This is a genomic window from Nocardia otitidiscaviarum (genome assembly GCF_007362295.1).
Taxonomy (GTDB): Bacteria; Actinomycetota; Actinomycetes; order Mycobacteriales; family Mycobacteriaceae; genus Nocardia; species Nocardia otitidiscaviarum.
Genome location: NZ_CP041695.1, coordinates 2,814,130 through 2,870,744, shown reverse-complemented (window position 1 = coordinate 2,870,744; position 56,615 = coordinate 2,814,130). Strand labels below are relative to the sequence as shown.

At 70.0% G+C, this 56,615-nt stretch carries 54 protein-coding genes (2 of these 54 only partly in view); 24 read left to right on the top strand and 30 right to left on the bottom strand.

Annotation, left to right across the window (positions count from 1 at the left end):
* The 3 genes from FOH10_RS12595 to FOH10_RS12585 all read left to right on the top strand — a co-directional run.
* Positions 1-800: the 3' portion of a TldD/PmbA family protein gene (locus tag FOH10_RS12595; RefSeq protein ID WP_143980839.1), read on the top strand. 727 nt of this gene lie to the left of the window's left edge; the window shows 800 of its 1,527 coding nt (coding positions 728-1,527); the start codon falls outside the window, past its left edge; its stop codon occupies positions 798-800.
* A 5-nt stretch (positions 801-805) separates the two neighbouring features.
* Entirely contained in the window at positions 806-2,203 is a 1,398-nt protein-coding gene (locus FOH10_RS12590) for a metallopeptidase TldD-related protein (RefSeq protein ID WP_143984049.1), read from the top strand.
* 223 nt (positions 2,204-2,426) lie between these two features.
* On the top strand, positions 2,427-3,305 hold the full coding sequence (locus FOH10_RS12585) for a S1C family serine protease (protein ID WP_244962071.1): 879 nt from the start codon (positions 2,427-2,429) through the stop codon (positions 3,303-3,305).
* Between the two features lie 7 nt (positions 3,306-3,312).
* On the opposite strand, the gene FOH10_RS12580 is transcribed toward FOH10_RS12585, so the two are convergent.
* On the bottom strand, positions 3,313-3,582 hold the full coding sequence (locus tag FOH10_RS12580) for a helix-turn-helix transcriptional regulator (protein ID WP_143980838.1): 270 nt from the start codon (positions 3,580-3,582) through the stop codon (positions 3,313-3,315).
* Positions 3,583-3,659: 77 nt separating this feature from the next.
* Here FOH10_RS12580 and map point away from each other — a divergent pair, with 77 nt between their 5' ends.
* Entirely contained in the window at positions 3,660-4,427 is a 768-nt protein-coding gene (gene map, locus FOH10_RS12575) for a type I methionyl aminopeptidase (protein ID WP_143980837.1), read from the top strand.
* Between the two features lie 22 nt (positions 4,428-4,449).
* Here map and FOH10_RS12570 read toward each other — a convergent pair whose 3' ends face one another.
* Positions 4,450-5,169: a VOC family protein gene (locus FOH10_RS12570; protein WP_143980836.1), complete on the bottom strand. Its 720-nt coding sequence runs from the start codon at positions 5,167-5,169 to the stop codon at positions 4,450-4,452.
* Positions 5,170-5,296: 127 nt separating this feature from the next.
* Here FOH10_RS12570 and FOH10_RS12565 point away from each other — a divergent pair, with 127 nt between their 5' ends.
* On the top strand, positions 5,297-5,872 hold the full coding sequence (locus tag FOH10_RS12565) for a PadR family transcriptional regulator (protein WP_244962070.1): 576 nt from the start codon (positions 5,297-5,299) through the stop codon (positions 5,870-5,872).
* 9 nt (positions 5,873-5,881) lie between these two features.
* Complete coding sequence (locus FOH10_RS12560; RefSeq protein ID WP_143980834.1) at positions 5,882-6,265, top strand: PPOX class F420-dependent oxidoreductase; 384 nt, start codon at positions 5,882-5,884, stop codon at positions 6,263-6,265.
* A 170-nt stretch (positions 6,266-6,435) separates the two neighbouring features.
* Here the strand turns inward: FOH10_RS12560 and FOH10_RS12555 are convergent, their stop codons facing one another.
* The 3 genes from FOH10_RS12555 to cobN form a co-directional block, all read right to left on the bottom strand.
* Positions 6,436-6,819, bottom strand: coding sequence for a PPOX class F420-dependent oxidoreductase (locus tag FOH10_RS12555; protein WP_029927927.1), 384 nt, complete (start codon positions 6,817-6,819; stop codon positions 6,436-6,438).
* Positions 6,820-6,961: 142 nt separating this feature from the next.
* Complete coding sequence (locus FOH10_RS12550; RefSeq protein WP_244961926.1) at positions 6,962-7,498, bottom strand: DUF8020 domain-containing protein; 537 nt, start codon at positions 7,496-7,498, stop codon at positions 6,962-6,964.
* 242 nt (positions 7,499-7,740) lie between these two features.
* Positions 7,741-11,565 carry a cobaltochelatase subunit CobN gene (gene cobN, locus FOH10_RS12545; RefSeq protein ID WP_186000899.1) on the bottom strand — a complete coding sequence of 1,275 codons (3,825 nt, stop codon included), beginning with the start codon at positions 11,563-11,565 and terminating at the stop codon, positions 7,741-7,743.
* Between the two features lie 272 nt (positions 11,566-11,837).
* Between cobN and FOH10_RS12540 the strand changes: the two genes are divergently transcribed.
* The 5 genes from FOH10_RS12540 to FOH10_RS12520 all read left to right on the top strand — a co-directional run bounded on the left by FOH10_RS12540 (position 11,838) and on the right by FOH10_RS12520 (position 16,482).
* Positions 11,838-12,092: a hypothetical protein gene (locus FOH10_RS12540; RefSeq protein ID WP_186000812.1), complete on the top strand. Its 255-nt coding sequence runs from the start codon at positions 11,838-11,840 to the stop codon at positions 12,090-12,092.
* A gap of 238 nt (positions 12,093-12,330) precedes the next feature.
* Entirely contained in the window at positions 12,331-13,539 is a 1,209-nt protein-coding gene (gene cobG / locus FOH10_RS12535; RefSeq protein WP_143980831.1) for a precorrin-3B synthase, read from the top strand.
* 186 nt (positions 13,540-13,725) lie between these two features.
* Complete coding sequence (locus tag FOH10_RS12530) at positions 13,726-14,361, top strand: precorrin-8X methylmutase (protein ID WP_143980830.1); 636 nt, start codon at positions 13,726-13,728, stop codon at positions 14,359-14,361.
* Positions 14,358-15,899 (top strand): precorrin-2 C(20)-methyltransferase, encoded by a 1,542-nt coding sequence (locus FOH10_RS12525; protein WP_143980829.1) that lies wholly within the window; start codon positions 14,358-14,360, stop codon positions 15,897-15,899. The genes FOH10_RS12530 and FOH10_RS12525 overlap by 4 nt, the downstream gene beginning before the upstream one ends.
* Before the next feature lie 40 nt (positions 15,900-15,939).
* On the top strand, positions 15,940-16,482 hold the full coding sequence (locus FOH10_RS12520; RefSeq protein ID WP_029927939.1) for a PadR family transcriptional regulator: 543 nt from the start codon (positions 15,940-15,942) through the stop codon (positions 16,480-16,482).
* Here the strand turns inward: FOH10_RS12520 and FOH10_RS35590 are convergent.
* The 3 genes from FOH10_RS35590 to FOH10_RS12510 form a co-directional block, all read right to left on the bottom strand.
* The gene (locus FOH10_RS35590; protein ID WP_244961924.1) at positions 16,475-17,182 is read right to left on the bottom strand and encodes a cobalt-precorrin-6A reductase; all 708 of its coding nucleotides are present in this window, start codon (positions 17,180-17,182) and stop codon (positions 16,475-16,477) included. The genes FOH10_RS12520 and FOH10_RS35590 overlap by 8 nt on opposite strands.
* A gap of 35 nt (positions 17,183-17,217) precedes the next feature.
* Entirely contained in the window at positions 17,218-17,820 is a 603-nt protein-coding gene (locus FOH10_RS35585; RefSeq protein WP_244961923.1) for a DUF8020 domain-containing protein, read from the bottom strand.
* Positions 17,821-17,901: 81 nt separating this feature from the next.
* Positions 17,902-18,234, bottom strand: coding sequence for an ArsR/SmtB family transcription factor (locus tag FOH10_RS12510; RefSeq protein WP_143980828.1), 333 nt, complete (start codon positions 18,232-18,234; stop codon positions 17,902-17,904).
* A gap of 62 nt (positions 18,235-18,296) precedes the next feature.
* Between FOH10_RS12510 and FOH10_RS12505 the strand changes: the two genes are divergently transcribed.
* The gene (locus FOH10_RS12505; protein ID WP_143980827.1) at positions 18,297-18,638 is read left to right on the top strand and encodes a putative quinol monooxygenase; all 342 of its coding nucleotides are present in this window, start codon (positions 18,297-18,299) and stop codon (positions 18,636-18,638) included.
* A gap of 43 nt (positions 18,639-18,681) precedes the next feature.
* Here FOH10_RS12505 and FOH10_RS12500 read toward each other — a convergent pair whose 3' ends face one another.
* The 3 genes from FOH10_RS12500 to dprE2 form a co-directional block, all read right to left on the bottom strand.
* The gene (locus FOH10_RS12500; protein WP_228809709.1) at positions 18,682-19,011 is read right to left on the bottom strand and encodes a hypothetical protein; all 330 of its coding nucleotides are present in this window, start codon (positions 19,009-19,011) and stop codon (positions 18,682-18,684) included.
* Positions 19,012-19,086: 75 nt separating this feature from the next.
* Positions 19,087-20,328, bottom strand: coding sequence for a precorrin-6y C5,15-methyltransferase (decarboxylating) subunit CbiE (cbiE, locus tag FOH10_RS12495; protein ID WP_143980826.1), 1,242 nt, complete (start codon positions 20,326-20,328; stop codon positions 19,087-19,089).
* Positions 20,325-21,074, bottom strand: coding sequence for a decaprenylphospho-beta-D-erythro-pentofuranosid-2-ulose 2-reductase (gene dprE2 / locus FOH10_RS12490; RefSeq protein ID WP_143980825.1), 750 nt, complete (start codon positions 21,072-21,074; stop codon positions 20,325-20,327). The genes cbiE and dprE2 overlap by 4 nt, the downstream gene beginning before the upstream one ends.
* 65 nt (positions 21,075-21,139) lie before the next feature.
* Between dprE2 and FOH10_RS12485 the strand changes: the two genes are divergently transcribed.
* Positions 21,140-21,559: a PPOX class F420-dependent oxidoreductase gene (locus FOH10_RS12485; protein ID WP_029927955.1), complete on the top strand. Its 420-nt coding sequence runs from the start codon at positions 21,140-21,142 to the stop codon at positions 21,557-21,559.
* Between the two features lie 94 nt (positions 21,560-21,653).
* Complete coding sequence (locus FOH10_RS12480; RefSeq protein ID WP_143980824.1) at positions 21,654-22,313, top strand: phosphate signaling complex PhoU family protein; 660 nt, start codon at positions 21,654-21,656, stop codon at positions 22,311-22,313.
* Positions 22,314-22,335: 22 nt separating this feature from the next.
* Here FOH10_RS12480 and FOH10_RS12475 read toward each other — a convergent pair whose 3' ends face one another.
* Positions 22,336-23,463 carry a M24 family metallopeptidase gene (locus tag FOH10_RS12475; RefSeq protein ID WP_143980823.1) on the bottom strand — a complete coding sequence of 376 codons (1,128 nt, stop codon included), beginning with the start codon at positions 23,461-23,463 and terminating at the stop codon, positions 22,336-22,338.
* 75 nt (positions 23,464-23,538) lie between these two features.
* On the opposite strand from FOH10_RS12475, the gene FOH10_RS12470 reads away from it, so the two are divergent.
* Positions 23,539-24,492, top strand: a complete 954-nt coding sequence (locus tag FOH10_RS12470) for a 5'-3' exonuclease (RefSeq protein ID WP_143980822.1) — start codon at positions 23,539-23,541, stop codon at positions 24,490-24,492.
* Between the two features lie 224 nt (positions 24,493-24,716).
* Here the strand turns inward: FOH10_RS12470 and FOH10_RS12465 are convergent, their stop codons facing one another.
* The 12 genes from FOH10_RS12465 to dop form a co-directional block, all read right to left on the bottom strand.
* On the bottom strand, positions 24,717-25,424 hold the full coding sequence (locus tag FOH10_RS12465) for a DUF4333 domain-containing protein (protein WP_039814468.1): 708 nt from the start codon (positions 25,422-25,424) through the stop codon (positions 24,717-24,719).
* 57 nt (positions 25,425-25,481) lie between these two features.
* Positions 25,482-28,175 (bottom strand): DEAD/DEAH box helicase, encoded by a 2,694-nt coding sequence (locus FOH10_RS12460; protein ID WP_143980821.1) that lies wholly within the window; start codon positions 28,173-28,175, stop codon positions 25,482-25,484.
* A 3-nt stretch (positions 28,176-28,178) separates the two neighbouring features.
* Entirely contained in the window at positions 28,179-29,147 is a 969-nt protein-coding gene (gene tatC / locus FOH10_RS12455) for a twin-arginine translocase subunit TatC (RefSeq protein WP_039814471.1), read from the bottom strand.
* 91 nt (positions 29,148-29,238) lie between these two features.
* Entirely contained in the window at positions 29,239-29,496 is a 258-nt protein-coding gene (tatA, locus tag FOH10_RS12450; protein WP_029927968.1) for a Sec-independent protein translocase subunit TatA, read from the bottom strand.
* Positions 29,497-29,558: 62 nt separating this feature from the next.
* Positions 29,559-30,632, bottom strand: coding sequence for a 2-dehydropantoate 2-reductase (locus FOH10_RS12445; RefSeq protein WP_143980820.1), 1,074 nt, complete (start codon positions 30,630-30,632; stop codon positions 29,559-29,561).
* A gap of 35 nt (positions 30,633-30,667) precedes the next feature.
* A complete protein-coding gene (locus tag FOH10_RS12440; RefSeq protein ID WP_143984045.1) occupies positions 30,668-31,585 on the bottom strand; it encodes a helix-turn-helix transcriptional regulator in 918 nt (305 codons plus the stop codon).
* 181 nt (positions 31,586-31,766) lie between these two features.
* Complete coding sequence (locus tag FOH10_RS12435; RefSeq protein ID WP_143980819.1) at positions 31,767-32,759, bottom strand: helix-turn-helix transcriptional regulator; 993 nt, start codon at positions 32,757-32,759, stop codon at positions 31,767-31,769.
* A gap of 381 nt (positions 32,760-33,140) precedes the next feature.
* On the bottom strand, positions 33,141-34,499 hold the full coding sequence (gene pafA, locus FOH10_RS12430; protein WP_186000811.1) for a Pup--protein ligase: 1,359 nt from the start codon (positions 34,497-34,499) through the stop codon (positions 33,141-33,143).
* Positions 34,500-34,689: 190 nt separating this feature from the next.
* Positions 34,690-35,463: a proteasome subunit alpha gene (gene prcA, locus FOH10_RS12425; protein WP_039814475.1), complete on the bottom strand. Its 774-nt coding sequence runs from the start codon at positions 35,461-35,463 to the stop codon at positions 34,690-34,692.
* Positions 35,460-36,320, bottom strand: coding sequence for a proteasome subunit beta (gene prcB, locus FOH10_RS12420; RefSeq protein ID WP_143980818.1), 861 nt, complete (start codon positions 36,318-36,320; stop codon positions 35,460-35,462). Before prcB ends, prcA begins: the two co-directional genes overlap by 4 nt.
* On the bottom strand, positions 36,317-36,508 hold the full coding sequence (locus FOH10_RS12415; RefSeq protein WP_029927979.1) for a ubiquitin-like protein Pup: 192 nt from the start codon (positions 36,506-36,508) through the stop codon (positions 36,317-36,319). The genes prcB and FOH10_RS12415 overlap by 4 nt, the downstream gene beginning before the upstream one ends.
* Before the next feature lie 161 nt (positions 36,509-36,669).
* Positions 36,670-38,169 (bottom strand): depupylase/deamidase Dop, encoded by a 1,500-nt coding sequence (gene dop, locus FOH10_RS12410; RefSeq protein ID WP_143980817.1) that lies wholly within the window; start codon positions 38,167-38,169, stop codon positions 36,670-36,672.
* Positions 38,170-38,361: 192 nt separating this feature from the next.
* Between dop and FOH10_RS12405 the strand changes: the two genes are divergently transcribed.
* Together FOH10_RS12405 and FOH10_RS12400 are read left to right on the top strand one after the other, a co-directional pair.
* Positions 38,362-39,597 (top strand): DUF418 domain-containing protein, encoded by a 1,236-nt coding sequence (locus FOH10_RS12405; protein ID WP_143980816.1) that lies wholly within the window; start codon positions 38,362-38,364, stop codon positions 39,595-39,597.
* Between the two features lie 56 nt (positions 39,598-39,653).
* Complete coding sequence (locus tag FOH10_RS12400) at positions 39,654-40,865, top strand: cation:proton antiporter (RefSeq protein ID WP_143980815.1); 1,212 nt, start codon at positions 39,654-39,656, stop codon at positions 40,863-40,865.
* A 31-nt stretch (positions 40,866-40,896) separates the two neighbouring features.
* Here the strand turns inward: FOH10_RS12400 and FOH10_RS12395 are convergent, their stop codons facing one another.
* Both FOH10_RS12395 and FOH10_RS12390 read right to left on the bottom strand, forming a co-directional pair.
* A complete protein-coding gene (locus FOH10_RS12395; protein ID WP_143980814.1) occupies positions 40,897-41,613 on the bottom strand; it encodes a TetR/AcrR family transcriptional regulator in 717 nt (238 codons plus the stop codon).
* Positions 41,614-41,657: 44 nt separating this feature from the next.
* On the bottom strand, positions 41,658-42,350 hold the full coding sequence (locus FOH10_RS12390) for a TetR/AcrR family transcriptional regulator (RefSeq protein WP_039814485.1): 693 nt from the start codon (positions 42,348-42,350) through the stop codon (positions 41,658-41,660).
* Positions 42,351-42,494: 144 nt separating this feature from the next.
* Here FOH10_RS12390 and FOH10_RS12385 point away from each other — a divergent pair, with 144 nt between their 5' ends.
* The 4 genes from FOH10_RS12385 (at position 42,495) to FOH10_RS12370 (ending at position 46,548) form a co-directional block, all read left to right on the top strand.
* Complete coding sequence (locus FOH10_RS12385; RefSeq protein WP_143980813.1) at positions 42,495-42,950, top strand: nitroreductase/quinone reductase family protein; 456 nt, start codon at positions 42,495-42,497, stop codon at positions 42,948-42,950.
* A gap of 110 nt (positions 42,951-43,060) precedes the next feature.
* Positions 43,061-43,795, top strand: coding sequence for a helix-turn-helix domain-containing protein (locus FOH10_RS12380; RefSeq protein WP_186000810.1), 735 nt, complete (start codon positions 43,061-43,063; stop codon positions 43,793-43,795).
* A gap of 87 nt (positions 43,796-43,882) precedes the next feature.
* Complete coding sequence (locus FOH10_RS12375; RefSeq protein WP_143980811.1) at positions 43,883-44,782, top strand: AurF N-oxygenase family protein; 900 nt, start codon at positions 43,883-43,885, stop codon at positions 44,780-44,782.
* Positions 44,779-46,548 (top strand): DUF4873 domain-containing protein, encoded by a 1,770-nt coding sequence (locus tag FOH10_RS12370; RefSeq protein ID WP_143980810.1) that lies wholly within the window; start codon positions 44,779-44,781, stop codon positions 46,546-46,548. The genes FOH10_RS12375 and FOH10_RS12370 overlap by 4 nt, the downstream gene beginning before the upstream one ends.
* A gap of 63 nt (positions 46,549-46,611) precedes the next feature.
* On the opposite strand, the gene FOH10_RS12365 is transcribed toward FOH10_RS12370, so the two are convergent.
* Complete coding sequence (locus tag FOH10_RS12365; RefSeq protein ID WP_143980809.1) at positions 46,612-46,980, bottom strand: arsenate reductase family protein; 369 nt, start codon at positions 46,978-46,980, stop codon at positions 46,612-46,614.
* A 22-nt stretch (positions 46,981-47,002) separates the two neighbouring features.
* On the bottom strand, positions 47,003-49,393 hold the full coding sequence (locus FOH10_RS12360) for a hypothetical protein (protein WP_221937958.1): 2,391 nt from the start codon (positions 49,391-49,393) through the stop codon (positions 47,003-47,005).
* A 549-nt stretch (positions 49,394-49,942) separates the two neighbouring features.
* Here FOH10_RS12360 and FOH10_RS12355 point away from each other — a divergent pair.
* Positions 49,943-50,161 carry a hypothetical protein gene (locus FOH10_RS12355; RefSeq protein ID WP_143980807.1) on the top strand — a complete coding sequence of 73 codons (219 nt, stop codon included), beginning with the start codon at positions 49,943-49,945 and terminating at the stop codon, positions 50,159-50,161.
* 308 nt (positions 50,162-50,469) lie between these two features.
* Here FOH10_RS12355 and FOH10_RS12350 read toward each other — a convergent pair whose 3' ends face one another.
* Both FOH10_RS12350 and glnA read right to left on the bottom strand, forming a co-directional pair.
* Positions 50,470-52,095, bottom strand: a complete 1,626-nt coding sequence (locus FOH10_RS12350; RefSeq protein WP_143980806.1) for an HNH endonuclease signature motif containing protein — start codon at positions 52,093-52,095, stop codon at positions 50,470-50,472.
* 112 nt (positions 52,096-52,207) lie between these two features.
* Positions 52,208-53,644, bottom strand: coding sequence for a type I glutamate--ammonia ligase (glnA, locus tag FOH10_RS12345; RefSeq protein WP_143980805.1), 1,437 nt, complete (start codon positions 53,642-53,644; stop codon positions 52,208-52,210).
* A 292-nt stretch (positions 53,645-53,936) separates the two neighbouring features.
* Here glnA and FOH10_RS12340 point away from each other — a divergent pair, with 292 nt between their 5' ends.
* Together FOH10_RS12340 and FOH10_RS12335 are read left to right on the top strand one after the other, a co-directional pair.
* Entirely contained in the window at positions 53,937-55,742 is a 1,806-nt protein-coding gene (locus FOH10_RS12340) for an AMP-dependent synthetase/ligase (protein WP_244961921.1), read from the top strand.
* Between the two features lie 31 nt (positions 55,743-55,773).
* On the top strand, positions 55,774-56,615 hold the 5' portion of the coding sequence (locus FOH10_RS12335) for a PucR family transcriptional regulator (protein WP_143980804.1). The gene runs 334 nt beyond the window's last position; 842 of the gene's 1,176 nt are visible here — the first part of the coding sequence; the start codon lies at positions 55,774-55,776; its stop codon lies off the right edge, out of view.

Here is a 56,615-nt window from a genome sequence, read left to right as displayed (position 1 = left end):
AGAAGGTGGCCGCCCCGACCGTCGTCCCCGGCCCCACCGATCTGGTGATCGATCCCAGCAACCTGTGGCTGACCATTCACGAGTCCCTCGGCCACGCCACCGAGTACGACCGCGCCATCGGTTACGAATCCGCCTACGCGGGCACCTCCTTCGCCACCCCGGACACCCTCGGCACCCTGCGCTACGGCACCCCGATCATGCATGTCACCGGTGATCGCACCGAGCCGCACGGGCTGGCCTCGGTCGGTTACGACGACGAGGGGGTGGCCGGGCAGCGCTGGGATCTGGTGCGCGACGGCATTCTGGTGGGCTATCAGCTCGACCGCGTCTTCGCCCCGCGCCTGGGCCTGGAGCGGTCCAACGGCTGCTCCTATGCCGACTCCCCGCACCACGTGCCGATCCAGCGCATGGCGAATGTGTCGCTGCGACCGGATCCCGAGCGCGACACCAGCACCGCCGAGCTGATCTCCCGGGTGGCCGACGGCCTCTATATCGTCGGCGACAAGAGCTGGTCGATCGATATGCAGCGCTACAACTTCCAGTTCACCGGCCAGCGCTTCTTCCGCATCCGTGACGGCGAGTTGGCCGGGCAGGTGCGCGATGTCGCCTATCAGGCCACCACCACCGACTTCTGGGGCGCCATGGAGGCCGTCGGCGGCCCGTCCACCTGGGTGCTGGGCGGTGCGTTCAACTGCGGGAAGGCGCAGCCCGGTCAGGTGGCGGCGGTCAGCCACGGCTGCCCGTCGGTGCTGGTCCGCGGGATCAATGTCCTCAATACGCGCACGGAGGCCGGGCAGTGAACAGCATGATCGCAGCACCCGAGGTGGTGGAGACCGCGCTGCGGCACTCGCGCGCGGACGAGGCCGTCGTCATCGTCACCGACGCCCACGACGCCTCGCTGCGCTGGGCCGGAAACTCCATGACCACCAATGGTTCCTCGATATCGCGTGACTGGGCGGTCGTCTCGATCTTCCGGGACGGTCCGCGGGTCGCACGGGTCGGCAGCGTCGGTTCCACCAGTGTCGATCCGGCCGAGATCGAATCCGTGGTGCGCGCCAGCGAGGCCGCGGCCCGCGACGCCGAACCGGCCCGTGACGCCATGCCGTTGCTGACCCCGGAGACGGTCGGCCCCGTCGGCCCGGACGGCGAGCTGTCCTGGAACGGTTCCCCCGCCGGTACCGACATCACCGTCTTCGAGGGCCTGGCCCGCGATCTCGCGGCCGGCTTCGACGGCGCGGACCGCCTCTACGGATTCGCCCACCACCAGATGCATTCCAGCTGGCTGGGCACCTCCACCGGGATCCGCCGCCGCTGGGTGCAGCCCACCGGATCGGTGGAGATCAACGGTAAGCGCGGTGCGGGCGCGGAACTGGCCAGCGCCTGGGTGGGCGCGGGCACCCTCGATTTCACCGATGTCGACACCCCCGCCCTGCTGGGCGAACTCACCCGCCGCCTGGACTGGTCGGCGCGACGGGTGGAGCTGCCCGCCGGACGCTACGAAACCCTGCTGCCGCCGTCCGCGGTGGCCGACCTGATGATCTACATGGCGTGGAGTATGGAGGGTCGCGGCGCGCAGGAGGGTCACACCGCTTTCTCCCGTCCGGGTGGCACCCGGATCGGCGAGCGGCTCACCGATATCCCGCTCACCCTGTATTCCGATCCGAGTGCCGCCGGTCTGGAGTATCGGCCGTTCGTGGTCACCCCGTCATCCTCGGAGTCGCTGTCGGTCTTCGACAACGGACTCACCGCGCGCCGGGTGGACTGGCTGCGCGACGGCGCGATCGCCAACCTGGTGTATCCGCGCGCCACCGCCGCCGAATTCGACGCCGCCGTCACGCCGCCCGGTGAGAACCTGCTCATGACCGGCGGCACCGACGCCTCGCTCGCGGAGATGGTGGCGCGCACCGAACGCGGACTGCTGCTCACCTGCCTGTGGTACATCCGCGAGGTGGATCCGGCCACCCTGCTGCTCACCGGCCTCACCCGGGACGGCGTCTACCTGGTGGAGGACGGTGCGGTGACCGCCGCGGTCAACAATTTCCGCTTCAACGAGAGCCCGCTGGATCTGCTGCGCCGGGTCGGCGAGGCGGGCCGCACCGAGATCACCCTCCCCCGCGAATGGAAGGACTGGTTCACCCGCACCGCCATGCCCGCGCTGCGCATTCCGGACTTCCACATGTCGTCGGTGAGTCAGGCGACCTGAGCCGCGTGATTGCGCCGGGGGCGAACAGCGTGCCGGGACCGCCGGGCGCGGGGCATGCTGGAAGCAACACTGTAATCACGTAATTCGGGTGGTGGTCGTCATGGACGACGAGTCGACCCTGTCCATGCCGGACGATGCCGCGGACGCGCCGTCCCCGGGTGGGCGCGACCTGCTCGGCGGCACACCGGACGCCGCCGCGTTGGACGCGTACTCGCGGACGGTGATGGCGGTCGCCGAGTCGGTGACGCCGCATGTGGCGAGTGTGCAGACCCGGCGGGGCGGCGGCTCCGCCGTGGTGTTCACCGATGACGGGTTCCTGCTGACCAATGCCCATGTGGTCGGCTCGTCCGGAAGCGGCGGCGTGGTGTACGCCGACGGTGCGGAGTCGAGATTCGATGTGGTGGGCGTGGATCCGCTGTCGGATCTCGCGGTGCTGCGCGCCCGCGGCGGCGCGCCCGCGGCCGTGACCCTCGGCGACGCCGACCGGCTCGCGGTGGGGCAACTGGTGGTGGCGGTCGGCAGTCCGCTGGGCCTGGCCGGATCGGTGACGGCGGGCGTGGTCAGCGCGCTGGGCCGGGCCGTTCCGGTCGGCAACCGGCGCACCGTACGCGTGATCGAGGACGTCATCCAGACCGATGCCGCCCTCAATCCCGGCAATTCCGGTGGCGCGCTGGCCGATTCGGCGGGTCGGGTGATCGGGATCAATACCGCGGTGGCGGGGATCGGATTGGGGTTGGCCATTCCCATCAATGCCACCACCCGCCGCATCGTCGCCACGCTGCGCAGCGACGGCCGGGTGCGTCGCGCGTACCTCGGCGTGGTCGGAGTGCCCGCGCCGCTGCCGAGCGCGGTCGCCGACCGCACCGGTCAGGGTGCGGGGCTGCGCCTGGTGGAGGTGGTGCGCGGCGGCCCCGCCGACCGGGCGGGGTTGCGCAAGGGTGATCTGGTGCTGAGCGTGGCGCGGGCGGAAGTGCGTGACGCCCAGGGCATTCAGCGCCAGCTGTTCGACGAGGCGATCGGCCGCCCGCTGCCGGTCACGGTGCTGCGCAACGGCGCGATGGTGGACGTCATCGCGGTTCCCGTCGAACTGACGGTGTACTGACCGGCGGTCAGGACGCCGAACGCTGCGGCGACGCGGTGGGCTGACAGCTTTCGGCGAGATCGTCCAGCGGGATGTCCAGGGTGCGGCTGAGCGCCACGATGGTGCCGAAGGCGGGGGTGGGCAGCCGCCCCGATTCGATCTTGCGCAGGGTTTCCGGGGAGATGCCCGCCGCGGCGGCGACCTCGGCGAGATCGCGGCCGGCGCGGGCGGTGCGCAGGGCGTGGCCCAGGCGGCGTCCGGCCTCGATCTGGGCGGGGGTCAGCGGAAGTCGGACCATGCGGTCACTCTACTCGATTTGGTATTTAAATACCGACGCGGGCTAGGGTGGTATTAAAATACCAAACGGAGGTTGTGATGGTGGAACTGAAATCGCCCGCGGAGATCGATCGCATGCGGGTCACCGGCCGGTTCGTGGCCGAGGTGCTCGGCGAACTGCGGGCGCGGGCCCGGGTCGGCGTGAATCTGCTGGACCTGGAACGCCATGTGCGGGAACGGATTCGCGAGCGCGGCGCACAGTCCTGCTACTGGGACTACGCACCCTCCTTCGGTCGCGGCCCGTTCCGCAATACCGTCTGCCTGTCGGTGAACGACGCCGTCCTGCACGGCCTGCCCTTCGACTACGCCCTGCGCGACGGCGATGTGCTCAGCATGGATCTGGCGGTCGGCATCGACGGCTGGGTGGCCGACGCCGCCACCACCGTCATCGTGGGCACCCCCGCCGCCGAGGATCAGCGCCTGATCCGCGCCACCGAGGACGCCCTCGCCGCCGCCATCGACGTCGCCCGTCCGGGCAATCGGGTCGGCGACATATCGGCCGCCATCGCTGCGGTGGCGCGCGGCTACGGCTACCGGGTGAACACCGAGTTCGGCGGGCACGGCCTGGGCCGGACCATGCACGAGGACCCGCATATCGCCAATGCGGGCCGGCCGGGACGCGGCTACCGGCTGCGCCCCGGCCTCACCATCGCCATCGAGCCCTGGTTCGCCCGCACCACCGATCGCGTGGTCACCGATCCGGACGGCTGGACCATCCGCTCCGCCGACGGCTCGCGCACCGCGCATTCCGAGCACACGGTGGCGATCACCGCCGACGGGCCGCAGGTGCTGACCGTCGCGGCCTGAGTCCCGTCGCGGTACGCGGCGGTCAGTCCCCCGTTTCGAGCCACTCCTCCAGCGCACCGACCACGCGCAGTTCCGCCGCGACCACCGCGCGGTCGGCCTCGGACAAGTCGAGTTCCGCCAATTCCGAACGCACGTCGACTGCCCGCGCGGTATCCCCGGTGGCGACCGCGATCTCCAACAGCTGCGCCAGCGCCCGCCCCTTGTCGACGGCCGGTGCGGTGGCGCCCAACCGTTTGAGCCCGGTCACGATGGCGCGGGCGGCGGCCTTGTCGTCCATCTTGGAATCCCGCAGGATGCGGGCATTGTCGAGGACGCGCGCCAAGCCCTCGAGATCGCGCGCGCCGCCGTATTCGGGATCCGGCTCGTCGGGGCGGATGTAGATGATCGCGTTGCCGACCGGGTCGACCACCGTGAAGCGCGTCTGCCCGGGCCGGAAGCGGGTGATGCGTGGATTGCCGCGCGCGGGCACCCTGCCGTAGCGGGCGCGAAGGGCGGCGGTGAACTCCGCGTGCAACGTCTCCACGTCCTCGACGAAGACCAGGCAGCCGACATGTGCGGTCTGTGCGTCGACGCCCCCGTGCGGGGTCGGTCCGAAGTGCACGTGCCAGCCGTCGCGTTCGACCGTCCCATAGGTGTACGGGCGCGTCTGCTCGCTGGTGACCTCGTAGCCGAGCGTGCGGTAGAAGTCCAGGGTTTCGGGCAGGTTTCCGCCCCACAGCACCGGCACCGAGAGGTTCGCCATCCCATTACCTCACTCTTGGTAATCAAATTTGACTACCTCAGCCTAGGGACGCTTCGCAGCGGAAGTCAAGTTTGATTACCATGAGCGGGACCGTCACCGCCGCCGAAGGAGACCGCCATTGTCCACCGTGCGCCTGCTCGTCCTCGGCGTGGTGCGCCTGCACGCCCAGCCGACCTACGGCTACGCGGTGCGCCGGGAACTGCTGTCCTGGCGGGCCGAGACCTGGACGAATGTCAAACCCGGCTCGATCCACCACGCGCTCAAACAGCTGGCCCAGGAGGGCTGCCTGCGGCCACTCGGCACCGAGGGCAGCAGCCAGGGTCCGGGCCGCACCCTCTACGAGCTCACCCCCGCCGGTGACCGCGAGTTCCTGCGCCTGCTGGAATCCGCGCTCGTCAGCGTGGATATGGAGGAGCTGGGCGCGGGTATCGCCTTCATGGACGCTCTCCCCCGGGCCCGGGTGATCGAATTGCTGCGCGAGCAGCGCGCCCGCAGCGAGGAGATCCGGGTCGGGCTGCTCGAGATGATTCCGGAGTTCCCGAGCCGCCACGAGGCCCCGTACTCGACGGATCTGCTGGAGCTGTGGAGTGGCGTCTTCGGCAATCTCACCGGCTGGACCGCCGGACTGCTGACCCGACTGGAAGCGGGCGAATACCGCATGGCGGATGATCCGGACACGGCGATCGACGGGGACGCGGGTTAGGCTGCGGGCGTGGACAATCCGTTCGGCCCGGTGGGCGACTCCAAATACGTGCTGCTGACCACCTACAAGAAGGACGGCACGCCGGTCGGCACCGCGGTCTGGGCGGTGCTCGACGCCGGTCGCCTCTATGTCTGGACCGTGACCGACAGCTGGAAGGTCAAGCGGCTGCGCCGCGACCCCCGGGTCACCCTGCAACCCTGCGACGCCATGGGCAAACCGCGCGGTGCGGTGGTCACCGGAACCGGCGTCGTGCTCGATGCCGCGGGCACCGATCGCGCCCGCGCCCTCATCAAACGCAAGTACGGCATCATGGGCTGGCTCGGCGTGCAGGGCAGCCTGCTGCGCCGCGGCCGGGGCGGCACTATCGGCCTGGAGATCACCGCCGACAGCTGAGCGGGCCGGGCGGAGCATCCGATCGCATGTCCCGGCCGACTCGCACCGCGCGACCCGGGCAGGGTGCGCGTCCGATCGCCGGACCCGCGGCGGCACCGTGAACCCGGCGCACGCGCTCCGGTGCCGGCGGAGTGCTGCGGTGCTCGCGGTTCCTCCGGCTTGGGGAACGGTTACGACGCCCGCGGGGTGACGGCCAACCCCACCGAGCTGTCCGCCCCGCGAATCAGCTTGTGCCCCTTGATCGCGAGGCTGCCGAGCAGGCCGTACTTGTCCGCCAGCACGGTGCGCGCCCGCTCGGTGCCGTCGGCGTCGAGCACGCTCGCGGTACCCTCGACCACCTCGTGGCCGCGCGGCTTACCGCGATTGTCGCTGATCTGCAATGTCACCCGGGGGTCGCGCCGAATCCGCTTGACCTTCCAGGCGTCGGCATTGGTCCACACCAGGATGCGGTCGCCGTCGGGGGCGACCCACACCGGCGTGCCGACCGGCGTGCCATCCTTCTTATAGGTGGTGAGCAGGGCGTATTTGGCCTCGGCCACATCGTTCCACGTCATATCCCCACGGTAGGACGGGGCGCGGCCGATCACATCCGTCCCGGAGCGCAGTACCGCCTACGACCGTGGACGGAGCGGGGACGCGGCACCGCCGGAGTGGGACTCCGGCGGTGCCGTGTGGCGGCTGCCTCCCGCCTCGATGTCAGCGCTGGCTCGCGATGATGGCACCGAGCAGGCCGCCTACCCCACAGCCGACGACCGCGCCGACCACGAAGAAGAACACACCGATCACCGCGCCGACCACACAGCCGATGAGCGCACCGGCCACGATCGATCCGGCATCGGCGACATGTTGCAGCGCAACGGTTTCGGCCGTAGCGGGCGCGAGGTCCGCGGCGCTGGCCGGGTGGACGGTCAACACGGTGCCGCTGGCATCCAGTTGCGGCACAACGCTGATGGAGCGGTCCGCCACCTGGTAGGTGAGCGGAATGGCCGCGATGGTGGCCCCGCCGGGCGCGATGACGGCCACCGCGTCGTGACCCAGTTCGAACCGGCCGGAGGCCAGGGTGGTGGTGACGGCGCTGCGGTCGGGAGCGAGCGTGGTGGTGTACTCGACCCCTCGATCGACACCACTGATGCCCGGCGCGGCCGGAGCGCCCTGTGCCGTCGCCGTGGCAATGCCCAGCGCGGCGGCGGAAATGAATGCGGTAGCGGCGAATTTGGCGATACTCATGATCATTACTCGCAATCGAGAGCCGATTCACCGCAGGCCCGAGTTCGGTGAATTCGATCGATGCGGCGAATCAGGGGATCAGTTATATCCGATGCCTCCCCGAAATGACATCGAACGATTCTTATGATCCTCTCAGAGTTGGCGGTGCGGAAGCCCCCTGAACCGGGGTTGTCCGCCGATGTCCGCAGGACACGCCGCCCCGCCCGCGTTGGTGCGCCCGCGCCGCCGCGGGCGCACCACGGGCCGAATTATTCGAGTTCGCCCTCGGTTTCGAGGTAGATCTGCTTCAACCGCGCGAGCGTCTCGTCCTCCGGCCGCTCCCACAGGTTCCGCTCCGCCGCCTCCAGCAAACGCTCCGCGATACCGTGCAGCGCCCAGGGGTTCGACTGTTCCATGAACTTGCGGTTCACCTCGTCGAAAACGTAGCTGTCGGCGAGTTTCTCGTACATCCAGTCGGCGACCACATTGGTGGTGGCGTCGTAGCCGAAGAGATAGTCGACGGTGGCGGCCATTTCGAACGCGCCCTTGTAGCCGTGCCGCCGCATGGCGTCGAGCCAGCGCGGATTCACCACGCGCGCCCGGAACACGCGGGTGGTCTCCTCCGAGAGGGTGCGGGTGCGCACGGAATCCGGGCGGGTGCTGTCGCCGATATAGGCTTCCGGATTCTTGCCGGTGAGCGCGCGCACCGCGGCCACCATGCCGCCGTGGTACTGGAAGTAGTCGTCGGAGTCGGCGATATCGTGCTCGCGGGTGTCGGTGTTCTTGGCCGCCACCGCGATTCGCCGATACGCCGAGCGCATGTCGTCGGCGGCGGGCGCGCCGTCCAGGTCGCGGCCGTAGGCGTAGCCGCCCCAGGTGGTGTACACCTGCGCGAGATCGTCGTCGGTGCGCCAGCTCTTGGAGTCGATGAGCTGGAGCAGGCCCGCACCGTAGGTGCCGGGCTTGGAGCCGAAGATGCGGGTGGTGGCGCGACGCTCGTCGCCGTGCGCGGCCAGATCCGACTGAGCGTGGGCGCGCACGTAATTCGACTCGGCGGGTTCGTCGAGCCCGGCCACCAACCGCACCGCGTCGTCGAGCAGGGCGAGCACGTGCGGGAAGGCGTCGCGGAAGAAGCCGGAGATGCGCACGGTCACGTCGATGCGCGGTCGGCCCAGTTCGTCGAGCGCGATCGGTTCGAGGGTGGTGACGCGGCGGCTGGCCTCGTCCCACACCGGCCGCACCCCGAGCAGTGCGAGCACCTCGGCGATGTCGTCGCCCGCGGTGCGCATGGCGGAGGTGCCCCACACCGACAGGCCCACCGACCTCGGGTACTCGCCGTGGTCGGCGAGGTAGCGCTCGAGCAGCGAATCCGCCATGGCCTGACCGGTTTCCCAGGCCAGCCGCGAGGGCACCGCCTTGGGGTCGACGGAGTAGAAGTTGCGGCCGGTGGGCAGTACGTTGATCAGGCCGCGCAGCGGTGAGCCGCTCGGGCCGGCGGGGATGAAGCCACCGGCGAGCGCGTGCAGCACCCGTTGGATCTCCACCTCGGTCTGCCGCAGCCGCGGCACCACCTCGGTGGCGGCGAACCGCAGCACCGCCCGCACGGCGTCCGGACCGACGGCGGGCGCGGTCGAACCGGCGGATGCGGCCGCACCGCCGGGTGCGACAGCGTTTCCGGGCACGACCGTCGTCCCGCCCGCGGCCGAACGGCCTGCCTCAGCTGCCACCGAATCCCCGCGCTTCTCCGTGTCCCCCGCCAGGGCCGCGCCCGGTGCCGCCGCGTCCCCGGAGGCGGCGGTGTCCGCGAGTGCCGGTGTGGCCCCGGCGTTGTCACCCGTGCCGCCCGCCGTGATCTGCGCGTCGACGATCGCGTCGATGGCGTCGACCGACCAGTCCGCGGCCTGCAAGGCGGCCACGAGAGCGCGGGCGCGCGCCTCGAAGCTGTCCACCCGGTTGCGGGATTCGTCGCCGGACTCGCTGAGCCCCAGCGCTTCTCGCAGACCGGGCACGGACACCTCGCCGCCCCACAGCTGCCGCGCGCGCAGCATGGCCAGCACCAGGTCGACCTCGGTCTCCCCCGCCGGGGCCTGGCCGAGCACGTGCAGGCCGTCGCGGATCTGCACATCCTTGATCTCGCACAGCCAGCCGTCGACGTGCAGTAGCATATCGTCGAAGACGTCCTCGTCCGGGCGCTCCTCGAGGCCCAGGTCGTGGTCCATCTTGGCGGCGCGCATGAGGGTCCAGATCTGCTGCCGGATGGCGGGCAGCTTGGCCGGATCGAGCGCGGAGATATTGGCGTGCTCGTCGAGCAGCTGCTCCAGCCGCGAGATGTCACCGTAGGTTTCGGCGCGCGCCATCGGCGGGATGAGGTGGTCCACCAGGGTGGCGTGGGCGCGGCGCTTGGCCTGGGTGCCCTCGCCCGGATCGTTCACCAGGAACGGATAGATCAGCGGCAGATCGCCCAGCGCGGCGTCGGTGCCGCAGGAGGCGGACATGCCGAGGGTCTTGCCGGGCAGCCACTCCAGATTGCCGTGCTTGCCCAGGTGCACCATGGCGTCGGCGGCGAAGCCCTCGGGTGCGGCGAGCCAGCGGTAGGCGGCCAGGTAGTGATGGCTGGGCGGCAGATCCGGATCGTGGTAGATGGCCACCGGATTCTCGCCGAAGCCGCGCGGCGGCTGCACGATGAGCACCACATTGCCGAAACGCAGTGCGGCGATGACGATCTCGCCCTTCGGATCGGCGGAGCGGTCCACGTACAGCTCACCCGGCGGCGGCCCCCACGCCTCGATCACGTTCTCGCGCAGGTCGTCCGGGAGGGTGTCGAACCAGGCGGTGTAGGTGTCGGCGCCGATGCGGATCGGGTTGCCCTCGAGCTGTTCGGCGGTGAGCCAGTCCGGATCCTGACCGCCCGCGGCGATCAGGGCGTGGATGAGCGCGTCGCCGTCGCCCTGTTCGAGGCCCGGGATCTCCCCCGGTGCGCCGAGATCGTATCCGGCGGCCCGCATCTCGGTGAGCAGCCGGATGGCGCTGGCCGGGGTGTCCAGGCCGACGGCATTGCCGATGCGGGCGTGCTTGGTCGGATACGCCGACAGCATGAGCACCACGCGCTTGTCGGCGTTGGGGATGTGGCGCAGCCGGGCGTAGCGCACCGCGATCCCGGCCACCCGCGCCGCCCGCTCCGGATCGGGCACGTAGGCGGACAGGCCGTCGGCATCGAACTCCTTGAAGGAGAACGGCACCGTGATGATGCGGCCGTCGAATTCCGGCACCGCCACCTGGGTCGCCACATCCAGCGGCGACAGCCCGTCGTCATTGTCCTCCCACTGGGCCCGGCTGCTGGTCAGGCACAGGCCCTGCAGGATGGGCACATCCAGGTCGGCGAGCGCGCCCACATCCCACGCCTCGTCCTCGCCCCCGGCCGAGGCGGTGGCGGGTTTGGTGCCGCCCGCGGCCAGCACGGTCACCACGAGCGCGTCGGCCTCGCGCAGCCGGGCCAGCAGCTCCGGCTCGGCGGCGCGCAGCGAGGCGCAGTACAGCGGCAGCGGCCGCGCCCCGGCCGCTTCGATGGCGGTGCACAGCGCGTCGACATAGGCGGTGTTCCCGGCCAGCTGCTGGGCGCGGTAGTAGACGACCGCGACGGTGGGCGCGTCCGCAGCGACCGGCCGCGCGGTGCGCTCGAGTTCACCCCAGCGCGGCATCTCCACCGGCGGTTCGAAGCCGTGCCCGGTGAGCAGCACCGTGTCGGACAGGAAGTTGTGCAGTTGCCGCAGGTTCAGCGGCCCGCCCGCGGCGAGGTAGTTGTGCGCGTCGGCGGCCACACCGCCGGGCACGGTGGACTGTTCCATGAGTTCGGCGTCGGGCGCGATCTCACCGCCCAGCGCGACCAGCGGAACACCGCTGGCGCGCAGCGTCTCCAGTCCCTCCTCCCAGGCGCGGACGCCGCCGAGGATGCGCACGATCACCAGATCGGCGCCCGCGAGCAGGGCGGGCAGATCCTCCGGCAGCAGCCGCGCCGGATTGGCGAGCCGGTACTCGGCCCCGCTGGCGCGGGCACTGAGCAGATCGGTATCGGAGGTGGACAGCAGCAGAATCACGGTTCGGCCTTCCTTGGGGTGACGCGCCCGGCACGGTTCGGCGCTCATGGGGAAGGTCTGACTGTCACAGTGGCGCGACCGCACCGGAATTGCACCGGTTTCTTCCGTCCGACGAGCCTCGCGACTCTATCGCGCGGGGATCACAGTGCTGCAACCTCTCCGCCCGGCCCTGTCCCACGACCGGTACGCCGGCGTACGCTGCGCGTATGCCGAACACTCCGGGTTGGGTCAGGCGGAATCGGTTCGCCGCCTGGTCAGGGTACTTTTGCGCATTGGTTGCTTTCGCAACGCTGGCAATGGCATTGACCGCTGCCGGCACCGGACATTCGCAGTGGGCGATCGTCGCCGGCGGGATCTGCGCGGCCACACTCCTGTTCGCGCTGATGCTCATGACCACGACCGTGCACCGCGACCACCTCGAACACCACGACAGCCCGAGCCTGCTCAACGACACCTACGCCACCAGTCCGAGTTGGGCGAGCGGGCGCGGGGCGACGCCGGGAATCGAACCGCATCACCTGCGCTGAGGCCCGTATCCACCCCGACCGGCGTGAGTGCCGCGGGCGGTGACGGCGCGATCGCAGGATGCCGGAATCGGCGCGCACGCCACCGGTGTCGGCGCAGGGATCCGAGCAGGCCGGTCCCGGTCGAGTTCGCCGACGGTGCACGGAGTGCGACACCCGAGGTTGGCGGGCATCGCAGGCCCGCCGCGACGCGGTGCCCCGGCGACGGGTCCACCCGGGTGTCCGTAGGCTGGATCGGGTCATGACTCGAACAGATCCCGATTCCTGCCCGGGCGTGCTGCGACTGCACGAGGCCGCCGACGGGCCGCTCGCCCGCATTCGCGTGCCCGGCGGTCGGCTGGCACCGGCCCAGGTGCAGGCGCTGGCCGAGGCGGCGCGGGAACTCGCCGACGGCGGCATCGAACTCACCTCCCGCGCCAACGCGCAGTTGCGCGGGGTGCGTGACGCCGCCGAGTTGGAGCGACGGCTGCGGGCGGCCGGGCTGCTGCCCAGCGGCACGCACGAACGGGTGCGCAATATCGTCGCGTCCCCGCTGTCGGGCCGGGTCGGCGGCTGGACCGATGTGCACGCGCTGGTTCCGGCACTCGATGCCGGTGTGCGCGCCGCGCCGCGACTGGCCGAGCTGCCCGGCCGGGTGCTGTTCACCCTGGACGACGGTCGCGGCGATGTGAGCGGGCTGGGCGCGGATATCGGGGTGCACGCCGTCGACGAGGACACCTACGCCGTGGTGCTGGCGGGGCGCGACTCCGGTCTGCGCGTGACCGCCGACCATGCCGTGGATACCGTGCTGCACGCCGCGCACGGTTTCCTGGAACTGCGCGAGGACCAGTGGCGGCTGCACGAGATCCCGGACGGCCCGGCGGCGCTGGCGGACCGCCTGCGCGCCGCGCATCCGCATCTCACCACCGCCGAGACCGTGGCGCTGCCGCCACACCAGGAACCTCCGATCGGCTGGCTCACCCAGGCCGACGACCGGGTGGCGCTGGGCGCGGGCGTGCGCCTGGGATCGCTGCCCGCCCGCACCGCCGAATTCATCGCCGCCGTCGACCGCCCGGTCGTCATCACCCCGTGGCGGGGTCTGGTGATCACCGACCTCGACGAGTGGGCCGCCGAACAGGTGGTGCGCGTGCTGGCCCCCATAGGTCTCATCTTCGACGCCGCCTCCCCCTGGCTCCAGGTCACCGCCTGTGCGGGGCAGCCCGGCTGCGCCAAATCCCGCACCGACGTCCGCGCCGACGCCGCGGCCGCCGTCGAGGCGGGCCGCGTACTGCCTTCCGGCCCACCGCAACCCGCCGCCGACGAGCTGGCGGCCGACGAGGTGGTCGCCACCGGCCGCCAGCACTGGTCCGGCTGCGACCGCCGCTGCGGCCGCCCCCGCGGCCCCGCCACCGAGGTCACCGCCACCCCGACCGGCTACCGGGTGGTGCCGCCCGCCGCAACGGCGTCCTGACCGCGGCTCTGCTCGCCAGCGCACACGGCTGCTGTCTGCGCCTTCCATTCCCGCGCGCTGGGCGCGGAGCCACACCGGTATCTCCGCGCCCAGCAGCACGCATGGGCACGCGCTCGCGCTCGGTTCGGGTTCACAGCCCGTACCCGGCGCGCGGGGGTTGCGCGCGCTCCTCTTAGTCTGGACGCCATGTCCGACGTGCGTGCCAGCTACCTCACCGACGGGGCCGAGATCTATCGGCGCTCGTTCGCCACCATTCGCGCGGAGGCGGAGCTGGCGCGGTTTCCGGCGGACGTGTCGCAGGTGGTGGTGCGGATGATCCACGCCTGCGGGCAGGTGGATCTGGCCGCCGACGTGGAATTCAGCACCGATGTGGTGGCGAAGGCGCGGGCCGCGCTGCGGGGCGGTGCGCCGATTCTGTGCGACGCCAAGATGGTGGCGTCGGGGGTGACGCGCAAGCGGCTGCCCGCCGACAACGAGGTGCTGTGTCTGCTGGATGACGCGCGGGTGCCGGAACTGGCGGCGGCGCTGGGCAATACGCGGTCGGCGGCGGCGCTGGAGCTGTGGCGTGACCGGCTCGACGGGGCGGTGGTGGCCATCGGGAACGCGCCGACCGCGCTGTTCCATCTGCTGGACATGCTGGACGCGGGTGCGCCGCGCCCGGCCGCGGTGCTCGGGATTCCGGTCGGTTTCATCGGCGCGGCCGAATCCAAACAGGCCCTCGCGGACTACGGCGGCGTGGAGTTTCTGACGGTGCGCGGCCGCCGGGGTGGCAGTGCCATCACCGCCGCCGCCCTCAATGCGATTGCGAGCGAACAGGAATGAGCGGCAAGCTCTGGGGTGTCGGACTGGGACCGGGTGATCCGGAACTGGTGACGGTCAAGGCGGCGCGGGTGATCGCCGCGGCCGACGTGATCGCCTTCCACAGTGCCCGCCACGGCCGCAGCATCTCCCGCGGCATCGCGGCACCGTATATGCGGGCGGGCCAGCTCGAGGAGCATCTGGTCTATCCGGTGACCACCGAGACCACCGACCATCCCGGCGGCTATCAGGGCGCGATCGACGAGTTCTACGAATCCGCCGCCGCCCTGCTGGCGGACCATCTGGCCGCCGGCCGGTCGGTGGCCCTGCTCGCCGCCGGTGACCCGCTGTTCTACAGCTCCTTCATGCATATGCACCGCCGCCTCGCGGACCGCTTCGACACCGAGATCATTCCGGGCGTCACCTCGGTGAGCGCGGCCTCGGCGGCGCTGGGCACCCCGCTGGTCGAGGGCGACCAGGTGCTGACGGTGCTGCCCGGCACCATGCCGGTGGACGAGCTCACCCGCCGCCTGCGGGACACCGACGCCGCCGCCATCATGAAACTGGGCCGCACCTATCCCGGTGTGCGCCGAGCCCTCTCCGATGCCGGGCGACTCGACGACGCCTACTACGTGGAACGCGCCAGCAGCACCCGCCAGCGCGTGCTGCGCGCCGCCGACGTGGACGACGCCAGCGTGCCGTACTTCGCCATCACCGTGGTCCCCGGCCCCGAACCTGCCACACCGATCCCGCTGACTCCCGCCGCCACCGCCGCCCCCATTCCGGTCGCCTCCGCGACCGTCGAAAAGCCGGCCGTACACGGCGAAGTCGTCGTGGTCGGCCTCGGTCCCGGCGCGGCCGAATGGACCACCCCCGAGGTCACGCGGGCACTGGCCGAGGCCACCGACATCGTCGGGTACAGCACCTATGTGAATCGCGTGCCCGAACGTCCGGGGCAGCGCCGCCACGCCAGTGACAACCGCGTGGAGTCCGAGCGCGCGGCCATGGCCCTGGATCTGGCCAAGCGCGGAGGCAGGGTGGCGGTGGTGTCCTCGGGCGATCCCGGCGTCTTCGCCATGGCGGCGGCCGTGATCGAGGAGTCGGCCGATCCGCAGTGGTGCGATGTTCCGGTGCGGGTGCTGCCCGGGATGACCGCGGCCAGCGCGGTCGCGAGCCGGGTCGGCGCACCGCTGGGGCACGACTTCGCCATGATCTCGCTGTCGGACCGCCTCAAGCCGTGGGAGGTGGTGGCGCGCCGGATCGCCGCCGTGGCCGCCGCCGATATGGCCTTCGCCGTCTACAACCCGGCTTCCTCGCAGCGCACCTGGCAGGTGGCGGCCATGCGGGAGCTGGTGCTCGAACACCGCAAACCCGATACCCCGGTGGTGCTCGGCCGCGATGTGGGCGGGCCGACCGAATCGGTGCGGGTGGTGACCCTGGCGGAGCTGGATCCGGCCGAGGTGGATATGCGTACCCTGCTCATCGTGGGCGCGTCCAGCACCACGGTGTTCGAGGCGGCGGGTGGACCACGCGTGTTCACCTCCCGCCGCTACACCGATTAATATTCCATAGTGGAAGATGGCCCGGAGGAAGGGAGTGCAGGTGGCAGACACATCGCAACGCCCGCTCAATTCGACGGCCGCGTCGCTATTGGGATTCCTGCACCAGGGCCCCATGTCCGGCTGGGATCTGGTCGCCCTGGCCCAGGACAAGATCGGTGACTTCTGGACCATCACCCAGAGCCAGGTGTACCGCGAACTCGCCACCATGCATCAGCACGGCCTGGTGGACAAGGGCGAGGCCGGCGCGCGCGACCGCACCCCCTACCGGATCACCGAGGCGGGCCGTGAGGCGTTCGCCCAGTGGATCGCCCGCGATCCGGGCGCGGAGACCATTCGGGTGCCGCTGCTGCTCACCCTGTCCTTCGGCGACTTCGTGGAACCCGACCGGTTGCGCCGCATCATCGACGCCAACCGGGAGATCCACGAACAGCGCCTGGCCGGATACCTCACCGGTCACGACGAGCAGCGGCAGTCCCCGTTCGAGCGGGCCACCCTGGATTTCGGCATCCGCTACGAACGCGCGGTGCTGGAATGGTTCGATCGGCTGCCCGAACTGCTCAGCGAGACCAGTCGGCTCACCTGAGCCGCTGCGCCGCGCGCAGCCAATCCCAGGCGGCGGCAACGGTTTCCACCGACCGCGCCCCCGCCGGCAGCGGCGGGCGGTCCACCACGACCACGGGCAGCCCGCGGGCGCGCGCGGCGTCGAGTTTGGCCTCGGTCTGCGCGCCGCCGCTGTCCTTGGTGACCAGGGCGGTGATCCGATGCGCCGCGAGCAGCGCCGTTTCGTCGGCGACGGTGAACGGGCCGCGTGCCAGCAGCAGTTCGTGCCGGGGCGGCAGCGCGCCCTCGGGCGGATCGATGGCCCGGATGAGGAACCAGTGCCCGCGCAGCGCGGCGAAAGCGCTCACGCCCTGGCGGCCGATGGTGAGGAAGATCCGATCCCCCAGTCCGGCAACGGCTGTCGCGGCGGCGGACAGATCCGGCACCCGGATCCAGCGGTCCCCCGGGCGCTGCGTCCAGCCCGGTCGGCGCACATGCAGGATCGGCAGCCCCAGACTCGCGGCGGCCGCGGCGGCATGGTCGGTGATACCGGCCGCGAACGGATGGGTGGCGTCGACCACGACCTCGATGCGATTGTCCGACAACCAGGTCCGCAGTCCGTCCAGGCCGCCGAAGCCGCCGATCCGCACCTGCCCCACTGGCAGCAGCGGGTCGCGGACGCGTCCGGCGAGCGAGGAGACGATCTCGAATCCCCGCTCGCCGGAAGCAGTTTCGGCGAGCACCCGAGCTTCGCGGGTGCCACCGAGAATCAGGGTCCTCAGGGCTGCCCGCTGAAATAGGCGGAGCCCGAGTCGATCAGCGGCTGACCACCGGCGACCAGCAGGCCGATGAGCGCGCCGATGATGGCGCCGGGAATCGCGGAGACGACCAGCCCGAGCAGGCCGATGGCGCCGCCGATCACCGCGCCCACGGCCGCGCCGAGCGCGGCGCGCTGCAATTCGGCGAAGAACCACTGCTGCGCGGAGATGGCCCGCGCGTGCGCGTGCGGCCCGACCTCGGGGGTCAGCGACAGTTCCTGGCCGTTGTCGGCGACGGCCGCGACGATCCGCACGTCCTCCCCACCGGCTTTTCCGGTCAGCGGCACCTGCGCCACCACCGCACCGGATTCGTTGGTCAGGCTCACGGCCTGCCCGTCGGCGTCGACGCTGAACCGACCGCCGGTGACGCTGGTGACGATGGCGTCGCCCGCCTCGGCCAGCGCGATGGTGTAGTCGACACCCTGATCCTGCCCGTGCACCTGCGCGGCGACCGGCTGCGGTGCGGTGGGCGCTTCCACCGGTGCAGCGTATCCGGTCCCGGCGGCGATTCCGGTGGTGGCGGCGGCGAACAGGGCGGTGGCGGCGAACTTCGTGTACTTCATCAAGTCTCCCGATATGGCTGATACCGGACCCGATGACAATCGAGTCACGGCACGCCACCATACCGTTGACCTATCGATGTTTCAGTTCGGGGCGGCCGCGGTGCGCCGCTCGACCTCGTCGGCCAGCAGCTCGAGCAGGCCGGGAAAGCGCTCGGCCAGATCGGCGCGGCGCAATCGCGCCATATTGCTGTTGCCCCGATCGACCTGCCGAATCAACCCCGCCTGCCGCAGTATCCGAAAGTGATGTGTCCGAGTGGCTTTCGAGACCGGCAGGCCGAAAGAGCTGCAATGCCGCTCGGCATCCTCGGCATCGGCCAACAGCGCCAGCACCACCGCCAGGCGGTGCTTGTCGGCCAGGGCGGCCAGTACCGCGCCCAGGTCGAGTTCCGCCGTGCTCGGTTCGTCGGCGACCACGTCCACCCACCTTCCATAGGTACGGTTTGCATCGTACCTCAGACACCGCTAGCGTCCGAGGTATGGCAAACACCGTACCTTCCGAGGGGATTCCGTTCACACTGGTCGGCTTCGCCCACCCCAAGCCGGACAAGGTCGAGGAGCTGCGCGAACTGCTGCTGTCCTTCGTCGCTCCCACCCGGGAGGAGGACGGCGCGCTCGAGTACCACTTCCACGAACTCGCCGACGACCCGACCACCTTCGTCTTCTACGAGGTGTGGCGCTCAGCCGCCGATCTGGACCGGCACCTGGCCCTGCCGCATATGCGGGAGTTCTGGGAGCACCGCATGGACTACCTGGAACGTGATCTCGAGATCCACTACCTCACCATGCGCAGCCTCTACCCCCGCCCGATGGCCGCATAGGTTCCCGGCCCCCGCCCGCGCGAGGGCCGACGACGGGCGCGGGTCAATGGCCCTGCCGCGCGGTCGGATCGGGATGATGGCGACGGTCGCGACGCCACTCGACGTAGAGCCACAGCGCACCGCACAGCAGCAGTGCCGCGCAGCTGAACGCCGCGATCGTCGCCCACCCGGTGAATCCGTAGCCCGCCGCCGTGAGCGCCAGGGCCAACGCCACGACACCCAGTCCGCACAGCACGATTCCCGGCACGTTGTAACCGTCCTCGATACCCTCACCGGCGTGGTGGCGAACCCTTCGCGACCGCCGCCCGAGTTCGGTGCGGGCGAAGACCGGCAGCGCCTCCGATCCTGTCCATCGATGTCGAATCCGAGTCATGAGACACCTCCATCGGGGCGGTGGCGAAACGTCCGCCCGATAGCTGGGATCTACCCAGCGTACGGCGGGCGAACCTCAGTCGCCAGGTTTGCGCACCGACCATTGGGCCACCGGTAACTGCGGTCGCCACGCGGTGAATCCGCCGAGAGGTTCGCCGCGGTGGATCTGGATGCGGCGCAGCGTGCCGCCATGGGTGGCGGACAGGGTGAGCAGCAGCGACTCCGATTCGGCGGTGACCGCATTGGCGACCAGACGGCCGCCGGGACGCAGCGCGTCCCAGCAGGCGTCGACCAGGCCGTCCTGGGTCAGACCGCCGCCGAGGAAGACGGCATCCGGGGCGGGCAGGTCGGCGAAGGATCCCGGGGCCGTCCCACGCACCTCGACGCCGGGAACGCCGAGGGCGGTGGCGTTCGCGCCGATCTGCTCCCGTCGCGCCGGCCACCGTTCGAAGGTGACGGCGCGGCAGCTGGGATGCGTGCGGCACCACTCGATGGCGATGGTGCCGGAGCCGCCGCCGACATCCCAGAGCAGCTCGCCCGGCGCGGGGGCCAGCGCGGCGATGGTGAGCGCACGCACCTCCGATTTGGTGAGCTGACCGTCGCCGCCGTACACCGTGTCCGGCAGGCCGGGCAGGCGGCTCAGGCGCACCGCCGCCGGATCGGCCACACAGTCCACGGCCACGATATTGAGGGCGTCCCCGGGCGGATGCGCCCAGGTCGCGGCCGTCCCCGCGACGATCCGCTCCCCCGGACCGCCCAACTGCTCCAGCACCGTCACCGTCGATTCGCCGAAACCGTTGCGCGCCAGCAGTTCCGCCAGCCGCGCCGGGGTGTGCTCGTCGGTGCTCAGCAGCAGCAGGCGACGGCCGTCGGCGAGTTCGGGCAGCACCGTCTCCAGCCGCCGCCCCACCGCGCTCACCACCGGCGTCTCGGCCAGCGCCCACCCGAGCCGAGCGCAGGCCAGCGATGCCGAGGACGGCTGCGGCAGCACCCGCAGGGCGTGCGCGCCGACCAGCCTGGCCAGTGTCACACCGATGCCGTAGAACATCGGATCACCGCTGGCGAGGACGCAGACTCGTTCCCCCGCATAGCGTTTCAGCAGTCCGGTGAGGGCGGGCAGCAGCGGCGAGGGCCAGCTCACCCGGGCGGCGCGGCCGTCGTCGGGCAGCAGTGCCAGCTGCCGCGCCGACCCGAGCACCACCTCCGCGTCGGTCAGCGCCCGCCGCGCCACCCCGCCGAGGCCGTCCCAGCCGTCCGCGCCGATGCCGATCACCGTGATCGGCTGCGCGACCGGCCAATCCAGCGCCGCGGCGCTCATCGCGGCATCCGCCGCCAGACCGACCGCGGCACCAGCCGCATGGCGAGGAACATCAACCGCAGCGCGCCGGGCACCACCGCGACCCGCGAGCGCCGCCGCAGCCCCGCCACCACGCCGTCGGCCACCTGGTCGGGGGTGCTGGACAGCGGGGCCGGTTCCATGCCCGCGGTCATCCGCCCGATCACGAAGCCCGACCGCACCAGCAGCAGGTGTACCCCGCTGCCGTGCAGGGCGTCGGCGAGGCCGCTGGCGAATCCGTCCAGTCCGGCCTTGGCCGAGCCGTACACGTAGTTGGCGCGCCGCACCCGCACCCCGGCGATGGAGCTGAAGGCCACGATCTGCCCGCCGCCCTGGGCCCGCAGCAGATTCGCGAGCACGGTCAGCACGCTCACCTGGGCCACGTAGTCGGTGTGCACCACCGCCACCGCGTGCGCCGGATCCCGCTCGGCTCGCGCCTGATCGCCCAGTACGCCGAAGGCCACCACCGCGACGCCGATCCGGCCGTAGTCGGCCGCCACCTTCTCCAGCAGCGGCTGATGGCTCGCCGTGTCGTCGGCATCGAATTCCACCGCGTGCACGGCGGCGGCGCCCGCGGCGGTGAGCGCGCGCCGCTCCTCGTCGAGATCGTCGCTGCGGCGCGCGGCCAGCACCACGACCCGCCCGGGTGCGAGCCGTTGTGCCACGGCCACCCCGATCTCACTGCGCCCACCCAGCACCAGCACCACGCCATCGTCGATCTCGGCCATGGCGCTCAGTCTGCCAAAGGGACCGGTGCGGTCCGGCCGCCGCCCGGAGTTGGTAGCGTCGGACCATGCCGACCCCGCGCCCCGAGCTCTCCGCCGCCGCCCTCGAATTCGTCGCCGAACGCCATCTGGCGACGCTGAGCACGCTGCGCGCCGACGGCACCCCGCATGTGGTGGCGGTGGGCTTCACCTGGGATCCGGAGGCCGGGGTCGCGCGGGTGATCACCAGCGACGACAAGGTGAAGGTGCGCAATGTGCGCCGGTCGGGGTACGCGGCGGTGAGTCAGGTGGACGGCCCCCGGTGGCTCACCCTGGAGGGTCCGGCCGAGGTGCTCGACGACGCGGTGAGCGTGGCCGACGCGGAGCGGCGGTACGCGCGGCGCTACCGGGTGCCGCGGGAGAATCCGAACCGGGTGGTCATCGCCATCAAGGTGCAGCGGGTGCTGTCGAGCGGCACGCTGAAGAACGGCGGCGCGGCCGCGCACTGAGTCGCATCGGGGTCATGTCACTCCGAATTCGCATACCTGCCGGTCCATTTCGCGAATTTGTGCGTCCCGCCCACTCGGCAGCGAAGATAACTCCGTGCGGACGAAATTCTCCTACGAGCTCACCACGCTGACCCATGAGCTCGCCCACATGGCGCGACTCGCGCACGAGGCCACCGAGCGGGCCACGGCCGCGCTGACCGACACCGATCTGGGCGCCGCCTACGAGGTCTTCGCCCTCGAGGAGCAGTTACAGACCAAGCACGCCACCTGCGAGGACAGATCGGTCATCCTGCTGGCGCTGGAGGCGCCCGTCGCACGCGATCTGCGCCATGTGGTGACCGCCATCCAGATCGCCGACGACCTCAACGGCATCGGCGGCGCGCTCAGCCGGGTGGCCGACAGCGTGGTGCGCCGCCACCCGCTGCCGGTGGCGCCGCCGCACGTGGTCACCCTGCTGACCGGAATGGCCACGGCCACCACGCATCTGGCCGCCGCCGCGGTGGCGGCCATCGTCGCCCGGCCACCCTCCCCGGATCTGGCGCCGATTCCCTCCGACGACACCCTCGACCGGCTGCATCGCCAAGTGCTGCGGGTGGTCGGTGACACCAGCTGGGCGCACGGCGCCGCCATGGCGGTGGACGTGGCCCTGCTGGCGCAGCACTACGACCGCTGCGCCGCACACTGCGTCCGCATCGGACGCCTGATCCGCTTCCTGCACACCGGAATTCCGCTCTCGGCGCAGGTGGAACCCTGACGCCGAGCGCGTCCGCGATCCGCTAGAGCCGGGTCAGGCCGTGCGGGCGGGTATTGACCGATTCGCAGCCGTCCTCGGTCACCACGACGATGTCCTCGATGCGGGCGCCCCACTCACCGGCGAAATAGATGCCTGGTTCGACGCTGAAGGCCATCCCCGCCGCGAGCGGAATGTCGTTGCCCGCCACGATGTAGGGCTCCTCGTGCACCGACAGGCCGATGCCGTGCCCGGTGCGGTGCACGAAGTTGCGGCCCAACCCGGCGGCGACCAGGCGATCGCGGGCGGCGGCGTCGACGGCGTGCGCGGTCACGCCGGGCCGGACCGCGGCCACCGCGGCGGCCTGGGCGCGCTCCAATTCGGTGAACTGGGCCGCGATCTCCTCCGACGGTTCGCCGAGCACATAGGTGCGGGTGCAGTCGGAGAAGTAGCCGGGTTCGACCGGGCCGCCGATATCGACGACCACCACGTCCCCGTCGCAGATCACCCGATCGGACACCTCGTGGTGCGGATCCGCGCCGTGCGGGCCGCTGCCCACGATCACGAAGGCGGCGCCGGTGTGGCCCTCCTCGACGATGGCCGCGGTGATGTCGGCGGCCACCTCGCGCTCGGTGCGGCCGACGCGCAGGAACTCGCCCATCCGCGCGTGCACCCGGTCGATGGCGGCGCCCGCCCGGCGCAGCGCGTCGATCTCGGTGGCGTCCTTGATCATTCGCAGCTGCCGCAGGATCGGGGTGGCCGAGACGGGCAGCTGGCGCAGGGTCTCGGCGACGGGCAGCAGGTGCAGGGCGGGCATGTGGTCGTCCACGGCGGTGCGCGCGCCCGCGTTCAGCACCGATTTCACCAGCGCGTACGGATCGACCCCGTCGGTCCAGTCGACCACCTGCAGGCCCAGTTCGCCCGCCGCCGAACCGCCCAGTGCGGCCAGTTCCAGCTTGGGGATGATCACCGACGGCGTCTCCCCGGACGCCGGAATCACCAGGCAGGTGAGCCGTTCGAACGACTGCGCCCGGGAACCGATCAGATATTGCAGGTCGGGGCCGGGGGTGATGAGCAGCGCGTCCAGATGGGCGGCGCGGGTCAACTCCGCCGCCCGCTCCAGTCGCGCTCCGTAGACGTCCGCTGTGAACCGTGACTCGTCGTGAGAGCTCATAGGGTTCGACGTTACCCGTGTCGCGGCGCGACCTCGACACCGTCTGTCGGCGGCGGGCGGTAGCGTCTGGAGACCATGAGCAACCCCACCGGTCCGCTGCTGCTGCTCGACGGAGCCAGTCTCTGGTTCCGCGCGTTCTACGCCATCCCGGAGAAGATCACCGCACCCGACGGGCAGCCGGTGAACGCGCTGCGCGGGTTCACCGATATGGTCGCCGCGCTGATCAAACAGCATCGGCCGAGTCGGCTGACGGTCTGCCTGGATCTGGACTGGCGGCCGACCTTCCGGGTGGATCTGGTGCCCTCCTACAAGGCGCACCGGCTCGCCGACGCCGCCGATCCGGATGTCGAGGAGGTGCCCGACACCCTCACCCCGCAGGTCGACATGATCCTGCGGATGCTGGAGGCCGCCGGGATCGCCACCGCGGGCGCGGACGGACTGGAGGCCGACGACGTGATCGGCACCCTCGCCACCCGGGAGCGCGACAGCGAGGTGATCGTGGTGAGCGGCGACCGCGACCTCATGCAGCTGGTGCGTGACGATCCGGCGCCGCCGGTGCGGCTGTTCTACGTGGGTCAGGGGCTGGCCAAGGCACAGCTGTGGGGTCCGGCCGAGGTGGCGGCGAAATACGGTGTGCCCCAGCAGAACGCGGGCCCGGCCTACGCGGATATGGCGACCCTGCGCGGTGACGCCTCGGACGGGCTGCCCGGCGTGGCGGGCATCGGCGACAAGTCCGCCGCCACCCTCATCTCCCGATTCGGCTCACTCGAGGCGCTGCGCGCGGCGGTGGCCGATCCGGCCGCCGACCTGGCCAAGGGAGTGCGCGCCAAGCTGGCCGCCGCGGACGACTATCTGCGAGCCGCGGCCCCGGTGGTGCGGGTGGTGCGCGATGCCGAGGTGGAGTTCTCCCGGCCGGACGCGCTGCCCGCGGCACCGGTCGATCCCGCCGCGCTGGACGGGCTGGCCGCCGCCTACAACGCCGAGAGCCCGATCAAACGCCTGGTGACGGCCATGCGCGCCAACGCCTGAGGGCCGGGTGCCGACTCGAGCGGGGCTCGTCGGCGCGGATCGCCCGCGCAATCCCGTCGCGGGCGCTGGTCCCGGCACGGTGAGAGCCGGTCTCCCGCACCGGATGGCGCGCGAAACCGGCTCTCGTACCGTCGTCTTCGCGATCGCGGTAGCCGCGATCGCCGCCGCGGGGACCGACCGTGCTCGATTCGATACCCTGCTCGATTCGACGCAGCCGCATGCCCTCAGCTGGGGCGGCCGACCTCGTAGGTGCCGTCCTCCTTGGTGACCTTGATGGTCACCTTCTTGTCCTCGCCGCCCACCTTGAGGGTGCAGTCGAAGGTGTTGTCGATCTCCACCTTCTGACCGGACGGGCAGCTGACGTCCTTGACGTCCTCGATGCCGTAGGAATCCTTCAGCACCTTCTGCACGCCGTTCTGCACGGCGTTGTTGTCCAGCTGATCCTTGGCGGTCAGGAAGAACACGCCGCCGATGACCGCGGCCACCACCACGACCGCGCCGACCACCGCGGCGATGATGACGCCGGTCTTCTTCTGCTGCGGCGGCTGAGCGCCCGGCCAGGGCTGACCCGGCTGACCCGGCTGCTGCTGTTCCCAGCCCGGCTGCCCCGGCTGCCCCTGCTGCGGCCACTGCGGCTGGCTCTGGCCCCACTGCTGCCCACCGGGCTGCTGCTGGTTCCAGTCGGTGCCGGACTGGCCCTGCTGCGGCCACTGCGGCTGGCTCTGCCCCCACTGCTGCCCACCGGGCTGCTGCGGCGGCTGGCCCCACTGTCCCTGGGGCTGCTGCTGATCGCCCCACTGCTGGGTGGGCGGCGCGGGCTGCTGCTGGCCGCCCCACTGCTGTCCGGGTACGCCACCGGTCCACTGCTGAGTCGGGTCGTGACTACCCTGTCCTCCGCCCGGTGCGTCGTTCGGTCCGTACGGGCCGCTCATCTGCTTGCCTCCACTCGCGATCGTCGTACTCGAGGAATCAAAGCACAACCGTTGTCATCACGCCGCGTCCACCGCCACGACACCCCGCCGGATGGCGCGCACCGCCTTGGCCGCCGTGGCCGCCACCTCCTCATCGTCGGCCGTATTGTGGATCTGGTCCAGCAGGTCGATCACCTGGCGGCACCAGCGCACGAAATCGCCCGCCGAGAGCGGATTCCCGCGATCCCCGCTGGCCAGCAGCGCGTCCACCAGATCGTCGCCGCGCGCCCAGGTGTGGATGCCCGACATGAACCCGAGGTCGGGTTCCCGGGTCGGCGACAGCTTGTGCCGGGCCTCGTCGGACCGCAGCCGCGACCACACCCCGATGGTGGCCTCCACGGCGCGGCGGCTGGGCGCGGTCGGCCCGGACGCCCCGAGATAGCCGCCCTCCTGGCGGGATTCGTACACCAGGATGGACACCACGGCCGCCAGCTCGGCCGGTCCCAGCCCACGCCACAGCCCCTGGCGCAGACATTCGGCCACCACCAGATCGGCCTCGGCGTAGATGCGCGCCAGCCGCCGCCCGTCCGCGGTGACCTCGCCGTCGTCGACATAGCCGCGTTCCTCGAGCAGGCCGACGATGCGGTCGAAGGTGCGGGCCAGCGAGTTGGTGGTGGCGGCGACCTGCTGGCGCATGGAGTCGGTCTCGCGCTGCACCCGGTTGTAGCGTTCGCCGATGCGTGCCAGCTGTTCCCGATCCGGGCGGGTGTGCGCGGGATGCGCGCGCAGCGCCCGCCGCAGCGACTGCAATTGCGCATCGTCGGCGGCGCGGGACTTCTTGCCGCCCTTGTACCGTGGCACCGTGATCCCGGTGCTGCGCAGCGCCGACGCCAGATCGCGGCGCACCCGCGCGGTGCGGTGGTCGACGTGGCGGGGCAGCCGCAGGCGGCCCAGCGGTTCGGCGGGGGTCGGGAAGTCGGCGGCCGAGATCCGGCCCGCCCATTTGTCGGCGGTGAGCACCAGCGGGCGCGGATCGCCCGGTGAGGCATCGGGTTCCAGGATCACCGCGAGGCCGGAGCGCCGCCCGGTGGGAATCGCCACCACATCGCCGCGGCGCAGCGAGCTCAGCGCGGACACCGCCGCCGAGCGGCGGTCGGTGCGGCCCTGCCGTTCGATGCTGCGCTCGCGTTCCCGAATGCGTTCGCGCAGTTGGAAATACTCCAGGAAGTCGTCGTCGCCGAGCTGGGAGCGCAGTTTGCGCAGTGTGCCCTCATTGCGTTCGATGCCACGCACCAGGCCGACCACCGACCGGTCGGCCTGGAACTGGGCGAAGGACCGCTCCAGCAGCGCACGCGAATCCGCCGCGCCCATCCGGTCGATGAGGTTGATCGACATGTTGTAGCCGGGCCGGAAGGAGCTGCGCAGCGGATAGGTGCGGGTGGAGGCCAGACCGGCCACCGCACTGGTGTCCACGTCGGGGGTCCACATCACCACCGCGTGGCCCTCCACGTCGATGCCGCGCCGCCCGGCACGCCCGGTGAGCTGGGTGTACTCCCCCGGTGTCAGCTCCGCGTGGCTCTCGCCGTTGAATTTCACCAGCCGCTCCAGCACCACCGTGCGCGCGGGCATGTTGATGCCCAGAGCCAGTGTCTCCGTGGCGAATACGGCCCGGACGAGGCCCTTCACGAACAGTTCCTCGACGGTGTGCCGGAAGGCGGGCAGCATGCCGGCGTGGTGGGCGGCCAGGCCGCGGTGCAGCGCCTCGCGCCACTCCCAGTAGCCGAGCACCTCCAGATCCGACTTGGGCAGATCCCCGGTGTGCTTCTCGATGATGGCCGTCACCTCGTCGGCATCCCCGTCCCGGGACAGGTCCAGCCGGGAGCGCAGGCACTGCGCCAACGCGCCGTCACACCCCGCCCTGCTGAAGATGAAGGTGATGGCGGGCAGCAACCCCTCCTCGTCGAGCCGCGCCAGCAGCTCCGGGCGCGGCAGCGGCCGGAACATGCGGCGGCCCCCGCCGCGCCCGCGGCCGCCGGGCACCGCCCAGCCTTCCATCCGGTCCACCGCCTCCCGGTGCCGGATGTAGCGCACCAGGTCCTCGTCCACGAGCACCTTCTGATCGCTGGACTTGGTATCGAACAGATCGAACATGCGCCGCCCCACCATGACGTGCTGCCACAGCGGCACCGGCCGGGTCTCGTCCACGATCACCGCGGTGTCGCCGCGCACGGTCTCCATCCACGCGCCGAACTCCTCGGCATTGGAGACCGTCGCCGACAGCGAGACCAGGCGCACCTCGGGCGGCAGGTGCAGGATGACCTCCTCCCACACCGCGCCGCGGAACCGATCGGCGAGGTAGTGCACCTCGTCCATCACCACATAGGACAGGCCGTGCAGCGCGTCCGAACCGGCGTAGAGCATATTGCGCAGCACCTCGGTGGTCATGACCACCACGGGCGCGTCCGGATTGATGGACTGGTCACCGGTGAGCAGGCCGACCGCGTCGCGGCCGTGCCGCTCGGTGAGGTCGGCGAACTTCTGGTTCGACAGCGCCTTGATGGGCGTGGTGTAGAAGCATTTGCCCCCGGAGGCCAGCGCCAGGTGTACCGCGAATTCGCCCACCACGGTTTTGCCCGCGCCGGTGGGCGCGCAGACGAGGACGCTGTGCCCGCCCTCCAGGGCCTTGCACGCGTCCTCCTGGAACGGATCCAGGCTGAATTTCAGTTCGGCGGCGAATGCCGCCAGTTCGCCAGTGAGCGACCGATCTGCCACTCGTCAGAGAGTATCGGAGTAATCCGACGTCGAACGTATGGTTTTCTCCGGCGCGGCGACCGGATCGGGTGCGCCGACCGGTTCCGGGCGCTCGATCGCGCCTGGTCCGCCGCTCAGCGGCGACGCCTGATCATCGGAGAGCGCGCCCCAGCTCTCGGCCTGTCGCGCCTTGCGCCTGTCGTTGAGCCGCGCGATCTGGACAGCCAGTTCGAACAGCACGGTCAGCGCGAAGGCCAGCGCCAGCATGGAGAACGGGTCCTGCGGGGTCACGATGGCCGCGAACACGAACAGGCCGAAGATCATGCCGCGCCGCCACTTCACCAGCTTCTCGTAGGTGAGCACGCCGATGAAATTGAGCCCGACGATGATGAGCGGTGTCTCGAAGCTGACACCGAAGATGATCAGCAGCTGGATGATGAAGCTGAAGTACTCCGTACCGCTCAGCGCCGTGATCTGCACGTTGTCGCCGATTCCCATGAGGAATTCCAGCGCGTGCGCGACCACCCAGTAGGCGAGCACCGCGCCCGCGGTGAACAGCGTCGCGCCCGACGCCACGAAGGAGACCGCGTACTTGCGCTCCTTGGCGTACAGGCCGGGGGTGATGAAGGCCCACAGCTGGTACAGCCAGACCGGACTGGCCAGCACGATACCCGCGGTGAGGCCGACCTTCAGGCGCAGCATGAACTGCTCGAACGGTCCGGTGGCGAGCAGGCGGCATTCGCCGTCGGCGGTGAGCGCGGCGCGTTTGGCCGGGTCCAGCGCACAGTAGGGGCCGCGCAGGATATCGCCGAGGCTGTCCATCCAGAGGAAGGAGTGCGAGTACCACAGGAAACCGAGCACCGAGGTCAGCACCACCGCGAGGATGGACTTCAGCAGTCGGGACCGCAGCTCGTGCAGATGCTCGACCAACGACATGGTGCCGTCGGGATTCGTTCTACGCCGACTGCGCCGGGGGTCGAACGGAATGCGCATGGATGTGATGCCTCGCTGATCGCCTGGCGCCGGACCTGGACAGAACTCGCCCCGGGACGAGTTCCTCATCCCGGGCGTTACGACAGGGCGGTTACGCCTTGTTCAGATCGGACTTGGGCTGCTGGACCGGCGTGCCGGGCTGCTGGGCGGCGGGCAGTTCCGGCGCGGGGGCCTGGGCCTGCGTGGTCTTGTCCTTGTCACCCTCGGACTGCATCTCGCTCATTTCGCTCTTGAAGATGCGCAGCGACCGTCCGAGACCCCGGGCCGCGTCCGGAAGCCGCTTGGCCCCGAACAGAACCAGGAACACCAACGCGATGATGATCCAGTGCGTCGCGCTCAATGAACCCATTCGACTTCCTCCAAACTCGTAGTCACCTGATGCTACCCGACCGGCATATGGCGAACCATTTGTCAACCCTGGTTCGACCGCTGGTCACCCGGATGTGCCCGGATGTTACCCACGACGGACCGATCCGCCGCCGCACCGAGTTCGGCCAGCAGTTCCGCACCCGACCAGGTGCGACGGTCGCCGTTCTCGGCGGCCGTGATGAGCTCGACGAGGCGCTGGTTCACCGGCGTCGGCATCCCGACGATCTTGCCCAGGCTCACGATTTCACCGCTCAGCCAGGCGATTTCGGTGCTGCGCCCGGCGGCCAGATCATCGGCCATGGAGGAGCGCGCCACCGGGTCCACCGCCAGCACCGTGCCCGCCACCCGGGTGAAGACGGCATCGGGGACGGTCAGCAGCCGCGCCATCAGCTCCGGCGGCAGCGCGGTGAGCCGGGCCGGGCGAATGCGGGCGCGGGCCATGGCGCGCAACGCCTCCCGCTGCGCCAGCGCCAGACAGCGCCGGTAGTCCCGCTGGGCCAGCTGCTCGCGCAGCGGGCGGCCGGACAGCGCGTTGATCGGGTTGTTCAGGTTGAGCAGCAGTTTCGCCCACTGCACCGGCAGCAGGTCCGGATAGCGGCGCACCCCCAGCCGGGAGCGGTCCAGCACCGGCCGGAAGCGGTCCAGGGCCGGATCGTCGGCCACGGCGATACCGCCCGCCGTGCCGCGATGGAAGCGGCCGTCGCCGTGGTGCACCACATTGAACATGACCATGCCCGGCAGCACCACGCAGGTGGGCAGCAGCTCGCGGATGACCGTATCGTTGCCGATACCGTTCTGCAGGCTCACCACCACCGTGCCGGGGGCCAGCCGTCCCGCCAATTCGGCTGCGGCCGAGGCGGTATCGCGTGATTTCACACAGATCAGGACCAGATCCGCGGCATCGACACCGGCGGTGGAGGTGGCGGTGCGGAAGGCGTCCGGCGCGACCCGCTCGTCGCGTCCGTCCAGATCGGTGAGCCGCAGGCCGGAGGCCCGCAGCTCGTCGAGCAGCCGGGGGCGGCCGACGAAGGTGACATCCGCCCCGGCGGCGGCCAGTGCGCCGCCCACATAGCTACCGATACTGCCCGCGCCGAGCACCAGCACACGACATGTCACCGGGACCGACCTCCTCACACCCTGTCCTCGCCACGCTATCCGGCGTCGACCAGCGCGGCGTAGGCGGCCAGCGCCGCACTCGACCGGTCCCGCACCGCGCTCACCAGATCCGGCGGCCCCAGCACGGTGACGCCGGAACCGAAACCGAGCAGCAGCCGGGCCATCCAGTCCAGGGTGGCGAAACGCATGGTGGCCTCGACACTGCCGTCCGGGTGCGTCGTCACCCGGTGCATCGGGTACTGATCCAGCACCCACGCGTAGTCGGCGTGAATCCGCAGGCGCGCCAAGGGGACCGCGGGATCGTCCACGAACAGGTTCAGCCCCGCGGACTCGTCGGTGGCGTCCACCGGCGGGTGGGCGGGCTCGTCGAGTTCGGTCGCCTCCTCGATGCGGTCCAGGCGGAACAGCCGCACGCCCTCGGCCTGGCGGCACCAGGCCTGCAGATAGGAGTTGTTGTCCACCAGGACGATTCGAATGGGGTCGACCACCCGCTCGGAGACCACGTCGCGGCTGGCCGAGTAGTAGACCAGGCGCAGCGCGCGATTGCGGGCCAGCGCCGAGCGGACGGTGGCCACCGCGGGGGCCTCCACCGGCGCGGCGGCGCGAATCTCGGCCTCCCGCCCGGAGATCGCGGACTCGATCTTGGCGGTGGCGGAGTGCGCGGCGCTCGGATCGACCATGCCCGGCAGGTCCGCGATCGACCGCAACGCCACCAGCAGGGCCGTCGCCTCGGTGGAGGTCAGGCGCAGCGGGCGGTCGATGCCCGCGGAGAAGGTGACCTCGATGCTCTCCTCGGAGAAGGACAGGTCGATGAGGTCACCCGGACCGTACCCCGGCAGACCGCACATCCAGAGCTGATTCAGATCGCTCATCAGCTGCTTGGTGGTGACCCCCAGCTCGGCGGCGGCCTCGGCGGCGCTGATCCCCGGATTCGCCAGGAAGTACGGCACCATGTTCAACAGCCGCGACAGCCGCACCGACAGTCGGCTCCCGGTGACCTTGGGACTGCTCACGCTGAATACTCCTCGGCGCTCCCTGGGCCTGCGTGGCCCACCCGTCTCCCACCGCCGCCCTCAACGGACAGCCGGTCGGCTGGCTCCGCCCGACTCGAGCTGCCTCCTCCGGCCCTGATGCTCACGCCGTGACCTCCGTCTGTTCCAGCACCGACCGGAGGCGGCCGATCACCGTGTCGCGCAACTCTTCCGGGGCCAGCACCAGGGCGTCGGGGCCGAGGCCGGTGAGCAGGCGGGCCAGCCAGTCGCGGGAGCGGACCGGCACCTCCACCACCGAGCCGGGGCGGCCGCCGATCTCGCGCTCCTCCATGGTCGCGCCGAGGCGGCGGATCTCCTGACCGCGACCCTTGGCCACCCAGACGGTGGCGGAGCCGGTGATCGGGGCCTGGCTGGTCACCCGGGTCACGATCTCGCGCAGATCGACGTTTTCGGGCTTGTGCACCGCGTTGACCGGTCCGTAGGGGGTGACCTGCTCCCCGATCCGGGAGATCCGGAAGGTGCGCACATCGTCGCGGGCGTTGTCGTGGCCGACCAGGTACCAGCGGCCGTGCTGGGTCACCACACCCCAGGGCAGCACATCGCGTTCGATGTACTCGTCGCCGCTGGTGCGATGCGGGAACCGCACCGCCTGTCCGGCGTCGATGGCGGCCAGCAGCCTGCCCAGCACCGGTTCCGCGCCGCGGGTGCGCGCCGGCACCGCGGGCACCGACGCCACCCCGTTCTCGGGTTCGACGTGCACCCCGGCAGCGCGCAGCTTCAACAGCGCGCCCTCCACGGCGGTCGCCAGTTCGGGGGATTCCCACAACTGCACGGCCACCGCGACGGCCGCGGCTTCCTCACGGGTCAGATCGATATCGGGTAGTTCGTAGGCATCCCGGTTGATGCGGTAGCCCTCCACGCTGGAGAACCGGCTGACCGGACCGATCTCGAGGGGTATGCCCAGATCGCGCAGCTCGTTCTTGTCCCGCTCGAACATCCGGCTGAACGCCTCGTCACTCGCGGACTCCTCGTACCCCGCCACCGATTCCCGAATCCGCTCGGCGGTCAGGAACTGGCGCGTCGACAGCAGCGCGATAACCAGATTCATCAACCGCTCGACCTTGGATATCGCCACCCGATAGAGAGTAGTGTGCGCGCCGAGCCGGTGCCGCACGACCCGGTCGGTTCCGTCCCGGGCATGGCCCCGGCCGCGGCACCGGGCCGCGGCCAGACGGGCCCATCGACGCTGCGCGGCCCCGGCGCGGCCGCGCGGGATCGCACCGCCCCGGCGCTTCAACCGCCTCGGCACCGCCGACGTGCGCCCCACGCCCGGCCCGGCGGCACACACCACGCGTCCGGCTGGGCTCCGCTCCGACCGCACCGGAGCGCGATGCCGATCGCACGCCGCGTCCGGCTGTGCAGGCCGCTCCGACAGGCCGATCGGACAGGCGGGTCGGACAGCTCGAGAGGCCGGGCCCCGGTCGCGGGTCCCGGCCTCTCGACTGCCCTCGAACGCTCACATCGAGGCGATGAGCCGGTCCACGCGCTCGTCGACCGAGCGGAACGGGTCCTTGCACAGCACGGTGCGCTGCGCCTGGTCGTTGAGCTTGAGGTGGACCCAGTCGACGGTGAAGTCGCGGCCCGCCTCCTGGGCGGCGGTGATGAAATCGCCGCGCAGTTTGGCGCGGGTGGTCTGCGGGGGCGTGGTGACCGCCGCGTCCACGACGTCGTCCTCGGTCACCCGCTTGGCCAGGCCCTTGCGCTGCAACAGGTCGAACACGCCGCGACCGCGCTTGATGTCGTGGTAGGCCAGGTCCAGCTGGGCGATCTTGGGGTCGGACAGCTCCATGCTGTAGCGGTCCTGGTAGCGCTGGAACAGCTTGCGCTTGATCACCCAGTCGATCTCGGTGTCGACCTTGGCGAAGTCCTGCGCCTCGACCGCGTCGAGGGTGCGGCCCCACAGATCCACCACGGCGTCGACCTGCGGATCGCGTTCGCGGTTGCGTAGATGTTCGACCGCGCGGGCGTAGTACTCGCGCTGGATGTCCAGCGCCGACGCCTGCCGCCCGCCCGCCAGCCGCACCGGGCGGCGACCGGTCAGATCGTGGCTCACCTCGCGGATGGCGCGAATCGGATTGTCCAGCGCGAAGTCTCGGAACGACACTCCCGCCTCGATCATCTCCAGCACCAGCGAGGCCGTGCCCACCTTCAGCATGGTGGTCGGCTCGGCCATATTGGAGTCGCCGACGATGACGTGCAGCCGCCGATACTTCTCCGCGTCGGCGTGCGGCTCGTCGCGGGTGTTGATGATGGGCCGGGAGCGGGTGGTGGCCGAGGAGACACCCTCCCAGATGTGCTCGGCGCGCTGCGACAGGCAGAACGTGGCCGCCTTGGGCGTCTGCAGCACCTTGCCCGCCCCGCAGATGAGCTGGCGGGTCACCAGGAACGGCAGCAGTACATCGGAGATGCGGGAGAACTCACCGGCCCGCACCACCAGGAAGTTCTCGTGGCAGCCGTAGGAGTTGCCCGCCGAGTCGGTGTTGTTCTTGAACAGGTAGATGTCCCCGCCGATCCCCTCCTCCGCCAAGCGCTGCTCGGCGTCGATGAGCAGATCCTCGAGGACCCGCTCCCCCGCCCGGTCGTGGGTGACCAGCTGCACCAGGCTGTCGCATTCGGCCGTCGCGTACTCCGGGTGGGAGCCGACATCGAGGTAGAGCCGGGCACCGTTGCGGAGGAACACGTTCGAGCTACGGCCCCAGGAAACCACCCGGCGGAACAGATACCGGGCCACCTCGTCAGGGCTCAACCGACGGTGACCGTGGAACGTACACGTCACCCCGAATTCGGTCTCGATCCCCATAATTCGTCGCTGCACACCATCGACATTACAGCGAGAGACAGCCGCGCAAGGGCGGTCGAACGATCCCGATGCATACGTCTTGACAACGATTCGGCACGGAATGCAACGCCGCATCCCCTGCTGGCAGCCATAAAACAAGCCCCCGTCGCACTCTGCTGTGCGGAGTGCAAAGGGGGCCGTTTTCGTCTCTGGTGGAATCGAATTGCTACGGGTTCGACGGATCTCCCGCCGACGGTTTCTCGGCCGCGTCGGCCGAGGTCGCCTCGCTGGTTCTACCGGTGATCACATCCTGGAGAGTCGCCGCCGGAATGCGGCGGAACGCCCGCCGGGGCCGGGCTTGCTCCAGGGTTGCCACCTCCAGGGATCCGACGCCGAGCGGCTTGCGATCCTTTTCGGCCTCGGGCGCGCCCTTCTGCAGTGCCTGCAATGCCACACCCATTGCCGAGTGCAGATCCAGGCCGGGTCGATAGGACGCCTTGAGAGCGGTCTGGATGGGTTCGGTATTGCCGCCCATGACCACGAATTCCCGCTCGTCGACTATCGAACCGTCGAAGTTGATCCGGTACAGCACCGCATCCGGGTCCTGCTCCGGATAGCCGACCTCGCCGATGCAGATCTCCACCTCGAACGGCTTGAGCTGATCGGTGAAGATGGACCCCAGCGTGGAGGCGTACATATTGGCCAGCGCCCGGCCGGTCACATCCCGCCGGTCGTACTGGTAGCCGCGCAGGTCGGCCTGCAGAATGCCGCCCCGGCGCAGATTCTCGAACTCGTTGTACTTGCCGACCGCGGCGAACCCGACCCGGTCGTACAGCTCACTCACCTTGTGCAGGGTCGCCGAGGGGTTCTCGGCGACGAACAGCACGCCCTTGTCGTACACCAACACCACGACACTGCGGCCGCGAGCGATACCCTTGCGCGCGAGCTCGGTCTTGTCGCGCATGATCTGTTCGGCCGACGCGTAGTACGGCAGTGTCATGCTTCGCCGCTCCCTTCAGCGGCCGCCGCGACGCGATCGTCCACGATGGCCCGCGTAATCTCTGCCAGCCGGTCCTCGGTCACTTCCTCCGCGCCCTCGGCATCGATGGTGATGGCCGTGGGGTAGATCCCGCGCATGGTGTCCGGGCCGCCGGTGGCGGTGTCGTCATCGGCCGCGTCGAACAGCGACTCGACCGCGATGCGCAGCGCTCGTTCCTGGTCGAGGCCGCGGCTGTAGGTCTTCTTCAGCGACGACTTGGCGAACAGCGAACCCGAGCCCACGGCGGTGTAGCCGAACCGCTCCTCGCTGCGTCCGCCCACCACGTCGTAGGACACGATGCGCCCGGCCCGATCGGGGTCCAGCGCGGACGGATCGAAGCCCACCAGCAGCGGCACGACCGCCAGGCCCTGCAATGCCGCGGGCAGGTTGTCGCGCACCATCTTCGACAGCTTGTTGGATTTGCCGTCGAAGGTGAGCGGGACGCCCTCGATCTTCTCGTAGTACTCGAGCTCCACGGCGAAGAGCCGGATCATCTCGATCGCCATACCCGCGGTGCCCGCGATCCCGGCCGCCGAGTACGAGTCGGTGATGTACACCTTCTCGATATCCCGGCTGGCCAGCAGATTGCCCTGGGTGGCGCGCCGGTCACCGGCGATCACCACCCCGCCGCGGTAGGAGACCGCGACGATGGTGGTGCCGTGCGGTGCGAAATCCGACGGCGCGACACCGCCGACATGCCCGCCGTCGGACCGGAACTTGTTGGCGGGCAACAGTTCCGGCGCGTTCACTCGCAGATATTCGGAGAAGGAGGAGAGGGCGTACCCCGTGTGGAGACGCAAGGGGTCACCCGCTGTCACTGGCCGCCCTTCTGAACGTAGGCGCGCACGAAGTCTTCCGCGTTCTCCTCGAGGACGTCATCGATCTCGTCGAGCAGGTCGTCGGTATCCTCCGCCAGCTTCTCGCGGCGCTCCTGTCCCGCTCCCCCGTCGACGGGGCCCTCGTCCTCGTCGCCGCCACCGGCGCGCTTGGTCTGCTCTTGTGCCATAGCAGCCGACCTCCTCTGTACTGATCATCGGCGAGAACGGACGTTCGAAACCGATCTCGTCCCACAACACTACCCAGCCGAGGCGACATCATGCGGGATTCGCCCGCAATGTGCCCCGGCCGCAACACCCGCGCAATGCGTGATTTCGCTCCCGGCGAAACTCAGTGGGTGAGCTGATCCACCAGCTCGGCGGCGGTGTGCGCGCTGTCGAGCAGCGTGCCGACATGCGATTTCGTGCCCCGGCGCGGTTCCAGGGTGGGAATGCGCACCAGCGAATCCCCGCCGAGGTCGAAAATCACCGAATCCCAGCTGGCGGCGGCGATATCGGCACCGAAACGGCGCAGGCACTCACCCCGGAAGTAGGCCCGGGTGTCGGTGGGCGGATTGGTCATGGCGTCGGTGACCTGCTGTTCGGTCACCAGCCGCCGCATGGAGCCGCGCGCCACCAGGCGGTTGTAGAGGCCCTTGTCCAGCCGCACATCCGAGTACTGCAGGTCCACCAGGTGCAGTTTCGGCGCCGCCCAGCCCAGCCCCTCGCGATTGCGAATCCCTTCCAGCAGGCGCAGTTTCGCGGTCCAGTCGAGCAGGTCGGCGGTTTCCATGGGGTCGCGCTCGAGCAGGTCCAGCACGTGCGCCCACTTGTCGATGACATCCTTGACGCGCGGATCGTCATTGCCGATGCGGTCGTTGTACTTCTCCACCCGGTCCAGGTAGATCCGTTGCAGCGCAAGGCCGGTCAGCTCACGGCCGTCGGCGAGCGCGACGGTAGCGCGCAGGCTGGGATCATGGCTGATGGTGTGCACCGCGGTGACCGGGCGGGCCAGTTGCAGATCGGACAGGTCCTCCCCCGCCTCGATGAGGTCCAGCACCAGCGCGGTCGAGCCGACCTTGAGGTAGGTGGACCACTCCGAGAGGTTGGCGTCGCCGATGATCACGTGCAGTCGGCGGTATTTGTCGGCGTCGGCGTGCGGTTCGTCGCGGGTGTTGATGATGCCGCGCTTGAGGGTGGTCTCCAGCCCGACCTCCACCTCGATGTAGTCGGCACGCTGGGACAGCTGGAATCCGGGCTGGTCACCGGACTGGCCGATACCCACCCGCCCGGAGCCGCACACCACCTGGCGGGAGGCGAAGAACGGGGTGAGACCCAGGATGATCTGGTTGAACGGCGTGTCCCGGTTCATCAGGTAGTTCTCGTGGGTGCCGTAGGAGGCCCCCTTGCCGTCCACATTGTTCTTGTAGAGCTGCATGCGGGGCGCGCCGGGCACGCTGGAGGCGTAGCGGGCGGCGGCCTCCATGACGCGCTCACCGGCCTTGTCCCAGATGACCGCGTCCAGCGGATCGGTCACCTCGGGGGCGGAGTATTCCGGGTGGGCGTGGTCGACGTAGAGGCGAGCCCCGTTGGTGAGGATCATATTGGCCGCGCCCACCTCGTCGGCGTCGATCACCGGCGCGGGCCCGTTGAGCCTGCCCAGGTCGAAGCCGCGAGCGTCGCGCAACGGGGATTCCACCTCGTAATCCCAGCGGGTGCGCTTGGCGCGCGGCACGCCCTCGGCCGCGGCGTAGGCGAGCACCGCCTGGGTGGAGGTGAGAATCGGGTTGGCCGACGGCTCCGTAGGCGTGGAAATGCCGTACTCGACCTCGATTCCGATGATGCGCTGCATGGGAACGAGCCTAGGCGACACCGGGCGGAATCGGGTGCGCCCGGGGCGAGTGCGGTGTCACGCGGGCCGGTGCGCGGCGTGCGCGACCACCGCACGACGGACCCGGCTCGGGGTGGTCCACGACTCGAGTCGTAGCCGTGGTCATCCCTGCGGGCGACGCGCCGCGACCGGGGGATTCGGGAGAATCTCCGCATGCCCGAACCGGTTTCCGCTCCGCATACCGGAGCGTCCGCGACCAGCGCGCAACCCACCGACCGACCCACCGCGCCGCAGCCGTCCAGCCGGGTGGCCGCGCTCGACGTGCTGCGCGGCATCGCCATTCTCGGCACCCTCGGCACCAATGTCTGGATCTTCACCGACCCCGAGGGCCTGCTCGGCTATCTCCAGGGCACCGAGGCCGCGAACACCGCCTGGATGTGGACCGAACGCGTACTCCAGCAGGTGGCGCAGGGCAAATTCCTGGGGCTGCTCACCATCATGTTCGGCATCGGGCTGGCTATCCAGCAGCGATCGGCGGCGCGGGCCGGTCGGCCCTGGCCCGGCAAGTATCCGTGGCGAGCCCTGCTGCTGTTCGTCGACGGTCTGCTGCACTTCCTGCTGTTCACCGAGTTCGACGTACTCATGGGCTACGCCGTCACCGGCCTGGTGGTGGCCTACATCCTGGCGACGAGCCCGCGCGCGCAGCGCCGCTGGCTGCTGTCCACGGCCGCAGTCCACCTGACCTTCCTGGCCCTCGCCGCGCTGGCGCTGCTGTTCGCGCCGCGATCGGACTCCGGGCCCGCCGAGCCACTGGATCCGAATCCCTTCGCGGACGGGTCGTTCTGGGATCTGGTGGTGTTCCGCTGGGAGCATCTGCTGCTGTTCCGGCTGGAGACCATCGTCATCTTCCCCATGTCCATCGCCCTGTTCCTGGTGGGCGCGCGGCTGTTCCAGGCCGGTCTGTTCGCACCCGAGGGCGGGCGAATCCGCAAGCGGCTCATGGTCATCGGCGCGGTGGCCGCACCACTGGACATGGGCCTGGGCGTCTTCGGCGGCGGTGATCTGACCCTGATCACCCGCTACGGGATCGCGCCGTTCGTGGCGCTGGGCATCCTGGGGCTGGTGGCCTGGTTCTACCGGAACCGGCCGCGCCCCGGCTGGGTCGGGCGGCGGTTCGGCGAGGTCGGCCGCATGGCGCTGAGCTGCTACATCCTCCAGAATGTGGTGGCGTCGACCATCTGCTATGGCTGGGGGCTGGGGTTGGCCGCCCGGGTCTCCGCCGACGCCCGGGTGCCGTTCACCATCGCGGTCTACCTCGGGGTCGCCGCGGCCATGCTGGTGTTCGCGCACCTGTGGCTGCGCCGGTTCGACCGCGGACCGGTGGAGTGGCTGTGGAACGCCTGCTACCGCGCGATCGCCGAACGCGGCAGCGCACCGGCAACCAGGTAGCGAATACCACCGTGTCCTTGTCCTGACCGGCCGTCGGGGGCGGGCAGGATGACGGCATGTCCGTACTCGCCGCGGCCGCGGACCCCACCCGGTCGGCCATTCTGTCGCTGTTGCAGATCGCGCTGGTCACCGTGCTCGCCACGGTGCTGGCCCGGCTGGCCCGCGGCTACGTGCCGGATGTGGTGCTGCTGCTGGGTTTCGGCGTGCTGATCGGGCCGCACGTCCTGGATTGGGCCGGGACCGCGGGCGGGGTCGACCTGGTCGCCCAGCTCGGGCTGGGCATGCTGTTCCTGCTGGCGGGCTACGAACTCGATCCGGAGCTGCTGCGCGGCCGGTCCGGTCCCGCGGCCTGGCTCACCTGGGCGGCGAGCCTGGTGCTGGCCACCCTGGTGGTGACCCTGGCGGCCCCCGAGGTCGGTTTCACCGCGCATGTGGCGGTCGCCATCGCCATGACCTCCACCGCGCTGGGCACGCTGCTGCCGATCCTGAAACAGGCCGGCATGCTCGACTCCGCGCTGGGCCGGGCCGTGCTGCGCCACGGCGCGGTCGGCGAACTGGGGCCGATCCTGGCCATGTCGCTGCTGCTGTCCAGCCGCAACCCGCTCGCGGCGGTGGTGGTGCTGGTGCTGTTCGCCATCGCGGCCGCGCTGGTGGCGGCGGTGCCGCGGCGGCTGCTGGCCCGCATTCCGGATCTGCGCGGGCTGCTGGTCGAACTCGGCGGCGGCACCGTGCAGCTGCCGGTGCGCACGGTGCTGTTGCTGCTGTTCACGCTGATGGCCATTGCCGAGGTGTTCGATCTGGATGTGGTGCTGGGCGCGTTCGCGGCGGGCATGATCCTGCGCACGCTGGTGCGCGAGGCCGATCCCCGGCTCGAAAACCAGTTGAACACCTTGGGTTTCGGTTTCCTGATCCCGGTGTTCTTCGTGGTGTCCGGGATGGGCATCGATCCGGCCGCCATCGCCGGGAACCCGCTGCACTGGGCGCTGTTCGTGGTGTCCATCGCGGTGGCGCGCGGCGGGCCGGTGTGGTTGGCCGAACGCTGGTTCGACCACGGCGGCAACCTGACCTCCGGCCGGGAGCGCGCGCAGCTGGCCCTGTACTCGGCGACCGGCCTGCCCATCATCGTCGCCGTCACCGAGGTCGCGACCGCGGCCGACCTCATGACCGACGAGCTGGCATCGCTGCTGGTGGCGGCGGGCGCGGCGACGGTGCTGCTGTTCCCGCTGGCGGCCCGGATGGTGGGTCGGCGGCCGGTGGCGGCCGACTGAGCCGACCGCCGTCGACGGCGACCGCCGCGCGTCAGCTCACGTGCTGCGCTTCGGCCCGCGAGATCAGGTCGGCGACCAGGCTGTCGCGGGTCAGCGGCACATCGAGGCTGCGGGCGTTGCCCTCCAGCAGGGCCAGCACCGATTCGGTGAGAATGCCCTCGACCTGTTCGGAGGTCAGGGTGGAGGCGGGGTCGGCGCGCCAGCTGTTCACCACGCCGTCCACGAAGCCGATGATCCCGAACGCCGTGGGGCGCGCGCGATTCGCGTCGATCCCCCAGCGGGTGAGGGTGGTGGCGAACAGGTCGGCGAGTTGTCCGCCGATGCGGTCGCGGGCGCCGGCCATGGCCCGGGAGGCGTCCCCGGCGGTATCGGCGGCGATGAGGAAGCGGTGCAGGTTCCGGTGCCGCTCGACCCAGCCCACGTAGGTGCCGACCGCGCCGCGCACGGCGTCGCGCAGGGTGCCGTCCGGGCGCAGGCGCGGAAGCAGTTCGGCGAGCAGCGATTCCAGGATGTGGCGGCGGATCTGCTCGTCCAGGTCGGCGCGGCCGTCGAAGTGCCGGTACACCACCGGGCGCGGTACCCGCAGCCGGTCGGCGATCTGCTGCACCGAGATCTCCACGCCGTGCTCGGAGATCACCGCGAGGGCGGCGTCGAGCATATCCGCGCGGCGGCGGGCCTTGTGACCGTTCCAGCGGGTGCTGCGGCCGTCCGCCGCGCGGGAGGTGTCGTTCGCGCCGGTCTTGGTCATCAATTCACCTTAGCGCGCCGCCGCGCTGCCCGAGACGGCCTGTCTCACACATCACGGAGTCCGAGCAGATCGGCCATGGTCTCCACCGCGTAGTCGAAGAACGCCGCCGCCGGGTCCATGCTCCCGACCAGTTGACCGTTGAGTTCGAAGCTCACCGCGCCGAACAGCTGGGTCCAGGCCACCACCATCCGGGCCAGCGCGGGCGCGGGCACCCCCGGGGTGAACCGGTCGGCGAGGGCACCGATCTGTTCGGCGAGCAGCGGGTCGAGGTGCTCGTCGGGAACCGCGAGAGTGCCCGCCGCCCACGCCCGTTCGACAATGCCGAGCACCGCGAGGGGTACCCGTGCGGCCGGGTCGACGGTGGTCTGCGGGGCCGCGTAGCCAGGTACCGGGGAGCCGTAGAGCAGGGCGTATTCGTGCGGATGCGCACGCCCCCACTCGCGCACCGCGTGCGCCGCCGCCCGCCATTGCGCGCGCGGGTCGTCCGCCCGCGCCACCGCGGTTTCGACGCTGGCGCCGATGGCGTCGTACGCCTCGATGAGCAGCGCGGTGAGCAGGTCGTCGCGGCTCGGGAAGTACCGGTACAGCGCCGAGGACACCATGCCGAGTTCGCGCGCGATGGCGCGCAGCGACAGCGCGGCGGCACCGGATTCGGCGAGTTGGCGGCGGGCGGCATCGGTGATCTCGCGGGTGATCTCGGCGCGGGCCCGGGCGCGGGCGGTCCTGGGTGCACTCATACGTAACAGTGTGCCACGGTTCGGAGCGCCGGAATGTTTCGAGAGCGCCGCTCTTGACATTGCGGCGACCCCGCGTGCACACTGATCACATCAGAGAGCACCGCTCTCGAAATCTGACACTCGTGCAGCAGACAGGGACACGCCATGAACGCCACCGCCGCCAACCGCCACATCGGCCCCTCCGGACTCGACCCGCTCGTGAATCGACTCGCCACCCGGCTGAGCAAACTCGGCATCAGCGTGGCCGGGTCCCGGCTGCTGGCCGTGCGCGGCCGCACCAGCGGTGAATGGCGCACCGCCACCGTCAACCCGCTGACCACCCCCGACGGTTCGCGCTACCTGGTCGCCCCGCGCGGCCGCACCCAGTGGGTGCGCAACCTGCGCGTCGCGGGCGGCGGGGAACTGCGGCTCGGACGCCGGACGGAGGTCTTCACCGCCGTCGAGGTCGCCGATGCCGACAAGATTCCGGTGCTGCGGCTGTACCTGCAGAAGTGGGGCTGGGAGGTCGGCCGGTTCTTCGAGGGTGTCACCAAGGACGCCACCGATGCCGAATTGGCCGCCATCGCACCGGGTTTCCCGGTCTTCCGGATCGAATCCTGATCCGGCCGCGCCCGCGTGCCGGGTCGGCCGTCCGGCAGGTTCGCACCGAACGGTAGTTTCATCCGCTGAGTCGGATTGTCGTGAGCGGTGGGTGTCGGAGGTTGTGCGCGGTGGTCGAACCACAGGTGGCCATTGCGGGGTACCTCCGGGAGCGCCGCGAAGCCTCGGGTCTCACCCGCGCCGAACTGGCCCGCCGCGCCGGGGTGTCCGCCGCGCTCATCCAGAAGCTCGAACAGGGCACCCGACCACCCACGTCCACGGCGCTCGGCGCGCTGTTCGACGTGCTACAGGTACCGGAGGTGTATCGGGCCTACGCCGTCGAGGTGCTGCAACCCACCGCGGCCGTCCCGACCGGCCCGGCACCCCGGCCCACCCCGGTGGAACTCGACTTCCTGCACAGCCTGCCGCATCCGGCCTGCTACCACCTCGCACCCACGCTGGATCTGATCGCCGCGAACGACGCGTATACGCGGGCGTTTCCGGGACAGGAGCCGGGCACCAACATCATGACCTGGATGCTGCTGGACCCGCGCGCCCGCCTGGTCCTCGAGGACTGGGAGCGGGAGGCGCACATCATGGTCCAGTCCTTCCGGCACATGGCCCCGGGACTCACGCCGCCGGAACGCATCGCGGAGGTCACCCGGCAGTGCGAGGGGTCCCCGGACTGGGAGCGGCTGTGGTCGACCGATATTCCGCCCGCCGCGATGAACTGGCGACCGGTCCGCATCCGCCCGCCCGAGGGCGGCGACTGGACGCCCATGCACGTGCAGGTGTTGCGCTGCGATCTGCCGCGCCGGGGGTGGTGGCTGTATTCGATGGTCCCCATCGCGGAGGCGTCACGATAGCTACGGACACGTTGACCGATACACCATGTCTCACTAACCTGTGTATGTAACGGCTTGTATCGGAAACTTCGAGTTCGGAGAGCTGTCATGGGCAATGAGGCCACCCTTCTCCCCCACGATTCCTTCGCGCAGCGCCTGCTGAGCGGATCGGCGAAGAAGTCCTACGACCCGGTGGTGGACCTGGATTGGGACGCCCCGCTCGACCCCGAGAAATTCTTCCTGCCACCCGAGGTCGTGTCGCTCTACGGCACCGAACTCTGGGAGGCGCTGAGCCCGGCGCAGCGCCGCGAACTGTCCCGCCAGGAGTTGGCCAATGTGCTGTCGGTCGGGATCTGGTTCGAGAACCTGCTCAACCGCCTGCTGCTGCGCGAACTCATGAACGGCGACCCCACCTCCCGGCAGTCGCACTACACCCTCACCGAGATGGGTGACGAATGCCGCCACATGATGATGTTCGGCAAACTCGTCGACCGCATCGAGGCCCGCCCGTACTGGCCCAATGCCGGTGGGCGGGTGGTGATCTCCGGCTTGCAGCTGTTCCTGCGCGGGTCCATGGTGTGGGTGGGCGCGCTGGTGGGCGAGGAGATCTTCGACGCCGTGCAGCGACGCACCCTCGACGATCCCGAACTGCAACCGCTGGTGGCACGGGCCATGCGGGTGCACGTCACCGAGGAGGCGCGGCATATCGGATTCGCCCGCGACGCCCTGGCGCGACGGGTCGGCTCCATGTCGAAGGCCGAACTCGCCTACACCCGGCTGTGTGTCGCGGTGGCCGCGCCGCTGTTCGTCCATCTGCTGACCAATCGGCACATGTACGAGCGGGCCGGACTGGACGGGCGCGCCGCCCGTCGGATCGCCCGCGAGAACCCGTACGCCAAGCGCACGCTCGGCGCGGGCGCGGCGAACCTGGCCGGATTCCTGGACAAGCACGGGCTCATCGGCCCGATCGGCAAGGCGATCTGGCGACGCCGGGGGCTGATGGCATGAGCGAACCCGAAATCGTCATCGTCGGTGCGGGTTTCGGGGGTATCGGCACCGCCATCGAACTGCGGCGGGCCGGATTCGAGGATTTCGTCATCCTGGAGAAGTCGGCCGAGGTCGGCGGAACCTGGTGGGAGAACACCTATCCCGGCTGCGCCTGCGATGTCATGTCACTGCTCTACTCGTTCTCCTACGCGCCCAATCGGGAGTGGACGCGGCTGTTCGCCCGCCAGGACGAGATCCTCGACTACCTGAAACGCACCGTGGACCGGTTCGGGCTGCGCGAGCGGCTGTGGCTGCGCGCCGAGGTGACGGCCCTGGATTTCGACGACGACGCCGACCGCTGGGAGGTGCGCCTCGCCGATGGGACACGGTTCCGGCCGCGGTTCGTGGTGCTGGCGGCCGGGCCGCTGCACGTACCCGCCGTCCCCGACTTTCCGGGACGGGACACGTTCGGCGGCACGAGTTTTCACTCCGCGCGCTGGGACCACGACTTCGATCCCGCTGGGCAGCGCGTCGCGGTGATCGGCACCGGTGCCAGTGCGGTGCAGTTCGTGCCGGAGATCGCACGCGCCGCCGCGCGAGTGTCGGTGTTCCAGCGCACCCCGCACTGGGTGATCCCGAAACCGGATCGGGCTCTGTCGACGTGGGAGCGGCGGATGTTCCGGCTGGTGCCGGGGACCCAGCGGCTGTACCGCTGGGTCACCTACTGGGGTTACGAGTCGTCGATCGTGGGCTTCCTGCGGCCGGAGGTCATGCGGCGGTTCGAGTTCCTGGCGCGCGGGCACCTGCGCCGCCAGGTGCGCGATCCCGAGCTGCGGCGGCGGCTCACCCCCGCGTACCGCCTGGGCTGCAAGCGGATCCTGGTGTCCGACGACTACTACCCCGCGCTCCAGCGGGAGAACGTCGAATTGGTGACCGAGCCGATCGACCGGATCGACCCGACCGGTATCACCACGGCCGACGGGGTGCACCGGGAGTTCGACGCCATCGTCTACGGCACCGGGTTCCAGGTCGCCGACCGGTTCGCCGAGCAGCATGTGGTGGGCGCGAACGGTCGCTCCCTGCGCGAGGCATGGCAGGGCGGAATGGAAGCGTTCCTCGGGGTCGCCGTGCACGGCTTCCCCAATCTGTTCCTCATCATGGGACCGAATTCCGGCGGCGGCAATCAGTCCATCGTGTTCATGATCGAGGCGCAGGCCCGCTATATCCGGCAGTGCCTGGAGTCGGCGGGGCGCACCGGCAGCACGCGGGTGGAGGTGCGGGCCGGGACCCAGCACGAGTTCAACCGCAGGATCCAGGCGAAACTGGCGGGCACCGTATGGAATTCGGGCGGCTGTGACAGCTGGTATCTCGACGAGCACGGGGTGAACCGGGCGGCGTGGCCGGGATCCAGCGTCTCCTACTGGCGCACGCTGCGCCACCCGAATCCCGCGCATTTCGATCTCACCGTGCCCGCCGATCGCGAACCGGCGCACGAGTATTCGGGTCCCGCCGTACTGGACGCGCCCGGAATGGAGCTGCCGGTGACCGTCACACTCGGCGGCTATCCGGATCCGATCGACGGGCGGTACCACTGGTACGGGCGGATCAGCGCCACCCCGGGGACGGAATTGCCCGACCCCGGCCGGGCCCGGGTATATCTCGCGCTGCCCGGGCGCGAGCCGGTGCCCGCCCGACTCGAGGAACGGGATCCCTGGGGAAATCTGCGCATCGCCGGGACGGGCGAACCCCCGTTTCCGCTGGAACCGGTGGCGGCCGAGCACATCTGACCGGCCCCCGCCTCGGCAACGGCGTGCGGCCCGGCTCGCGATACCGGACGGCGGGCCCCGCCGTCAGAGCAATGTGGTGAGCGAGTCCTCGTCGCGGGCGACGACGGCGCGACCGTCGGCGGTCAGCACGATCGGGCGCTGGATCAGCCGCGGATGCTGGGCCAGGGCGGTGATCCAGCGGTCACGGTCGGCGGGGGTGCGGCCCCAGCTCGAGACGCCGAGTTCCTTCGCCTGCGCCTCGGTGGTGCGGGTGATGTCCCACGGTTCCAGGCCGAGTTTCGCCTGCACCGCGCGAAGCTCCGCCACGGTGGGCGGATTGTCGAGGTACCGGCGTTCCACGTAATCGCCGCCGGCGGCATCGAGCACCGCCTTCGCCGCCCGGCTCTTCGAGCACTGCGGGTTGTGCCAGATCTCGGTCTGTTCGGATGCCATGGGTCCCGAGCCTAACCGGTGCTCACAGCCAGTCCACCACCCAGCGGTAGGGGCGCATCCAGTACAGCGGGCCGGGCGGGACCGGATGGCCCCAGCGCTGCTCGGCGTGCTGCACGGCGGCCAGCGCCGGCGGGGGCGGGGTGCCTTCGAAGATCTCGTGAATGTGGCGACGCCAGGTGTTGAGCATGGGGCCGATCGCGTCGGGATCCTGCGCGAAGGCGAAATCGAGGCAGCGCGACATCAGGGCGTCGACGGCGTTCGCGGAGGTGATCGGGTCACCGGTGCCCAGCGAATGCAGGAACGCCTCGATGAGCGCGTAGGCGACGGCATCGTGGACGGAGGTCTGGCCGTTCTCCAGCGCCCAGATGCCCAGATAGGTCGGGCCGCTGTTGTCGGTCCACACCGCGTGCGCCTCCGCCACCCGATCGTCGAAGATGAGCGCGGTCAGCAGCCCCAGCACCGATTTCGCCATGATGAGCGGATCGGGCTGTCCGGCCTCCAGCGCGTCGTCGATCAGTGCGCGGAACGCGGAGGCGGCCAATTGCGCCCGGCCCGCCGCCAGCAGCGCGTCGGCGGTCTCTCCGCCCGCGCATTGATCGGCGGGGGGCTGCTTGGGTCCATCGGCCGGGAGCGCCGCGTCCTGCGGGGCCGGGGCCGTGTTCATGTCGAGCAGCATGGTGGAGGGGTCGGTGGGCGGCGGAAGAGCCGCCGAGAACGGCCGAGCCGGGACCGGTTCCCCGAATGCGTTCTCCGGCGCGGCGAATTCGTCGAACGACACGTCCGCGGCGGAACCGGCCAACTGGCCGAACGGTGGAATCACGTTCGACGAGGCGGGATCGGCGAACGGGGCGTCGGCGCGCTCGCCGCGAGTGGGCAGCGGCGGCAGTCCCGACGGTGCGCCGACGTCCGGTATGGGCGAGTCGGCATCCAGCGGTGATCGCCCGGACCTGCGCCGACCGGGCAGCGGCGGCAGTCCGGAGATATCCGGCTCCGCGGTATCCCCGCTCGGGAATCCCCCACCGTCCGCCCCCGCCGGTGGCGGCAGCCCGCCACGGTCCGCTTCGGGAGCCAGGTCCGTATCGGGCACAAGCGAAAACCCCCCGCTGTCCCGCCCCGACAGTGGCGGTAGCCCCCCGGCCTCCCGATCAGGTAACGATGGCAGTCCCCCACCGCGCCCCGGCAATGGCGGCAAGCCGCCCGGATCCTCCTCCGGCGTCGGCGGCAGGTCACCGGCGAAACGTTCCGCCGGTGGGGACGGAATGCGAGCCTCCCGGTCCAGCACCGGCGGCGGACCTCCGGCGTGTCGGCCCGGCAGCGGCGGCAGGCCCCCGGTCTCCCGATCCGGCAGCGAGGGTCGATCCCCGGTATGTCGGCCCGGCAGCGGCGGCAGGTCACCGGTTTCCCGGTCGGGCTGCGGCGGCAGGTCCCCGGCGTGTCTGCCCGGCAGCGGCGGCAGGCTCCCGACCTCCCGGTCCGGCAGTGACAGCGCAGCGTCGGCGTCCGATTCGGGCAGCGGCGGCGAGGTCTCGGCGTGTCGGCCCGACGGCGTGGTGAGCTCGCCGCCGTCCCGTTCCGGTGGAAGCGGCTCCGCGGCACGACGGTTCGGCAGTGCGGGACGTTCGTCGGCCGCGCCGCTGCTCACGGTCGGCAGACCCAGCGGGTCGAGGTCCGGGGCGGCCGGGTCGGCGGCGAAGGGGGCCTTGCCGGGTGCGAGCAGGTCCGGGCCGGATGCCGCGTCCGCTGCCGCGCCGTCCGGGAACGGCGGGTCGGCGGGCAGCTGCTCACCGGTGCCGTGCACTCCGGCGATGCGATCCTTGATGGCGGGCGCGCTGTCGAGGTATTCGCGTGCCTCCCGGGCGAATTCGTTGTCCACGCCGGTCAGCCAGTCGCGACCGGCCCACAGAATGTCGAACACGTCCCCGCCGACCTGGTGTTCCACGGCGGCGCACAGTGCGTAGTACCCGTAGGAGCGGTAGTCGTCGAACCCCTCCCCCTCGCGTACCAGCAGCACCGCGTACGGAGTGGCGAGGTCGTGCCTTTCGATGTCCCCGAGCAGGGTGCAGGCGGTCATGGCCGCCATCAGCACCTCGTTCTCCGCCCCGAGCTGGCGGCGAATCGCAATGCACTTGTCCGCCATGGACACCGCCACATCGGCCCGGTCCAGCTGTGTGGCCGCCTCCACGGCCATGGAGTACATGGTCGCCATGCTCCCGGCCGGGATATCGGCCGCGAATCGCGCGGGACCGCTCTCCGCGATGCGTAGCGCTTGCGCGAAATCCGCGGCGGCGAAGGCGGCTCGGAAGCGGTAGGACACGATCCAGCCGTAGTCCTTCGGGTCGGGTTGGTCCAGCAGCGAGTCGTCGAACGCGGTGAGCCGCTCCAGCGCCTCCACCGCCTGTCCCTGGTCCAACATGCCGCTCGCCTCGTTCATCACTGCGACGAACGCCTCTCGATCCATGATCGCCTTCCCGAATGATCCAAACACTGGATCGTATGCCGCGGCCCCGGATCGGCGTGGCCGGTGAGGGGAATCCCACAGTGCCAACACCATTGGCATCACTCCCACCGTCCCCGCCTGTGCCGTAACCACACTCGCTGGGTCTACGAATCCAGTATCCGCATCCGCACCGACACCACCACGGCACACCTCACCCCAAACCTGTTTCCGCTGCGTAAAAGATCGATCCGAATGGCCGGCGCACGATCTGGCGCGGACCACGGCTCCGCCGAATCCGCAGCAGCTCGCTGCGCGCCATCGCCGCAGGCGGTGGAGGGATCCGAGCGATGGGAGGGGAACTGCCGGATTGCCCACGAACCGTCGTTCCAATCTCTCGAAAACGACGATTTCGCTTCGCGGATTCGCTACGAGAACACCCGCGCGACCGTAGCGTGAGGGTATGAGTGGGGTAGGCGCGGGGATCCGCCGGGCGTGCTGGTGCACCCGACGCGCCGGGAGCGACGCATGATCGGAGACGAGTCGGAACGCCGCAATGGCCGAGACGGCGGTCCGATCTCCTTTCAGCACCGCGACGACGGCATCTGGCCGGTCGGCGACGACGGCTGGCCGCTGACCGTCGAGCAGGTCGCCGAACTCGACAGCGATGGACGGGACACCCGTGAGCTGCTCGGTCATATGGGCGAGATTGTGGATGTCGAGCCGGAGTCGGTGGAGGACAGCTGATTTCCGTGTCGTGGACGGGTCTTCGTCCTGGTCGGGGCGGGATGTCGAGGTGTTGTGTTCGGTCGAGCCAGTGTGTGGGACTGGCGGCAAGGAACATGGGGGGCCGATACGTCGCGCACGTATGTCACTTCGGCATTCGAGGCCAGCGCGAGTAGTTGGGTGTTGCCGTAGAGATTTCAAGATGAGTGTGGTGGCGTTGGGTGCCTTACCTGGCTTTCGCTGACGCCGGGTTGGGTGCCGCGCGCGTCTGCCCCAGCCCACGGACTGGCTGGGGTTGCGTTCTCGAGATGGGCCTTTGCGGGGTCTGGCTATTGGCGTAAGTGATCGCCTCGGGTCGGGTCCGGGCGTTGGGTGCGGTGGTCTGCCGACGGCCGGTCGTGAGGGCCGGTGGGTCGTCGATCGGCTGTTCGGTGGTCGCGGTGACGGTGACCGGGCCGGTTGAGATGGTCGGCACCGTGCCGGGTCGGGGTATCGGTGAGCCACTGTTCGGGGTGATGATGCAGATTCACCCGGGGAACCCGCGCCGGATCGATCCGCGTCGGGGGTGCCCACACAACACGACCCGGATACCGGCCGCTACCAACACCGCTGCTGCGGTTGCCGCTGCCGCCGCTACCGACACCGCCGCTGATGTTGCTGTTGCCGCGTCCGAGGGTGGCCCACCCGGTCGGGTCGTCGCCGTCTTCGGGGATCTGGGCATGGCAGCGATCGCACACCAACGTCAGGTTGTCGATATCGGTACGACCACCCCGCAACCACGGGATCATGTGGTGCACCGCGCACATCGTCGCGGGAGCCTCACAGCCCGGACGCGTACAACCGCGGTCGGCTGCGATACACGCCAACCGCTGCCACGGCGACGCCAACCGATACTTCCCCCGACCCAAATGCAACGGGAGTCCTTTGCCGTCGAACAGCATCAACAACGGATACGTGCCCTCGGCCATCCGCAACGCATCCCGAACCGACATCACCGATCCCGACGCGGTATGCGCGTACCCAGTTCCGGCCTGCAAGTCGGTCACACTCATCGTCAACACCACCGACACCGGCACACCCCGATGACTCCCCAGGTGCTCCGGACCACCCCCGGCGGCCAGGAAGGCTTTCACCGCGTCGTGGTTACGCTGCCCGGCACTACGCCGATCCCGCCGCGCCGCCGCCTCCACCACATCCTTGTCGACCGCGCCCGGCCCCATGCGGGGACTGTCGGGGTCTTCGGGGTTGCACATGCCCGGACGCGCCCACTTCGCCAGCACCACATCCAACAGGGCACGCAACTGCGGATCGAGCACGCCCTTGATCTCGCTCATACCGTCCACGCGTTGTTTGCCGAGCCAGAGCTCGCGGCGCCGCGCCCGGTCGTCGTCGTTGGTGAGGACCCCGTCCGGGTCCAGACAGGTGAGCAGCACGTGACCGACCTTGGTCACGTACTCCGGCGGCATCTGGCTCGCGGCGTGCGCGAGGTGCTGTTCGGCCTCGGCCTGCGTCTCGGCGGGCACCGCGTTGGGGATGCGGTCCATCACCCGCATGATCACCCGCGCGTGCTCGGGCGAGATCGTGCCCTCGGCCTGCAACGCCGCGGTGGTCGGCAACAACGCCGGAGCGGGTTCCCCGCAGAACGCACGCGGCCGCAACGGGATCGAGGCCCGTACCCGCGCTCCGGCCTCGGCGGCCGACAGGCGCAGCACGTCGATCAGATAGCCGCGCATGCCCTTGGCTCCGGCGCGTTCCCACAGATGTCGGGATTCGACTTCGGCGATCATGCGGTGCGACAGTGCCGCCATCCGACAACGAACGGATTCCATCTCCCGCATGACGTCCACGAGAGCGGTGTCGGACAGTCCGGTGAGATCGGTCGCGAGCAGGGTGTCCATCGCCGCCGACACACCGGCTGCGGTATCACCGCCTCGCGTTTCCCCCTCCGGAATCATGCATTAATTCTATCGCGAATCCCATTGCAGCAGAACAGCAATAGACATGTGATATCGAGATCTTCAGTTAACCAACCGGACCCAACGCATTTTCCGGATAAACCGAGCAAACTCACACGTCGAAATACAAATCGAATTCGAACGGGTGTGGCCGTACGTTGATTTCGGCTATTTCGGTGTAGCGCTTCAGGCGGATCCAGGTGTCGATGAGGTCTTCGGTGAAGACATTTCCTTGGGTGAGGTAGTCGTGGTCGGCTTCGAGACGGTCGATGACGGCTTCGAGGCTGGGTGGGGTTTGGGTTACCTCGGCGGATTCTTCGGGGGTGAGTTCGTAGAGGTCCTTGTCGATGGGGAGGGCGGGTTCGATCTTGTTCATGATGCCGTCGAGTCCGGCCATCATCATGGCGGCGAAGGAGAGGTAGGGGTTGCCGGAGGAGTCGGGGCAGCGGAATTCGAGGCGTTTGGCGCTGGCGCTGGCTCCGGTGACCGGGATGCGGACCGCGGCGGAGCGATTGCGCTGGGAATACACCAGATTGACGGGGGCCTCGAAGCCGGGGACCAGGCGTTTGTAGGAGTTCACGGTGGGGTTCGTGAAGGCCAGCAGTGAGGGTGCGTGGTGCAGCAGGCCGCCGATGTAGTGGCGTGCCAGGTCCGAGAGTCCGGCGTATCCGGCCTCGTCGTAGAACAGCGGGGTGCCGTCCTTCCAGAGTGACTGGTGCACGTGCATGCCGGAGCCGTTGTCGCCGAAGAGCGGCTTCGGCATGAAGGTGACCGTCTTGCCGTGCGCCCAGGCGGTGTTCTTCACGATGTACTTGTAGTGCTGGAGGTCGTCGGCGGCGGCGAGCAGGGTGTTGAATTTGTAGTTGATCTCGGCCTGTCCGGCGGTGCCGACCTCGTGGTGGCCCTTCTCCAGTTCGAATCCGGCGCGTTGCAGATTCCCGCACATGTGGTCGCGCAGATCCACATCGTGGTCGTAGGGCGCGACCGGGAAATAGCCGCCCTTGGGCCGCACCTTGTAACCGCGATTGAGGGTGCCGTCCGCGTTGTACTTGGCGCCGGTGTTCCAATCCGCCGACGCCGAATCCACCTCGTAGAAGGCCCCGTTCATGGTGGTGTCGTAGCGCACCGAGTCGAAGATGTAGAACTCCGCCTCGGGTCCGAAGTACGCGGTGTCGGCGATGGCGGTGCTGCGCAGATACTCCTCCGCCTTGCGCGCCACATTGCGCGGATCGCGACTGTACGCCTCGCGGGTGTGCGGATCGTGGACGAAGCAGTCCAGATTCAACGTCTTGGCGGCCCGGAAGGGGTCGAGTTGCGCGGTGCGCAGATCGGGCAGCAGCAGCATGTCGGATTCATGGATGGCCTGGAATCCGCGCACCGACGACCCGTCGAAGGCGACCCCGTTCTCCACCAGTTCCTCGCCGAACATGGCGGCCGGAATCGAGAAGTGCTGCTGCACCCCCGGTACGTCACAGAAGCGGATATCGACGTATTCGACATTCTCGGCACTGATGAAGTCCAGAATTCCGCTGGTCGTGGGAGTGATCACCGCTGGCTCCTCAAAATTCTCGCGGCACCCGTGCAATCTCCCACGATACGGCTCCGACCCGGCCCGTGTACCCGAAACCGCTTGCGGCGCAAGATCATTGGCGTCCACGGTGGTTGACGGCCGGATCGGACCGCGCCGCCGCCCGCACCGACGCCGATTTGGGCATTGTGCACAAACCGACCCGTCGGCAACTGCCCGGTTGGCGGTACCGCAGCCGTCTCAGATGGGGTGTCCTGGAACACATAATCGAGGTCAGCTGTGGCCTCGACCAGGAAATAACCAGAGGTAGGTCGTGAGTTCATCGTCAATCGCGGGCAGCGGCGCGCCGCGCACCCTTTGTGAGGCGTTCCAGTCGGTGGTCGCCGCGTATCCGGACGCGGTGGCGCTGCGCACCCTCGGCGGCGGGGTGTCGCTCACCTGGCGCGAATACGGGGACAGGGTGCGCGCGATCGCGTCCGGCCTGGCGGCGCTGGGCATCGGACGCGGCGACACGGTGGCGCTCATGATGACCAACCGGCCCGAGTTCCACCTGTGCGACACCGCCGTACTGCACACCGGCGCGACCCCGTTCTCGGTGTACAACACCAATCCGGTGGATCTGCTCGTCTACCAGTTCGGCAATGCCGAGAACAAGGCCGTGATCTGCGAGGAGCAGTTCGCGCCCACCGTGCTGGAGGCGGTGGCGAAGGCGGCCACGCAGGGTATTCGAGTCGAGCACGTGATCTGCGTGGACGGCGCTCCGACGGGCACCATCGCGCTGTCCGCGGTGGAGTCCGCCCACTCCGCGGATTTCGATTTCGAATCCGCCTGGCGCGCGGTCGATCCCGAGGATCTGCTGACCATCGTCTACACCTCCGGCACCACCGGCCCGCCCAAGGGCGTGGAGCTCACCCACACCAACTTCATCGAGAACGCCCGCGTCATCGACGAATTCGGCGGCGGCGGGCCCGACGACCGGGTGGTGTCGTATCTGCCGGACGCGCACGCCGCCAACCGCTGGTTCGCGCACTACCTGTCCATGCTGACCGGCGGCCAGATCACCACCGTCCCGGATCTGAAGCAGGTCGCCGAGGCCCTCGCAGAGGTGCACCCGTCGGTGTTCCTGGGTGTGCCGCGCGTCTGGGTCAAGGTGAAAGCCGCTCTGGAGGAACGTTTCTCGGCCGAGCCGCTGCCCAAGCGCAAGCTGGTGCAGTGGGCGATCCGCACCGGCCGCGCCCGCGCCCGCGCCGTCTCCGACGGCCGCACCCCGAGCGCCCTGGACGCCGTGGCCCACCGCGTGGCCGATCGTCTGGTGCTCGCCGCCATCCGGGAGCGGCTGGGCCTGGACAAGGTGCGGGTCGCGGTCACCGGCTCCGCGCCCATCCCGCCCGACACCCACGAGTTCTTCCTGGGTCTGGGCCTGCCGCTGTGCGAGGGCTACGGCATGACCGAGTGCACCGCGGGGGCGACGATCTCCCGCCCCGAGCGCATCAAGATCGGCACGGTCGGTCTGCCGCTGCCCGACACCGAGGTCCGCATCGCCGCCGACGGTGAGGTGCTGGTGCGCGGGCGCAATGTCATGCGCGGCTACCGCAAGGCCCCGGAGAAGACCGCCGAGACCGTCGACGCCGACGGCTGGCTGCACACCGGCGATATCGGCAGCTTCGACGGCGACGGCTACCTGCGCATCGTCGACCGCAAGAAGGAGCTCATCATCAGCGCGGCGGGCAAGAACATGTCGCCCACCAATATCGAGAACACCGTCACCGAGAACTGTCCGCTGGCGGGCACGGTGGTCGTCATCGGCGAGGCCCGCCACTACAACACCGCGCTCATCTGCCTGGACCCCGATCTGGCCGCCGCCTTCGCCGAACGCCATCAGCTACCCGATCGAGACGTGGCCGCCCTGTCCCAGCACCCGCTGGTGCGGAAATCCCTGCAAGAGGGCATCGACGCGGCGAACGAGAAGCTCTCCCGCGTGGAGCAGATCAAGCGCTTCGCGGTGCTCCCGGATGTGTGGGCCCCGGGCAGCGACTGCCTCACGGCGACCGGAAAGCTACGCCGCAAACCGATAGCTACCCAGTACGCCGCTACCATCGAATCGCTGTACACGACATGAAGGCGGTACCCGAGATGAACGCGGAACAGCCATGCCCCCGCTGACCCGGGACCGGGCGCTGGAGGACCTGTACCGGCGCGCGACCGCGTTCCGGGACGATACGACGGCCGCGCTGCCGCCGTATCGCACCCTGCCCGCCCCGCTGGTGGCCGACGGGCTCGAACGCGGTGCCAAACTCAATATCGACCTCTTCTTCGACTTCCTGCGCAGCGGCCGGCTGCCCAGCGAGGACGACACCCGGGAAGTGGTCGAGATCGGCGTGGGCCGGGTCCGCGACGGTGAACCCCTCGAAGAGGTGCTCGATCGCTATCGCATCGGTGCGGAGTACATCTTCTCCAAGGTGCGGGCCACCGCCCCGGACGCCGAGCGGGAGCTGCTGCTCGATGCCGCGCTGCCGCTGCTGCAATACATCACCCTGGTGACCGGCCGCATCGCCACGGCCTGCGTGCACCGGGTCAGCGATCCGCGCTGGGAGCTGCTGGAACGCCGCCGCGCCATCGCCGACGCGTTGCTCACCGGCCGCGATCCGGTGGAGTGGGCCGACGAACCCGCCATCACGGTGCCGGATTCCTTCCTGATCGCCGTGTTCCGGCTGGGTTCGGGCCGCTCCGCCGAGACCGGCGAACTGCGGCACCGCATCGAGGCCATCCCGGGCGTGTTCCTGCGTCTGGACAGCGGCGGCTGGACCGCGCTGCTGCCGCTGCGGCCCGGCGACGACGGCACCGCCACCGCCGCCGCCCTCACCACCCGGCTGCCGGTGCGCCCACCGGGCCGCCCGGCCCCGTTCTGGGTGGGTGTCGCCACCGCCACCCAGCGCGCGGACCTCCCCGATGCCGCCGCCGAGGCCCGCACCCTCGCCGAACTGGGCCGCTG

What these genes read in the sequence shown, in the direction of transcription:
- FOH10_RS12590 (WP_143984049.1), top strand. Translation starts at nt 806, where the DNA reads ATGATCGCAGCACCCGAGGTGGTGGAGACCGCGCTGCGGCACTCGCGC.
- FOH10_RS12585 (WP_244962071.1), top strand. Translation starts at nt 2,427, where the DNA reads ATGGCGGTCGCCGAGTCGGTGACGCCGCATGTGGCGAGTGTGCAGACC.
- FOH10_RS12580 (WP_143980838.1), bottom strand. Translation starts at nt 3,582, where the DNA reads ATGGTCCGACTTCCGCTGACCCCCGCCCAGATCGAGGCCGGACGCCGC.
- map (WP_143980837.1), top strand. Translation starts at nt 3,660, where the DNA reads ATGGTGGAACTGAAATCGCCCGCGGAGATCGATCGCATGCGGGTCACC.
- FOH10_RS12570 (WP_143980836.1), bottom strand. Translation starts at nt 5,169, where the DNA reads ATGGCGAACCTCTCGGTGCCGGTGCTGTGGGGCGGAAACCTGCCCGAA.
- FOH10_RS12555 (WP_029927927.1), bottom strand. Translation starts at nt 6,819, where the DNA reads ATGACGTGGAACGATGTGGCCGAGGCCAAATACGCCCTGCTCACCACC.
- FOH10_RS12550 (WP_244961926.1), bottom strand. Translation starts at nt 7,498, where the DNA reads ATGATCATGAGTATCGCCAAATTCGCCGCTACCGCATTCATTTCCGCC.
- cobG (WP_143980831.1), top strand. Translation starts at nt 12,331, where the DNA reads ATGACTCGAACAGATCCCGATTCCTGCCCGGGCGTGCTGCGACTGCAC.
- FOH10_RS12530 (WP_143980830.1), top strand. Translation starts at nt 13,726, where the DNA reads ATGTCCGACGTGCGTGCCAGCTACCTCACCGACGGGGCCGAGATCTAT.
- FOH10_RS12525 (WP_143980829.1), top strand. Translation starts at nt 14,358, where the DNA reads ATGAGCGGCAAGCTCTGGGGTGTCGGACTGGGACCGGGTGATCCGGAA.
- FOH10_RS35585 (WP_244961923.1), bottom strand. Translation starts at nt 17,820, where the DNA reads ATGAAGTACACGAAGTTCGCCGCCACCGCCCTGTTCGCCGCCGCCACC.
- FOH10_RS12505 (WP_143980827.1), top strand. Translation starts at nt 18,297, where the DNA reads ATGGCAAACACCGTACCTTCCGAGGGGATTCCGTTCACACTGGTCGGC.
- FOH10_RS12500 (WP_228809709.1), bottom strand. Translation starts at nt 19,011, where the DNA reads ATGACTCGGATTCGACATCGATGGACAGGATCGGAGGCGCTGCCGGTC.
- cbiE (WP_143980826.1), bottom strand. Translation starts at nt 20,328, where the DNA reads ATGAGCGCCGCGGCGCTGGATTGGCCGGTCGCGCAGCCGATCACGGTG.
- dprE2 (WP_143980825.1), bottom strand. Translation starts at nt 21,074, where the DNA reads ATGGCCGAGATCGACGATGGCGTGGTGCTGGTGCTGGGTGGGCGCAGT.
- FOH10_RS12485 (WP_029927955.1), top strand. Translation starts at nt 21,140, where the DNA reads ATGCCGACCCCGCGCCCCGAGCTCTCCGCCGCCGCCCTCGAATTCGTC.
- FOH10_RS12475 (WP_143980823.1), bottom strand. Translation starts at nt 23,463, where the DNA reads ATGAGCTCTCACGACGAGTCACGGTTCACAGCGGACGTCTACGGAGCG.
- FOH10_RS12470 (WP_143980822.1), top strand. Translation starts at nt 23,539, where the DNA reads ATGAGCAACCCCACCGGTCCGCTGCTGCTGCTCGACGGAGCCAGTCTC.
- FOH10_RS12465 (WP_039814468.1), bottom strand. Translation starts at nt 25,424, where the DNA reads ATGAGCGGCCCGTACGGACCGAACGACGCACCGGGCGGAGGACAGGGT.
- tatC (WP_039814471.1), bottom strand. Translation starts at nt 29,147, where the DNA reads ATGCGCATTCCGTTCGACCCCCGGCGCAGTCGGCGTAGAACGAATCCC.
- tatA (WP_029927968.1), bottom strand. Translation starts at nt 29,496, where the DNA reads ATGGGTTCATTGAGCGCGACGCACTGGATCATCATCGCGTTGGTGTTC.
- FOH10_RS12440 (WP_143984045.1), bottom strand. Translation starts at nt 31,585, where the DNA reads ATGGTGCCGTACTTCCTGGCGAATCCGGGGATCAGCGCCGCCGAGGCC.
- prcA (WP_039814475.1), bottom strand. Translation starts at nt 35,463, where the DNA reads ATGACACTGCCGTACTACGCGTCGGCCGAACAGATCATGCGCGACAAG.
- FOH10_RS12415 (WP_029927979.1), bottom strand. Translation starts at nt 36,508, where the DNA reads ATGGCACAAGAGCAGACCAAGCGCGCCGGTGGCGGCGACGAGGACGAG.
- dop (WP_143980817.1), bottom strand. Translation starts at nt 38,169, where the DNA reads ATGCAGCGCATCATCGGAATCGAGGTCGAGTACGGCATTTCCACGCCT.
- FOH10_RS12405 (WP_143980816.1), top strand. Translation starts at nt 38,362, where the DNA reads ATGCCCGAACCGGTTTCCGCTCCGCATACCGGAGCGTCCGCGACCAGC.
- FOH10_RS12400 (WP_143980815.1), top strand. Translation starts at nt 39,654, where the DNA reads ATGTCCGTACTCGCCGCGGCCGCGGACCCCACCCGGTCGGCCATTCTG.
- FOH10_RS12395 (WP_143980814.1), bottom strand. Translation starts at nt 41,613, where the DNA reads ATGACCAAGACCGGCGCGAACGACACCTCCCGCGCGGCGGACGGCCGC.
- FOH10_RS12390 (WP_039814485.1), bottom strand. Translation starts at nt 42,350, where the DNA reads ATGAGTGCACCCAGGACCGCCCGCGCCCGGGCCCGCGCCGAGATCACC.
- FOH10_RS12385 (WP_143980813.1), top strand. Translation starts at nt 42,495, where the DNA reads ATGAACGCCACCGCCGCCAACCGCCACATCGGCCCCTCCGGACTCGAC.
- FOH10_RS12375 (WP_143980811.1), top strand. Translation starts at nt 43,883, where the DNA reads ATGGGCAATGAGGCCACCCTTCTCCCCCACGATTCCTTCGCGCAGCGC.
- FOH10_RS12370 (WP_143980810.1), top strand. Translation starts at nt 44,779, where the DNA reads ATGAGCGAACCCGAAATCGTCATCGTCGGTGCGGGTTTCGGGGGTATC.
- FOH10_RS12365 (WP_143980809.1), bottom strand. Translation starts at nt 46,980, where the DNA reads ATGGCATCCGAACAGACCGAGATCTGGCACAACCCGCAGTGCTCGAAG.
- FOH10_RS12360 (WP_221937958.1), bottom strand. Translation starts at nt 49,393, where the DNA reads ATGTTGGACCAGGGACAGGCGGTGGAGGCGCTGGAGCGGCTCACCGCG.
- FOH10_RS12355 (WP_143980807.1), top strand. Translation starts at nt 49,943, where the DNA reads ATGATCGGAGACGAGTCGGAACGCCGCAATGGCCGAGACGGCGGTCCG.
- FOH10_RS12350 (WP_143980806.1), bottom strand. Translation starts at nt 52,095, where the DNA reads ATGATTCCGGAGGGGGAAACGCGAGGCGGTGATACCGCAGCCGGTGTG.